This window comes from Haladaptatus sp. CMAA 1909 (assembly GCF_043952005.1).
GTDB lineage: Archaea > Halobacteriota > Halobacteria > Halobacteriales > Haladaptataceae > Haladaptatus.
The window spans coordinates 1-57,671 of sequence record NZ_JBIOAV010000005.1; the positions used below are offsets into that span (position 1 = coordinate 1).

The window sequence follows — 57,671 nt, forward strand, 5'->3', positions numbered from 1 at the left end:
GGGAGGATGTCAACGGTGAAACGCTGAACGTCAACGGTGGCGAACGGATGCAGTGATCCCATTCTTGAAGAACTGATCACAGTAACATACTGAATATATTTCTCGGAAGTGCAGTCTGCTGATACCCCACTTAGTAGTCGGTGTGACGAAAGAAGTTTTGAAGAAGATCGTCTCCAAGTACGAGAACAATGAGTGCGCCGAGAAGGTTGAACACGAAGTCGAGCAGAATGTCCGACTTGCCGTAAACGACGAGTATCGGTTCGAGACCGAAGCGATCGGCGACCGTATGGATGGTATACTCCATTAGTTCCCAAAGGCTGCCTACGCCAATAACGACAGAGAGCACCCATGTCCGTGGGTCAAGACCATAGCGGCGAGCGGTGGCGTAGACAAAACCACTGAGAAGTGTCGAGGAGTGGGTGTGGGTGAGGTGATCCCACCACCACACTTCATCGTACGCACCGAGCATCCCTACAGAGTGGGTAAGCATCGCGACACTCGAATATATTCGTTGCCACGGTCTGAACGAAACATCGTACCGACGTTCAATGATTTTTGGGAGATACGTCGCTGCGATCGCGAGGGCAGCATTTACGACTGCACCCGGGTTCCGTCGGCGGAATCCTACTACAAACACAGTGACAATCGCGTATCGAATTCCCCGTTCGATTTCTTGGGCTATCGACATCTGCATACTCTCAGTCATACATCGCGATCCTGAGTTATAGAATTGCAGGCGAGAAAACTCACGACCTTTAGTCGTGGAATGAATCGCAGTCTTCATTTGTTCAAGTGCTGTTCATCTCCATCGTTAATTCACATATCGAACGACCTCTTTATAATAATTCAGGGTGGCGTGGGAGTAGAACTGCTATCGCTCATGGATTGTTTCAAGCCTTGTCGGATTCCTCCCACGGCTAAAGCCGTGGGATTCCTCTTTGAATCAGTGTGAGGAGTGAAACGCCAAAGTACTGCGATCGAGTGCATGGGAATCAGTCGTCGTTGAATCGGAGCGCTTGTCGAGCCAGTATGACTGTCTCAACATCACTCCCAGCGGCCTCTGCGACTTCCTCCGGCGTTGGGGGGTTGCTTCGGATGATCTCATCTTGAATCATTGGACCCACCTTCTTAGTCTCTTATGTTTTTTAGCAACTTCTGCTCGTTAGACACTTACTCAAATTCGTACAGTTTCCGCTGAGCTATGAGATTCATTGAGTGGGGTCTCTCGATATTTCCTACTCACGGCACAAGTATTGTCGTAAGCGTCCGTGACAGAGGAGGTAAAATCACATGCTCGACGACGCTAGGTCGTCGAAGACACAGAAAAGATACAGTTAGAGTTCATACAAGGTGCGTGGATCAGAAAGACCTACGACTCGAATAACGAGTAGCACATAACTCAACTTCTGTACGCGACTCGGTATCCGTGACCGATTAGATAAGAATCTCGAACGACCTAGTTTAATGACGACAGATTGAGAAGGCCTGTAGCAATGGCAGCTTCACTCGCCGAACCGGTTGTTCTCGCTGCCGCGAAGGACACACTCTACCCCGATCTCAACAACAGCTCGGACCACTACGCTGTCACCGAATCCCAGTTCACGAAATCTTCGTGGGGCGATTGGGAGATCCCGGAGGATCTGCGTCGTCGCCTCGCGCCGTACAACTCGATCCGTCTCACCGCCGGTGAGCCTGACCTCTTGGGCATTGGAATGCCCGCTCTGGAAGTCCTGAATGCCGACGCGGCGACGACACCGGTTGCTGTAATCGAAGCGAAAGGCCACAACAGTGACCCGAGTGCTGCTGACGTCCGTCGTGGTGTCAATCAGGCCCACAGTCACTTATCCGAAGTCAACCTCGGGTATGTTGCTGCACCAATCCAGAGCATCACCGACCAGGCACGGTCCCTCGCACGAGACCTCAACATTGGGGTCATCGGCGTCGAAACCCCTTACGAAGCTACACTCGTTGAACCAGCGCGTGTCGCTGGTGTCGGTGACTTCTCGACGACCATCAACGCGATTCGATTTCAAGCAACAACCCATCAATTCACCGACGGGAGCTTCCCGGTAAACCACCCGAAGAACTACCTCGGCTACGCTCTCGCAGTAGCCGCGAACGGTGAAACACGAACCGTCTACTCGGAGCATGTGATCAACAGCGTTTCAGGCGGTCGTCGCGGAGCCATCCTCCTCGGCCTTGTCGACAATCGCCCCGAAGGCGACGTACTCACACACCTCGGCGCAGAAGTCGTCCGATTCGCCCGTGACCAGCACGGCAGTATCGCTACTACACTTGATGAATTTGCGTCGTGGAAAGGCCGATCCACTCCATTTACCACTCTCGCTCCACGCTGGGCGCAACTCGCTCGCTCAGTCGCCATCCAGTACGACCCCACGCAACTCATCGTCGAAGCACTCGAACGGCTCCATCAGCGCGGCATTGAAACCGCGACCATTGACGCTGTAGTCCGAGAAGCCAGCCACATCAATCAACCACTTGCCATCGAAGTGTTCATCACACAACCCCGACGTGAAGATGTCCTTACCGCCGACGGCAACATCAACGAATCGATGCTGACTGACCCAACCGTGTACAAATCGGGTATCCACTTCCAATTCAAATACCATCTCTACCACGTCGGTCTGCTCACCAAAGGTGGAACCGACGACAAAGACGAGGTTCTCTCCAATAACTGGGCGTTAGAACATCCGGTCGGCTTTCGTCAGTCCAGCTAACTGGCTATCCAGCCTCATACCCACTCAAGCGTCGCGTTGTGCTGCGCTACGTACTTAGGATTCAAACTCTCATCCGGAACCGAGATCCGATCGCCCGCCCGGTCAAGAATTGTCCGCTGCAATAGTTCACTGTTCGTCTCGAACGACGGATTCACTCGCAATCGGTATTCCCGATCGATTGTGAATAACTCTCGATCAAACGCCGCGTGATGTGTCTTACTTAACGGCAGTACGTTCGCCAAATCTGCTCTGTATTCTGGATACTCACTCCACGGTAGCACGTGCGCGACATCTAACAACCCCGGATGATCAACACCGGAAACTGGACACATCCGGTCGTGTCGAGCAATCACAGTCGCACGGAACTCCGGATCCACCGCTCGGGCATGTATCGTAATCTGGTACGTGCCAGCAGAGAATTCCGCGCCATGCTCTGTCGCAGTCCATTCGGTATCCGCCCACTCTTCAACTGCGCCCTCAACGAACCCGCGACCCTCATCCGTTAACGAATACTCCTCTCCGTGTTTCTCGACGAGTTCCATGCTCCGCAACCAGTTCGCCCGTTGCTTCGCTATATCCGTTTCCCCGCGACTCCACCCCAACTCCGGGTGTGTATCTAACTGTTGGTCACTGATCTCCGTGATCGTCATCGGGCCAACAGACAACGCATACAGCAGACTTCGAAGCCCGACGTTCCGCTCACACATGATTCGCATCAACGTCGCCACATCGTGCTGCTGGACATACTCACGCCCAGTCTGTCCGAGTTCCCACTGCTCATTCTCCTGACGGAGAAACCCGGCCTTCTGAAGATAGCTGACCCGTCGCATGATCGAATCACGACTCGACACATTCGAGAACGTCCGACGCACAGGTCTATTTGTCCGAGACTGATCCCAATAGCAAACACCACGGAGAAGAAGGCAACATCACGGACATCCTGCAAGACATTCTCGGAGACGAGACTGGACGCGAATTGGATTTCAACGACGATCACATCGAAACTAATTGTAAGGAAATCGACGTCTGGTCCCGGTATCGCGACTTAGTGCCCATATCACTGTACCTAATCACCGGTTCATTTGAATGATTTCTCTCGAGCGAATAATTCGGCACCCGATGAGAGACTTTACCGTTGAATCCAGTGTGGGAAACCGTTTTGATTAAAGAATGAGCTTGATGTTAATATTCACACAATCGTATCCTCTTTTACTATCTACCAATGAGGATATATAGAAAATATAGACTAATATTTTTCAAAACATTATATCATCAATAATAATCTCTCTACACCAACTATATAGCACGAAATACTTTACAAATTGTACTCGGTAGTTTTAATGAAGCATTGATATCACGTATTTTAGCGAGATAAATGCCGTCTATTGGGGACTATGTGTAGTATCCGTAATGGGGGATAAGCAGATGACTAATTTGGTAGAGGAAATACTAACCTTCATTTAGAACTGATCTATATATTCTTGTGTCTTCTATGCGTGTTGAACACGAACAGCATTTAACTCCGTTATCGAACCTCTGTCCCTGAGACCTGTCTACATGGAATTGGATGGCCGTCTCTTCTAACAGTAATCTGATCCGTACTCACTGGATCGTCTGTAGTAACTAGCCCTTTTGAGATTCGGTCTTGGAAGATGTTTTCAACCCTGGCGGCAACCGGACAACTACCATTGCCTCCACCTAAGACAATTATTTCGTCATACTGTTCGAGGTCAATCTTATTGTCCCCAATTAGGAGTACACCATCAACTACCGACACAGAATTCGAGACGACATTTTGGGTCGTGCTGATCCGATTCCTTCTAGAAGACAATTCATGCAAGTCGCTAGACCAAAGTGGAGGTCAATTCAGAGTGATGCGTAAGCTCGAACGGGCGAACCACTCGTATTCTGGAAATTGATTGGTACGAAGGAGAAATAGGCACGCCGCGTCTCTTCTCCATCCAAAACCTTATCGAGGTGGCGCAATTCTTCGACAGCAAGGACATCATTTTCGAATAAGGGGACGTGAGTTTCCGACGGATGCAGTTCTGTCGCAGGACCATGATTGGGAAGGTCACCATCCCACCCAGCAACGCTTAATCCTTCTGTCCCAACTGCCTTGATATCCAGTTCGGCGAGATACCTCGCTGAGTCATCAGTGAGATACGGGAACTCGAAGAGATATCGTTCGTTCCGTCCATGATATTTTCCCCAGCCAGTATACAACATTACTACATCATCTGGCTGGATCTGGTCTTCGAACGTCTGAAGCATCTCTACTGTGATTGGTGCCTCGGGTTCTACGGGAGTGAGATCAAGTACTATTCCCTCTCCCATGAACTTCTCGAGTGGATAATCATCTAGGGTCTTTCCTTCCTCGATGAAATGGAGTGGTGCATCAATATGGGTTCCTGTATGACTAACCATCTCTACTTTTTCCATGGTCACCCCATCGCGTGGTGCCCATTGGATTTGATCTATTTCTGGTGTCATGAGTGTGGGCCATCCTGGTTGATCTGGGGAAACGGGGTTGCTCAAGTCAATAACGTGCTCTGGTGATTCGTGCATCTCGTTGCCAATATGCACAGTGTTAGGATTTATATCTTCGTGTCCGCGAGTAGAATCGACTAGTCCAAAAATATTATCTATGTTGGACAATCACATACAATGACCGTGACAGCCATCTCAGTAGATAGTGTTACAAAATCGTTCAGAGGAGAGGAAGTGCTCAAAGAAATTTCCCTCTCGATTAAACAAGGCGATTTCTGTGTCGTCGTTGGGCCGAGTGGGTGTGGCAAAAGTACACTTCTTGATTGTATCGCTGGTATCCACAACATCGATACAGGAGATATTTCGATCAATGGTGTTTCCGTCATTGGTACACCGATAGAAACTCGTGAATTGGGCTATGTGTTCCAGGAATTCGAGGACACACTATTCCCACATAAAACAGTCGCCGAGAATGTGGAGTTTGGACTTCGTCAACAGGAACATCCACCCGAGGAAGCGGAAATTGACCGTCGCGTTAGCGAAATGCTTGACCTACTGTCGATCAGTGAAACAGCAGACAACCTTCCTGAAGAGCTCAGTGGTGGCCAGCAGCAACGAGTTGAGCTCGCGCGACAAATCATTACAGAACGCAAGGTGATGCTTCTCGACGATCCGCTTGCAGATCTTGATTACAAGCTTCAGAAACGAATGGAACTCGAGATGCGACGACTTCACGAAGACCTCGATAGTACATTCCTCTACGTCACGCATAATCAAGACCAAGCGCTCAAATTGGCGGATAAATTGGTAGTGATGAATCGAGGCCACATTGAACAGATAGGTACTCCAAGGGAAGTATACGAGAATCCACAAACGGCATTTGTTGGCCGGTTTGTCGGTGATTCTAATGCATTTCGTGGTACTGTAGAGTCTGTTTCCGATGGTCGGGCAACGATTACGACATCGATAGGCGAAGTTGAGGGTCGTACGATTGATTTGCCTGAAGTCGGCACCGAATCGCTACTACTGATTCGTCCAGAAAATATCGAACTTGGTGATGAGGCAGATAAGAAAATAAATACGATAAAGGGAAACATCGTTGGTCGGACGTATACGGGCGAAATCACTGAGTATTCCATCGAAATAGAGGGATATAGTAACGATTTCATTGTAGTTCAACCTGGTTCACCAACGCTTGAGACCGGTACTACAGTCAACGTCGGTTGGGACAAGAATGATGCAATTATCTTTGAGCAGTTGAGTGTCCACAACGAAGAAAGCATTCACTCCCTACTTAGTGAATAATAACAATGGCTAGCACGGATACAACAAATCAGAATAACGGTGGATTGGATGAGACAACTGACCCGGTGCTTAAGGTTTCAGGGTTGACCAAAATATACGACGATCAGACACTGGCGGTTGATGATATCGACTTCCAAGTCGCCAATGGTGACTTTTGTGTCGTGATCGGACCGAGTGGCTGTGGAAAATCGACGACTCTCCATTCGCTCGTCGGTAAAGTTGAGCCAACAGATGGAACGATTTGGCTAGCAGATAAAGATATCACTGATAGTCCGACCTACGAGCGGGATATCGGTCTGGTCTTCCAAGACTTTCAGTTGTTTCCCCATCTCTCGGTTCGCGAAAACATCAAGTACGGACTAGATCGATTGGGCGAGTCGGGAATGACAAAAAAGGTTGATAATCTGGTTGAGATTATGAAGCTTGAGGATCTAGCCGACCGAAAACCCGAGGAGCTCTCTGCTGGTCAGAAACAACGAGTTGCACTCGCTCGAAGTCTTGTTCTGGAACCAGAATTGCTTCTACTTGACGAACCACTCGGAGATCTTGATTACAAGCTCCAAAAGCGGATGGAAAGAGAATTACTCCGCTTACATCGCCAGTTGGATACGACTTTCATCTATGTTACCCACGACCAGACGCAAGCAATGCGGCTTGCAGATCAGATTGTCGTTATGAATGATGGGAAGGTTGAACAGTCAGGTACTGTCGACGAAGTATACAACCATCCAGAAACGGCATTTGTGGCTGCATTTCTTGGAGATTCAAACATCTTTTTCGGCGAGATCACTGATGTTGATGATGGCGTAGCAATAGTTGAGAGTGAATATGGGTCCTTCCAGGCAAGTACGACGAACCTTGATTCACAGCCTGAATCGGTGGTTGGTCAAGAAATGCCCTTGTTTGTCCGACCACAACACGTCTCGCTTGATTCTGACGCTTGCAATACCATTGACTGCCGCGTTGAAGACGTCATATATCAACCTGGGAGTGGGACTCAAATCGTCCTCACAACGGTTTCTGATGGGAAAGAACTACAGCTGAAAACCCCTGACGCCATTGAGGACGTCCCTGAGAGGGTTACAGTTGGATGGTCTTCCGAACACACAACGCTCCTCGAACGGACGAGCGTTGTCTCTACTGTCAATCTCGAAAAAGACATTCTCGGTGAGTGACCAACTGTTCTCAAATATTTATTAATTGTTTGACCCTCTTAGAACGAGGAATCCACCAACTGCAAGCAGTACTGTAGAGAAGATGGTGGTGACGCTTCCCAGGGCGAATAATTCCGGTGTAGCCTGCTTTGCTGAGGCAATAGCAAAGATCTGAATCGGCATGGTGTTTTGTTGCCCGAGCAACAACAGCGCACGGGTCGACTCATTGTACGAGAGAGTGAAAGCGAAAACAGCGGCACCGAGAACTGTTGGGGCAATCTGTGGCAGTACAATTTCTCGGAATGTCGTAATTGAATCGGCACCCATGACTCGTGCCGCTTGTTCGTTCTCGGCAAGCGTTGGGGGAAATCCAGCTAGCAAGACAATGACCGAAAACGGAAGTGTCCAGACAACATGGACAGGAACGGCAAGTTGAAGACCACGTTCTAACCCAAGCAGATTATGCAAGAATAGTGTTGCTCCAATCCCATAGGTAATTCCGGGTGTGATAATACCGAGGATAAGTAGATAGAGGACACTACGCCGCCCACGGAAATCATATCGATAGCCGAGTGCTGTCATCGTAGCTAATGCAGTTGTGATGACCGTCACAATGAGCGCCAATTCGACTGAGCGAACGATTGAGTCTATAATTGCTTGATTCGAAAACAGCTCGCTATACCACTCTAAACTAAATCCAACGAATGGGAATGTGAGGCCACCCTCATTGAACGAAAAGCCGATGAGTGAGATGATGGGTGCGTAGACATACACCGTGATGAGTGTTACATACGCAATCAATGCCCATTTTAGATTGATTCGTTCTGCAGCCTTCCCAAGCAGGGAGACATGCTGATTTTCCTTGCCGGTAGGTTTGTATTCGGTAGACATTCACATAGCACACGGTGCCCATCGCATATAAATCTGTGAGTCTCAGTAATTATAAATTGGGGAAGTCTTATGGTATAGTACGAAGTGTGAGTTCAGATGTCACTCGATACATTCCCCAATCAAACGACGAATGAAGAGGAGGAAGATCTGATATTCCCTCAAGCGAACTTTACGGCCATAGAGTCCATCAGCCAATGGATGGCAACAACCTATGGACCGGTTAGCCACGACAAGCTAGTTATTAACCAGTTATCTTCTGAGGAAGAAACAGTCGCAGGTGAACCGGCAGTAGATGACTACGTTATTACTGACGATGGTGCATTACTCTTAAAATCCCTTCCTATGCAACATCCGATAACGCCTGTTGTTCGGCGGATGGCTGGTCCTGACCGACCGGGGGAAACCGATGTGGAAGGGAAAGATATCAAGGATGGAGTTACCTCAACCCTCCTTTTTGCGGGTGCACTCGCGGAGGAAGCTACCAAACTCATCGAGCAGGGAATCCACCCGCGAACAATACAGGAAGGATATATTGAGGCTCGTGAAATTGCGGCTTCTGAATTTTCGAAATCTGTGATTCCCATTGATTCGATCAATCCGAATGATATTGCGCGTTCTGTACTCACCGGGAATACACTTGGAGGACAAACGGATCAATGGGCATCGATAGCGGAAGATGCAGCGCAAATGGTCGGCTGTCCTACCGAGGTATCGTTTGCTGTGCGTACTTTCTCAACTGGTTCTATCGATGACTCAAGGCTCGTTCAAGGAGCTGTTCTAGACCGAAGCGAGATTGTGAATGAAAAAATGCCTCGAAGAGCTTCTAACGCTTCTATTCTCATTCTTGGCGGTCACGAGGGAACCGGACTCCAAAAACGCACACTTGCCGCCAAGGCTACACTCGACATCACCTCACCAAAAGACATTGCCGCCTTTGAAAATGAATACAGCAATGAACGAGATACTGTAGTCAAGCAAATCATCGAGGCCGGTGCTGACGTCGTTCTCACGCAGGAAGGTATCGACGCAGACTATCAAGAGGCGCTTGCCCAAGAGGGCATTCTTGGTATTCGTGGGGTCACACCAGTCGACTTAGCGCAAGTTGCCCATGCGACCGGTGCATCGATTCTCATAGATCCTCAGGATATTCGTTCATCGGATCTGGGTCATGCTGGAGTCGTAGAGGAACAACAAACAGACCCGCGGGAGAACCGTCGTGCGACACGACGAATGGTCATGTTCAAAGAGTGTGCTAACCCCAACTCTGTCGCAGTTATTGTTCGTGGTGTCAGAGGTCAACTCGGCGAACAGGTGACAATTGCTCTGAGAAAAGCAGTTGACGCGATTGCCACTGTTGAGGGAGAAACGAGCCAACCGTCTGGGGCAATTCCTGGTGGTGGTTCTTCTGAATTGGCTGCTGCTGCAGCAATTCGCGATGCTGCACCCACTGAAGCATCCAAACGGCAAATCGCTATGGTAGCCTACGCCGATGCGCTAGAGCGGATACCAGCGACACTTGTTAGAAACGCTGGATTTGATCCACTTACTCTTCTTCCCGATCTACGAGCAAGCAGAATGGATAATTCATCTACTGGAATATCGCTCCCTTCGGGCGAAATCAGGGGTATGGTTTCAGACGGGATTTTTGACCCACTTGGGACCCGCTTGAATATGCTCACAACAGCAACCGAGGTCATTGCACTCCTACTCAAGATCGACGACACAATCGATGCGACCTCGAAAATGCAAATTGATTCTGGCGATGCTATCTACGATGAGCCCGCCGAGCGACACGAAGAATACATCGGCGAACACGACGATACCATTTGGAATTGAAAAGCTGAAAAAGTTTTAACTAACCCTGTGCGATTTCACTGATATCGACTGTTCTGATTAACGCATAGACGATCAGGAAGATAACCACCAACAGTGCGAATGAGAGTGCTGCAGCAGAGGGATAGTTCAACCCATTGTTAACGGAGAGATAGATGAGAGTTGAGATAGTACTTTTCCCACCGCTGAGAAATTGCGGGATGGTGAAATTCCCGATCGAGAGGACGAAAACAAAAATCGATCCGATAGTAACTCCTGGCAGACTAAGTGGCCAAGTTACGTTACGGAAGGTAGCTACTGGGTCTCCACGCAATGTCTCACTTGCATCAAGTAGCCCCTCATCTACTTGCGATAGTGAAATGAAGATTGGTGCTGCCATGAAGACAACATAGTTCTGTAGATACCCAACTACCTGCGATACCGGTGAATACAAGAGCCAAGAGAGGGGTTTGTCGATTATCCCGGATATAATTAGCACTTGATTTATTACGCCCGTCTTCCCAAGAATTGGTATCCAACCGAGTGTGCGAATCAACTCGGAGGTCCAGAAGGGAATCACGAGGAAGAGCAACATAATAATGCCACCCAGCTCTGAGGTGTAAAATCTCAAGTAGTACGCCAATGGGTAGCCGACGACTAAACAGAGCAGAGTTACAGCGACACCAATGAGTAGTGTTCGAGCGAACACACTGTACACTACCGGCTGGAAAACGGCGTTATTCCATGCTTCAAGGGAGAATTGATATACGACTGAGAAGGACTCATACTCCAAAAAGCTGTATACCAGGATAACGACGAGTGGGGCAAGCAAGAAGGTGATAAACCACAAGACTGTGGGTCCGACGAGTGATTGCACCTCTGAAGGAGTATATTTTGCATAGCGCTCTGGGAGCGCACATTCGAGAACGTTGTTTCGTTGCTCTGATGACATTTTTTAGACTTTTATGATATTTGCTGGTTTCATGCGCTTTTGAATTGCTTCCACTGTTCAAGCAGATAATCTGCATTGTCCGGCCAAATCTGGAAGATTGCGGTGCGATCAATCCGTGTTTCGATATCACCCTGGTCACGCACTTGTCCTTGCTTGCTTGGGGAACCTTCCTTCATCGACCAATCGTAATTCATCGGATCGAACAGTGCAGGCTTGTCTACTTTATTGTATGTCGCCTTCCCTTCGTAGGCCCAATCGTAGTATTCTGGGCCCATCCCTTTTCCAGTATCGTCGGATCCATCACGAACCATCGACTTATTCGGATAATTCGGTGTTGGGTATCCCCAATTCTGTATGTAACCAGGGAACCAAGCACCATAATGGAAGTTGAGAATGTCTGCAGCTTCTGCAGAGTTATTTCGCTCTTTAGAGCCAGGGTTGGTCGGGATAATACTCCCCCACCAGTACTGGTATCCTTGAGCACCTTTACTCATTGTTGCATAGTTACATTGTGTTCCCGAACGGCGCACAGCAAAGACAGCTGGTTGCCAGAGGTCACCGATAACAGCTTCCTCACTCGCCATGAGATTAACCGATGTTCCAGCAGCCGTCCAGGTTGAACGGAACTGTCCGGACTTTTTCTGCTTCACAAGAAAGTCGATGGCTGTGTCGATCTGATCTTCACTCGGATTGTTCAGATCTCCAACCTTAGCATTTATCATAGAATTGTCCTTCAAATATCCCATCACCTCATTCATCGTGATTGCGGGAACCGCACCCATCGCAACCTTTCCTTTGTATTGTTTATCAAAGAGCGCACCGTACTTTGAAACGCTGGAATCGACAAACTTGGGATTGAATCCGACCCCGTTAAAGTTGAAGACGTGTGGTGGTTGCCGTAGTTTCTTTTGTTTGTTCGGATCTTCCCACAGAAATTCTCCCATCTTCTTTGTTTGGCCCTTTAGGTGAGAGAAGCGCTCCGAGTAGTTCGTAAAGATGTCGGAGATATTGTCACTATTCCAACGATCAATTTCAGATGTTGGGACTGGTGCAGTTCTGTCGTTATCAACTGTAAACGAAGGCCCGTTAATCGTATCGTGAGAAACAAGATCGTATGTTTCGTTTGCCCCGCTCAATATCTTCTGCTGAGTTGCTGAATTATTGGCGTTTGTAATATTCACCTCTATTCCAGTTGCCTTTTTGATGTGCGGTGGTTGCTTTTCTCGAGCTGCCCACGCTGGAGATAACCATTTGACTGGACGACTCCCTTTATCACTCGTGTCATCCATGTCGAATTGATTCCCAGAACCTGAACTACCGGAATCGTCGCCAAGGCATCCAGCAAGAGCTGCTCCACCGGCTGCGCCTGCGTATTTTGCGAAATTCCGTCTGGTAATACCATTACTCATAGGAACACATAGACAACCACAGTCAACCATAATAAATGTTTGTGGCTGACTAGCTATTCCTTCTTTACTATCGGAATCAGTACATACAGACGCCAGCAGTTACGTTGACATCCTGTCCGGTCACTTTCGATGCCCTTGTAGAGCAGAGATAAAGAACGGTATCCGCGATATCTTCTGCCTTAACGAATTGGTCCATCGGTGAGACACCCCGGAACTCTTCTTCAACCTCTTCAACTGGTCGTCCTTGGCTTTTCGCTTGACCTTCGATGACGGCATCCAGTCGAGGACCCTTTACACTTCCTGGACAAATTGCGTTTACATTCACATTATCCCTGGCGAGTTCGACAGCGAGCGTCCGGGTAAGACCGATAATTCCCATCTTTGAACTCGTATAGGGAGTTCGATCACGGAGTGGACGCTTTCCACTCATTGAGGACAAGTTGACAATGCGACCATGGTTGCTTTCTCGGAGATATGGGATCGCAGCCCGCGTTGTGTTGAACGCACCGCCAACATTGACTCTGAGAGTTTGCATGAACTCATCATTTGTTATATTCTCACAGGGCTTCGTTGGTCCTGCAATTCCAACGTTGTTGACTACGATATCTAAGCCACCAAATTCGTCAACAGCTTTCTCTATCAGCTGGTCCGTGTCTTCAGGATTTGCAGCGTTTCCAAGAAGTGTGTATACTTCTCCTTCGTTGGTAGCGAGTCCATCTTCAACGTTCGCAAGGGCATCTTCATCAATGTCATTAATGACTATATTGACTCCTGCTTGAGTGAGATGGTCAGCTATTTGCCGTCCGATACCACTTCCGCCGGCAGTAATAACTGCACTCTCCCCTTCAATGAGAAGGTCTTCGTGTGGCATATTAGCAACGTTTGCACCAGGCAGTATAATTGTTGTGTCTATCATGTAGATAGTAACGGAGAGTGAGAAAATAATCGGTTCACCACAAATTACATGTACCCTCTGCTTTGAATTGTTTGTATGCGCCAACTTGACAAGGTGATCCTATCGTGTGCAGTTACGGGCGCAATCCATGTGCCGACAATGTCGCCACATCTTCCGACTACTCCGGAAGAGATTGCCGATGAAGCTATCGCCGCTGCTGAAGCCGGCGCTAGTGTACTTCACATACACGTTCGTGATCCAGAGACGGGTGAACCAGTAACCGACCTTAGTATGTTCCGGACGGTTGCTGAGCGTATCCATGAAGAGACTGACGCCATCATTCAACCAACAACTGGTGGTGCACCAACAATGGCTCCTCGTGAGCGAATTCGTGTGGTTCCCGAACTAGAGCCCGAGATGGCCTCTTGTAATATGGGTTCAATAAACTTCGGACTGTATCCAATCCTTGGAAAATACGATGAGTTTGAGCATGAATGGGAGCGAGAGTATCTGAAGGGAACGAAAGATTTGATCTTCAAAAACACGTTTGAGGATCTTGAAACAATCCTTCCCGTATTTCAAGAGCACGGGACTAAACCTGAATTGGAGTGTTATGACGTCGGTCATCTCTATAATGCAAAACACCTCCTTGACCAAGGTTTGATTGAAGCTCCACTCCATTTTCAGTTCGTTTTAGGCATACACGGCGGTATCGGCGCCGACGAGGAGAATCTCACCCATATGGTTCGAATCGCCGAAAAACTGTTTGGCGATCAATTCTCTTTCTCCGTGATCGGTGCCGGTCGAAAGGAATTTTCCTTGGGTTGTCAAGCTGTCAGTATGGGTGGAAATGTCCGCGTCGGGCTTGAAGATAATTTATATCTTCGCCGTGGTGAGCTGGCAGAGAGCAATGCAGAGCTTGTTGAAAAGATGGCAAATCTCACCTACGAGATGTCCGGCCGTGAGCTCGCAACACCAGATGAGACCCGGGAATTTCTTGACCTCAAAGGCTCCGGTAAAACGTCACTCGAATAATTGAATGGATCGGTGAGTTCAATATGTTCGAGACGAAGCACCGTCGGTCATTGTGGTTCTCACCGAGAACATCCGAGGATATGCTGATTTGAGAAGGCATTGACGCAGTACTGACTTATAAAATGTAATCTAGAGCTTTAGAGCCCGGAAAGGTCTTTATCCGACGTTTCTAGGTTGACCTCGGCAACGTTTGCGGCGTGCGTCACATATTCTGGAAACTCTTCACGAAATACGCTGTCCTTCAGTCGCGTAGTTGGACCCGAAATCGCTATTGCACCGGCCACTTCGCCATTTGCCATCTTAATTGGGGCGCCTACTGCCCGGATACCATGCATTTGTTCTTCATCTGCAAATGCAAATCCTTGTTCACGGATCGCTGCCAGCTGTTCAAGCAACCGATCGATATCCGTGATTGTGTTTGCGGTGTTTTGGGTGAGTCCTTTATCGGCAAGAATTTTTTTAGCTTGATTTTCAGGAATATATGCAAGAATCGCTTTTCCTGCCGCAGTACAGTGAATATGACTAAGTGGTACCTCTCGTTTTCTATTGTGGTATTCAACACCGACTGCATTATCACCAAATGTCTCATAGAGTGCATAGATTTGTCCCTTGTGTTCGATGATCAAATGGCCACACTCTCCAGTTTCTTCTACGAGGTGGTCAACCTCTTCTTTTGCAGCCTGGTAAAGAACAGAATGATGACGGACATACTCTCCTAATGTGAGAAACTCTGGACCCAGGTCATATCCTTGGTTCTTCTCTACGGCAATACCGTACTTCTGCAGCGTAGTAAGGTATGTTGATACGGTTCCCGGAGAACGGTTTAGTTCATTAGCTAATGCAGTTACAGTTGACCCATTCGAACTACGGAGTGCTTCGATGAGACGGCACGCTGTTTCGACTGATTTGATGGTACGTGGGGGGTCATTTGATGACATACCGAAGAGCATGGACGACCTCACTGAATAATTTTCCGGATTATCAAAGCGGTATTCCAATATACATTTCCGGGAATTTAGAAGCAGTTCTCATTCCTTCTAAAGCCCGCATCTGGAATATAGTGAAACAATTAATCATTATTTTACAACCATAAACTAGTCGGATTTTGATTATACCAAAATATCTTCGAAATATAATATACACCAATTAAAGTGAGTTTTACATAGCTAGCCTTGTAATGGTACTTAGGTGATGGTCATTTTTGTTAAACTTATCAACTTTAACTAAACCATCAATAGTGAAGATTGACTGAAGCACGCTTTCAAACTGTATATGGTCAACCGCCGCATCTAATTTTGGTATTATCAAATTACTTGGTGGAATCTCACAGACACCTCAGAAACTTATTTGTTTTATTCAATCGGCACTGTCTAGTTAAGCTCCTTCTCAACGGGGGTTCGGTTTTCAAGCGATTGATGCGGTCTCTGACGGTTATAATAATGCACAAACTGTTCAAGCAACTGTTGGACGCTGAGCCAACTGCGTACTCACGACGTATGGAAGTGGTCAATCCGCTGTTTGTGCGTGTGAAACCACTTTTCCATCAATTTTCGCTCCGTGTAGTTGAGCTGATCGCTCAACCCAATTCGGAAGAGGACAGTCCGATAGTCGTAGCCATCAACGAGAAACACAGCGTCTGAGAGATCGTGTTTCTCGGCTAGTTCAGCTAGAAACGTCGTTGCTTGATCAGCCTCATGCCGATCGAATACGTCGATATCGAGTAGTAACTTTGTTTCAGCGTATATTGTAGCGTATGCACAAGAATATGGGTTGCGTGATCGATGAACTCAAACGAAAATGTCCTGTCTGCCACCACGTCTTTCGACGTACTTCGTGAACCGGGAAATCTATTCATTCGTCGTCTGGAATCCACCAGATAACCACCCGCGGACTCAATTTCCCCCGTTCTAACTCACCTCGCTCATGCAACTCTTCGAGCCGCTGGTGCACTGGCTGCCGTTTCATTTCGATCGTATCTGCGACCCACCGAGCGGTCACCGCCGGAAACTCGGACTCACGAATCACTCGAAGAATATCGTCATCACTTGCTTTCTCTGCAAATCGTCCCTGATCATCTCACTGGTCTCACTTTCCAACGAAGACCCATTTGGTGGGCCATGAGTACAAAGCCATATGCAAGTGTATCATGACTCGAATATGGCAGCCATTTATCCCATCCTCTCGCTCTTGGTCACGTTCGCACTCGCCTTACTCATCATTCGAATCGGTTCAATTGCCCTTCGAATGACCGGCATTTCACCCGACATTGCATCCTTCCAAGCCGCCTCTGCATTTTCGGGTGCTGGATTCACGACCGAAGAATCAGAAGTGATCACCGCGACACCTGGACGACGGCATATCGCCAAACAACTCATCCGCTTCGGAAGCCTCGGTCTTGTGAGCGCCATCGCCTCACTCGTTCTCTCGTTCACGAACGCGAGCAGTGGAAATCTCGCTGGACTCATCTATATCATCAGTGGGGCAGTCCTTCTGATCCTACTCGCCCGAAGTCACTGGCTCAACCACCTTGTCACTCCCCTTATCGAACGAACACTTAGCCGGACGACTGATCTCGAACTCCGAGATTACACCCAAGTACTCGGGCTCCAAGACGACTATCGGGTTGCTGAGGTCGATACCGAAACAGACGAATGGCTGACTAGCGGTACCTTGGCCGAATTGGATCTCCCAGCCGAAGGGGTTCGTGTGCTCGCGATCAATCGCGCTGATGGCTCATACATCGGGGCACCAGGGCCGGATACCGAGATCAACCCTGGCGATACGGTTGTTCTATACGGGCAAGAACATCGCTTGCAAGAACTATCAGATCGTGATGCCGACGACACCCAGGCACACAAAGCGGGAATCGAAGATCACGAACACCAACTCGAAGCACAGGACCAAGACAACGGGCATTGAACATAGCTCCTCAATTCCTCTCTCCTCGCTCAATCAGTAGCCGTTCGACCTCCTCATGTGTGGTCTCGTACGTGTATTATCCAGCAGCACTGCTATTCCGGTCGAATCCAGATCACACGACGCGCTTCGGGCTTCTTCTTGCGAATCTCGTCGCTCTTGTGGAGTCGAGTGAGGACGTTATAGGCCGACCGCCGTGACCATCCAAGTTCGTCCGCGATCTCGCTCGTCATGTAGGGTTCGAGCGGCTTCATTACCTCTAAGACGGCCTCTTCAGTGTGTTCTTGGACATATTCCCCGCTTTCATCGTTCTCTGTCATACCTACTCTTTCATTTCGTGAGGACCGGCCGTAAGGGACTGCCGAACTAACTACCGATCCCGTCGTTTATTGGTATGTGAGATTTACTTCAATCATCTTTGTAGCTCTCTGGAGCAACTCTGGGATGTCTTCTCGAAACCAATCACCATGAACACGGTGAGTTGGCCCAGCGACTGTAAGCGCACCAAGGAGAGCACCTGTTTCCTGATTCACTATTGGAGTTGCAACGCCTCGCATCCCTTCTAATCGCTCCTCGTCATCGAATGCAATCCCACGTTGACGAATACGTTTTAATTCTGCATCCAACTCATCTCGATCAGTGATTGTTTGTGGCGTTCGTTTCGGTAGGCCATGCTGGTCGATGATTTGGTCTATTCGCTCCTCCGGAAGATGGGCTAAAATTGCTTTTCCGGTTCCGGTACAGTGAAGGTATAAACGGATACCCAGTCGAGCATCTGTTTTGACTGCTTGATCCGTGCGATTGTAGTAGAGGTATACTGCTTGTCCGGCCTCTTCAACGGCAATTGCTGCTGACTCTCCTGTTTCTTCGACCAGATTATTTACTACTGATTTTGTGACCGAATAGACGGGATGGCGATTAAGCGCACTTGCTCCGAGACGGAGTGATTTCAGTCCGACAAAATATTCTGTGCCATCATTTTGAACATACCCTCGGTTTTCAAGCGTCTTAAGATGCCGATGGACCGTACTTTTTGGCCGATCAATTTCGGCAGCGAGCGTTGAGACTCCTGCTCCATTTAAATTTCCAAGCTTTTCCAGAATTTCGATTCCCGTATCGAGTGCTTGGATTGGTCCCTCTGGTTGGTCAGTCATTGTGACTGTGTATGCGATCCGGTTGTATATACTGTTCCACTCAACGGAACAATTTATTCCGCTATATGGAACGATCCCTTCTTTATCTGCTGTTATCATTGATTATAATTCCCAGAGTATAAGTACAGCTCTCGTTTTCTCCCTTCCGTTCCGACCTACGGAACACAATCAATATTGATGGAAAATTATAGTAATATATTTTTCAATCATGGGAACACCCAGGAACTCGATTTAGGACCACTCCATTAGTGAGTCAAATCTCCCTGTATATCGACTGTAAACGCTCAAAACTGTATATCAGCATTACGAGATATCGTTATATTCAAACCTAGAATATACTCTTTTGAGGAAATCACTCTACTATTCTTTATATAAAGTATAATAATATATTAAATATCTTTATATAGTATCTGTGGCCACGTTGAGTCGGTGTTTAGACCACATGGAACTCATCGGAGCAATTGGAATTCTCGTCGTGTTCGCAGTTTTCGGGATTCTAATGATGTCAGAGCTTGTGCCTACTTTCGTTGCATTGGCTGCAATGGCACTAGGTATTGCTGCCGTCGGCGGGCTAGGAGCCGACCAGATAATCAATACAGTAATCGTGGATGGATCGACAAAGCTCGCGGCAGCGTTCGTGGCCGTATTCTTTGGTGCGGCACTTGGAGCGATCATTGAACAGACCGGTATCGCCGAAGAAATCGTCAAATCTGCAGCGGAACTCGGCGGGGACAATGCAATCGTCGTTTCGATACTGCTCTACCTCGCCGTCGCGGTCATTTCAACGAGCATCTCGGGATTGGGTGCATTCATCATGATTGCGACCATCGTTTTCCCGATCATGGTTAGCATCGGTTTTCAGCGAAAGGTCGCCGCTGGAATCGTTCTCCTGGGATATGGCAATGGAGTTATGTTCAATCCAGCCAATTGGGTGTTCTATGCTGATGTCACAGGGATTGACCTACAGCAGGTGTTAGTGTGGGCGCTTCCAACTGGTTTAGCCGCATTGATCGCGGGACTCGCTTATATTGGATTCCAGACAAAAAGAGGCAACATTCAGGCGACCTGGGCGACGAACGCCGAAGGCGTCGGATCGACGGCAGACGAAATCGAACAACAGTTCGAATCGACCGTTCCAACATACGCGCTTCTTGCCCCGGTTCTCCCGGTTCTGTTGGTCATTGCCGGCAGTCCGGTCCTCCCCGCCTTCGTAGTCGGTATCCTCTATGCGGCCGTCGCGAGCAAACCCGGACTCAGAGCATTCAAAAGCATGAAACAGACGTTAAATCAGGTCACATATGCATTTCATGAGGGGATTTCGGACGCCGCTCCAGCAATCGCGCTGATGGTAGCAATCGGGTGGCTTCTCCAAGCCGTCTTCGCCGAGCCCGTGGCAGCGACGATGGAGCCTCTACTTAGATTAATCATTCCTCAAAATATGATACTCTACGCCGCGATGTTCATCGTCTTGGCTCCTCTTGCGCTGTACAGGGGACCACTGAACCTGTGGGGCTTGGGAAGTGGCATTATCGGTGTTCTCGCCGCGATTGGAGTTAATCCAGCTCTCATCACGACCACCGCAGTGAGTGCGCTTCGGGTACAAGCACCGGCTGATCCAACGAACACGCACAATGCGTGGACCGCAGACGAAATGGAGATCAATGTCAATGACATCACTAAAAGCATTCTCCCATTCGCATGGTTTACCGCTGGAGTGGGTGTTCTCGTTTCGGTGTATCTCTTCGGGCTCTAATCCATGACACAGATACGAATCGGAATTGACGTCGGTGGAACGTTTACAGATGCAGTTGCGATTGATACCACGACTTTCGAGGTTCTGGATCAAGTGAAAGTCCCAACGACCCACGATGCGGATGCCGGAGTCGCCGCAGGGATCGTTGAGGCAGCTTCAACAATACTCGAATCAGTCGAAGTTACTCCTGATGACGTTGTGTTCATCGCACACGGAACGACACAAGCGACCAATGCGCTTCTGGAAGGCGACGTCGCAAAGGTCGGCGTACTCGGGATGGGTCGCGGTCTGAAAGGTCGACGCGGTCGGTCCGAGACCCAAATCGACACTATCTCACTAGATAATAACCAAACGATCGAGACTGAACACGGATTTGTGATGCTCGACGACGGAGTACCAACTGACGAAATCGAGCCAATTCTCGAGCGATTTGCGGACAAGAACGTTGAAGCCGTTGTCGTAAGTCAGGCGTTCGGCGTCGATGACCCGACTGCGGAAAACGCAGTATGCGACCTTGTGAGCCAAGGTGGGCTTGCTGCCATCGGTGCGAACGTTGTTTCGAAGCGCTATGGCCTCAAAGTTCGAACCCGGACGGCGGTCGTTAACGGGAGTATCCTTCCACGGATGATAGAAACATCACGTTCGACCGTTGAGAGCATTGCCGGAATGGGGATCGATGCCCCACTTATGATCATGCGGTCGGACGGCGGCGTGATGGAAATCGAGGAGATGCAACGACGTCCTATCCAGACAATCCTATCCGGCCCGGCGGCAGGTGTCGCCGGCGCGTTAATGTATGAGAACATCACCGACGGAATTTTTATTGAAGTTGGTGGCACCAGTAGCGACATCAGCGTCATTGAGAAGGGACAACCGAAATGGAAAGCCGCCGAAATCGGTGGTCATACAACGTTCCTCCGGACGCTCGACATCCGAACTGAGGGGATTGCCGGTGGATCGATGATTCGTCTTGACGGCGATGAAATCGCAGAAGTTGGCCCTCGAAGTGCCCATATCGCCGACATTCCGTATGCAGTGTATACTGATCCCCACGAAATCCAGTCACCCTCGCTTATCCGCCTTCGCCCGAAACCGAACGACCCTGAATACGTTGGTATCGAAACGGCGAGTGGGAATCGATACGCGTTGACACCGAGCGGTGCGGCAAACTTGCTCGGGTACGTCGATGAAACAGCCTATGCAGCCGGAAATCCAGAGGCAGCCAGACGTGCGTTCGAACCACTTGCTGACGAATTAGGCGTGGACGTTGAGACGGCTGCTGAGATGGTGCTTGATGCGAGTATCGGAAAAATCATTCCTGTCATTGAAGCAATTGTAGAAGAGTACGATCTTGACCCAAAACTTCTCGAACTAGTCGGTGGCGGTGGCGGGAGTGCTGCCTTGGTCCCATATTTGGCCGCAACAACCCACTACGAAGCACGACTTGCTCACAATCATGAGACAATCAGTACTATTGGTGTTGGGTTGGCGATGGTTCGCGACGTTATCGAGCGGAACGTAATGGATCCTGGTGAAGACGAAATCCAGCAGTTACGACGGGAAGCCATCGATTCTGTAGTTGGTATGGGGGCGAGTCAAGAAACGGTTGAAGCAAAAGTCGAGTACGATAGTTCCCGAAACCTGCTTCGTGCGGAGGCTGAAGGGTCGACGGAACTTCAAACGCGTGATCTCTCCCAAGGAACGGTTGACGAGTCGGAACTCCGAAAAACAGCGGCTTCAAGCCTCGATGCTACGTCTGATACCATTGAAAAGTTTGCTTCGATTGGGAGGCTGTCGGTTTATCAAGCAGAAGAAACGAGTTCAAAGTTCTTCGGTCTCGTGTCCAGCAGTACTCAACGACTCGCTGTTCTCGACGAAAGTGGCGTCGTCAAACTCAAGCTTAACAATGCAGAGGCGTACAAAGCGACTGGTGAACTTCTCACTAAGGTGGTTGACAAGGTACTGGACGAAGAATCCGTATTTAGTAACGCTTCAGCTAAGTTGCCGAACCTCTACATCTGTCATGGTAATCAACTGCTAGACGTTAGCGGCATCTCGTCACGGGAACAGATCCACTCGCTGCTCGACGTCGAATTCGAGGAGATTCCGGACTCAGAACAACTCCTGATTCTAGCGGAGAAGCCATGAATCAGGTACCTAATCCCGCGGGGACTGAAACAACAGACTCGGATGTTGAACATCTGTCGTGGGTCCAGCGTGCGAAAGAAACTGGACAAGACCGTGCCCGCAACATTCGCGACAACCATGGGACGAACGACCCATTTCAGATTGCCGTCGCAAAAGATATTGAAATCAACCAGGATCCGTGGGGCGGTTTCGACTCTGTTCAATTACTCGGGACGTACTCGGACGGCGTTATAACCCTATACGAGACACAGATTGACCGGGTTGCCGACACTGCTGACATTGACCGGAATATTCTCCGGGAAGCCGTTTGTAGCCACGAGTTAGCCCATTTTCTGTTAGAACAGAATCCGCCGGAGTGGCAAGATCAATATGGTCCAATTGAACGCGTATTACGGTGGCTTCCGCTCAGAAGAAAAGCCAGACCGTCGAGACGTAGCCTCGAAGAGTGTGCCGCACATTCATTTGCTGCTACATTGGTCCCAGAATCTGTTGTATCGTTCGCTCAGCAATCCCAATAGAAATCAATCAGAATACTCACGCAGTTATGACTGAAAATCACTACCCAATCGTCGTTGTCGGAGGAACCGCAGGTGGAATTGCAGCTGCAGTACGTGCTGCACGAAACGGGGAACAAACATTACTCGTTACCTACAACCAGCATCTCGGTGGGATGATGGCTGGAGGATTGAGCTACACAGACACGCTGATCAAAAAATCTCGAGCACCACTTCTCGACGAGTTCTTTTCGTCAGTTCGTGATCACTATCGAACAGGGTACGGGCAGGACTCAAAACAGTACGAATTCTCCGAGGATGGTTACATCTGTGAACCCCACGTCGCTGAGCAGATCTTGGAGGAATTTGTCTCGAATGAGCCGAACTTGACGGTATTCCGTGGGTATCGACCGGTATCGGTTACGCGAAACGGATCTATTATTCAAAAAGTCACATTCGAAGCGTTCGACGGCGATTCAACCCTCCAAGTTGCTGGTTCGACATTCATCGAAGCGACATATGAGGGGGATCTCATGGCGGTTGCTGGTGCAGCGTATCGTGTTGGTCGAGAATCACGCTCGGAATTCAATGAGCAGTTTGCAGGGCGGCTGTTCACTGGAATTCGTGGTGACCGGTATTATCCGCGAGCTGCCGTCGGTGACGGCGACGACACCGCCCCGATGGATCGACGTGGGCCTCTTCATGTGCCCGCAAATAAACAGCAAGGTGATCTCGATATTGTCCCGCATCCAGCGGGTCTCACAGAAATTTATCCGGAGAGCACTGGTGAGGGAGATGACGCTATTCAAGCATACAACTATCGTCTTTGCTTAAGCCGGGATCCAGAAACGAGGCGGCTTCCGGACAAACCCGACAGATACGACCGAGCCGAGTATCTTGAAGAGCTAGATGAGATCATAGAGAGCGGTGTGCGCCGATATCTGTTACTCCGATACCTCCCGAACGAGAAAGCCGATATGAACTCGGCCGACCTCCCAGGCGAGAATCACGATTATCCGGATGCGGGATGGGACCGACGCGACGAAATCGCGACGCGACATCGTAATTATGCGCTTGGACTTCTGTATTTCTTACAGAACGATGATGCGGTCCCTGATGAAATTCGATCTCATGCTCGCGAATGGGGTCTTGCCACTGACGAGTTTACGGATACGGACAACTTCCCATGGCAACTCTACATTCGAGAGGCACGACGACTAGAGGGGCGAACTGTCTTCTCTGAAAACGATGCACGCCATGCCCCTGGATTAGCGCGAACACCGATCAAGTCGGATGCAGTGGCCGTTGCTGAGTATCCACTGGACTCTCATGCCTGTCATACTGAACGACAATTGGGAAGTGAACCAGAGGGATTCTTTTATGCATCCCAGGTTACACGCCCATCACAGATTCCCTATCGATCCATGCTACCGAAGACCATCGACAACTTACTGGTCCCCGTCCCGCTGTCGGCGACGCACGTTGCTTACGGTACGATCCGCTTGGAACCTACTTGGATGCATATCGGGGAATCGGCGGGTTTTGCGGCTGCACTTGCCGAACAACAGCAGGTACCGCCTGCCGATATCGATATCAGAGAGCTCCAACAAATACTCGGTGAATCCGGAGTTATGTATTCGTTCTTCAATGACGTTGATAGTTCTGAATTTAGTTCCAAATCCTGGATTCCTGCAGTTCAGTATCTCGGTTCGAAAGGTTTCTTTGATTCATATCATGCCCTACCGACGACAAAGCTGACGAGATCGCGTGCTCAACAGTGGAGCAAGAATACTGCTGCATTGCTATCTAATTCTGATGAGAAGCCAACTATATTAGCACAAGAGCTGTCCGACGGTGAACCAGACACCTCTATACTCACAGTGGGCGATTTTCTCCAGTTGCTACGAGCTAAACTACATGAGAATGAATTACCGCCATCGGTACTTCCATCAGATCTTGAGCTAAATGACCCCATTTCAGTTGGCCATGCAAGTGTCGTTTGCTACCGAATACTCAGGAATCATGGTGGTAGTAAGTAGCTGGATTGATCTTGATTATGGGTCGGTCAACGTGTTGAGTCGCTTGACTGTAGCCGATTTCGGTGGCTAAGAGACAGATCCTGTCCAATATAGATCGGGTCGAGACGGCACAGAAACGCGCACAAGCCGAGCAATTCTCCTTCAATATCGATCCCTCGGACTCATCGACGTCACCAACGAGAGCCCTGCAGACCACCAGTACACAGTCTCCATCGACGACGTGACTGAAGACCTGATGGCCTGCACCTGTCCCTCGTATTCTTTCTAGGTACATTGTGAAAAAGAGAAAACAAGTCGGTGCTATCCAGGGAGGAAGATACTAATAATTGCCACAACGATCCCGGCGAGACCCATACGTATTCCCGCAATATACCACCGCTGGCGGGACACCGATGCCATATAAGCGCCAAATGCAAACAAAACACCAACTGCGACGGCGACGGAGAGAATTGTTGCTTCGAGTAACGAAACCACAGTTCCTTCAAATAAAAACGGTATGAGTGGAAGAACGAGACCGAACAAGGGCCCAAGTCCACTCATAGCTGCATTGACGACCTGCGTGCTCGTTTTATTCCGTTCGATCTGCGTCTCACTCAGATCTGTGAGCATCGCATCCTCGATGTCATGCAGTTCGGCACGCATCTCCGCGCGTTCAATTTCCCAAACACTCCACACCCCAGAGGTCGTGAGACCGACGGCACCGCCGAGGCCGATCTTAATCACTGTAAAACCATCTGGTACACCAGACAGGTAGGCACCGACAGTAATCCCGACGCCAGTGAGCGCGCCGTCGAAGCCATTCGAGACGAAGTATCGTCTCGCGATTGGTCCGATTTTGTCCACTCCGACTCGATCCAATAGCGACGCCGAATCCGATTTTCCACTCATTAGTCCTGTGGAGTGGGGCTGTCCTCGACGATATACTCCCCACAGACGACTTGATCAACTGAATGAATTGTCCCCCCTGCATCCTCTATAATCGCTTTGACCGCGTCGTAGTCGATCGATTCACCTTCGATAGTGAATTTTACGTTTTGGACTTCTTTGTCAAGCTCGACGAGTGTCCCATTGGCGCCTGCAACGCTTTCGGCCTCCGCGATTTGTTGGGTGAAGGTGAGTGTCGGTGGTTCATGGGGTTTCAGCACGTCCACAACCAGACGTAATAGGGGAGCCATGATTGGTGTATAGATTCTCCTTGCAAAGTTGTTTTGATATTATCCGAACAGGAAGAAGCCCTGGCGTCACACTTTGTATCTACTGAATCAGACGGTCGTGTCTTGATAGTATTACACTCACCGAAAGAACGCCGATCAAATTATGAGTCACCAGCAACCGTAATCACCGGAACTGGAGCAGAACGTACGGTCATTTCGGCAACACTGCCGAGCAATATCCGATCGATGCCTTGTCGCCCAATCGTCCCCATGACGACAGCATGAATATCATTTGATTCGATGGCGCTCTGTATCTCCGTAGCAGGGGATCCAAATTCAACATGACTGATCACGTCTGTAAGACCACGTGTTTTAGCCTCAGTAACGATCTGGTCAACCGCGTTTGTTGCAGCTTGTTCGAGTTCCTCCGTCATAAGTTCCGATCGGATATCGGGACCGAGCGAAGAATCCTCGACTACCGATAGAACATGCACGGTAGCGTCAAGGGAGTTCGCAAGTTCCAGTCCGTGATCGGCAGCGGTCGTTGCTTCAGTGCTTCCATCTGTAGGAATGAGGAGGTTCTCATACGGAAATACTAATTGTTCGTCTGGTTTCATCCGAGCGGTTAGCACAGGAACCGGAGAGAGACGGACGATCTTTTCACTGACACTTCCGTGGAGATAGCGCGAGACACCTTCCCGACCATGTGAGGGAACGATGACCAAGTCATGGTCATATCGCTCAGCATAGTCCACAATAGTCGGTGCAGGATTTCCTTGAACGACATCAGTAGTGTACTCGACACCAAGCGAATTCAGGGTCTTTCCTGCCTCCTCAACGATCTTTTCTCCCCCTTGTACAAGTGTGTCGATGACCGTATTTTCGACGACAGCAACACTGTCGCGTGTTGTGTCGGCAACGAACAGGAGTCGAACGGTCGCGCCTGTCCATGTGGCAATTTCACCAACGTGGTGAAGAATTTCAGCTGCATCGTCATTTCCATCGACCGGTAACAAGATGTTTTCATACATGGTTCAATACACTACTATACGAGCGGCCGTTTCTAAGGTATTTCCTCGATAAGCACGGATGGGAGCAATTCAGTGCGACCGTGAGCCATGAACTCATCCACGCCTGGCAAGTACCACGAGTTCGGTGACGCCGACCACGGCGCAACCTTCACCCGCTGGAAGGATCGCCTCGATACTTCGCAACACTGCGAACGCTTCACCGCGCCAAAGTGGTGGCTCGTCTGTGAGGACTGCGGCGGTCGTATTGCCCGGTATCGACGCTCGAAAACAGTACGCAACCCCGAGCAGTACAGTTGTAGCAAGTGTGGTGGTGCAATTCGCGTCGAGGATAGCGACGGTCACTAACCAATTCTTATTTAAGTAGTTCTCGCGACAAGCAGTAGATACGAGGGAGATTTTCGCGGCTCACTGCTTTCTGCCTGACTTCAGCTCCTAGTTCACAGAAGAGCCTGTACTGGTTAGTAGTTCATACTAACCCTTCGTGGCTCCATTGCTGTAACACAACCTGAGATAGTGTCCGAATTTCAATTGAGAAGACTGGATACGGCCACTCGATATTTCCGACTGGTACCCGTTTACAACCATCGCATGTGTCTCGTATATCGACTCATACTCCCCGCCGAGGAAGTCAATCTCCTGTATCCTCGCCTCCAAAAATCAGACGTTTTTCTCGAATTTGTCACCCTTGGAACTCCCGATACCGGATTGCTTCCGCAATTCTGGGCGTATGGTACCGACCGCGACCAACTCGCCGATCAGCTCGGAGCTACTCCAGCACTTCGTGCAATTTCGCAACAAACCGTCTGCCCCGGTCGTGTGCGCTATGAGGTGCAGTGGAATACAGACGCGAAGGCGGTTACTGCCCTCGAACGTTTCAGAACCCGACTTCGTAACTTGGAACTCACCGTTTCATTCGGGCGAATTACACCCACTGAATGGGTCTGTGTACTGCAGGTACCACATCAACACGCAGCGATTCGTTGCTATACCGAGTGTGAGAATTCCGACTGTCGACTCACTCAGTCCTCCGACCTTGATCTCGCAAGCCACCGACCGCAATCCTGCTGAAGCAAAAACCCGATCACCGTGAACGTCTTTCACTGTCCACTGTATCTCACCATCGGCTCCCAATAGTGTGTCCTACGAATCTACGTCAGAAATGGAAACCGTGCGATCAGAATGAACTGTAACGTGACTCCCCATATACTCAAAGCTCACTTCTGGCGAGCCATGCTGATAGAGCGCTTCGAGAGCATCTGGGTCAATCACCTCGTAGAGGGGTGTCGCAGGCTTCGTGCCATTTGCTTCAGTTACTGCCGTCACCACGGCAGCAGTGATTGACTCGGTATCTGTCGGTGTCGTTCGTATCGATGGCTCTGGCTGCGATGATGACGTGTTCTCCATACGCTCTGCTCAAGCAAGGTGTGCTAATAGTTTTTAAGGGTTGATCGGTAGCACACCACACACTCTCCGAACAATCTCACCGAGTTGAACACCCGCGTCTGTCCGATCACCGCATCCGCCCATACCTACCACCAATCACTAGCCCATCATCCCTAACAAACTCTCCTACCAGGAGGACAGTCGACCGGCAGAAACCAGACGGGGTGCCCACCTAGCTGACACACAGCGGTTTTCATTTGCTTTTCGCCTGGCCAGACAGCCAGCCCCAGCTCCTGACGGTCCTACTGGTGACACACCAGAGTTCTGCTGTAAGTAGCGCTCGCTCGACAGTCCTACCGTCTTTAGATCAGACTCACTCCTGCTGGTACGCAGAGGACAGTCCACCGGGCTCTAGCCGGCTTATCTCTCCCGTACTGCTCAGTTGTGGACAGTCCAATATGCTTCCCTGTACCTGGCTCAGAACATCCCCCTGACGTCCTGTGGACAGTCTGGCAGTGCTTTACTGTCGCCTCCTCGTGCGTTCTGCGGAAGACGGTCACTCTCCTGTTGACACCCCAGTATGGCGCTTATGTGGCACCCCACCTTTGCCGTCACACGGGCATTCCGTGAGTACGTGCTGCTGGCTCCCCAGCCAGTACACCAAGACTGGTTGACTACGTGTCGCTCGTCGGCACCCCACTCCATTGTGGATACTGGCACACCACATAGTCGCTTCGCGGGTTTCTCAGTATGTCCTGGCAGGGTAGACTGTCTACTCTTCTCGTCTATTACTATTTCAAGGGTATCACGGCCACACTCGCTTGTGCTGGACGCCATTCCAGGTATCCTTCTTTGTGTGAGTTAACCAAAACCATCGCTGGAGGAGATCAGTTTCAATCCGACAGATGTCACTGCCATATCAGCGGTGTCTTCACTCACTACCCACATCTGGTATCCAATGGAACAACGTGTACACACTCCCGATGAGACAGCCGATTCACAGACAAAACCACCGACTGACGTGCTGTCCGATCTTCCACCAAGTGCAAAGCTGGTTGCGAAAGTACTCGAATACAACGACGATGCGCTCACACGGCTGAACTCGCCGAGAAATCTTTGCTCCCAACACGGACGGTTCGCTACGCACTCACCCAACTGGAAGACCACGATCTCGTCAACTCTCGTTTTTCTTTTGCTGATGCACGAAAACGCTGCTATTCTCTTGCCTTCGACAGTAGTTAACTAAGCTTTCTATTGTACCTATTCCGCTGGAATCCACCAGATAACGACCCGCGGACTCAACTTCCCACGTTCCACCTTCCCATCCTCATGCAACTCCTCAAGCCGTCGATGCGCAGATGGTCGCTCAATCTTCAGCGTATCCGCCACCCACCGAGCAGACACAGCCGAAAGTCCAAATTCGGTTGTGAGTGTACCGTAGTTAGTAGCCTATACTAACCAACTGATCCTCGGAAAAGTTCATTTCTCCCCCATCCACAGCTGGCTCTGCCTGAACACTGGCCGTACTCGGTAACATTCATATCTACATTTGTCTAACAAATAGCAATGGCTACGTCAGTAGACGTACTCGGCATCCAAATTGATGTCCGTCGGCTTGCCCTCGCTGTGATAGTAGCACTCTCGTTTCTCGGACTCGGAATTTACTTCGATAATCAAACAACACCTGAACTGATGGGTCTGCTGGTAGTAACATGTCTTTGGTTTCTTTTAGGAGCGATCGACGACGTTCGTGACACTCGCGTCTATTTAATTTCGCTTGGACTTCTCCTCACTGCTTTCGGTGGTCTTGGATTTCTTCGTGGTGAGCAATCCTTCGTCACCTACACATTCTTGCTTGGTGGACCGATTCTAATCGGTGCAGAGGCAAGTGAAATTGATTTACGATTCTCTTAATATCCGATTTAGACCAATACCGAAAGAGCAAGTCCACCAAGAAACACGATCCCAAGACCGCCAAAGAGCTGTATGAGCCGCCGATATGGAGTCGGCCGCTCCACAGAATCACCAGTCGTTGCACCAACTGCCCACACGAGACACCCGAGACAGACTGCTGTGAATGCTCCAACAGTCGCAACAGCACCACCACTCTGCCAATCAATCCCGCTCGTCCAAATCTCAACGAGTGACCAAATGGCCCACGCTCCAACGAGCAGGCCAAGCGGGGTTCGCGGTGATCGGTATTCGAAGTTCGTCATTAGTTCGAATGACACGCGATGCGATAGTAATACTTTCTACCAATTTCGCGGGATAATTAGCAGTCACTTCGCCCGGTCACCACTACTGAAGCCACGGCTCACTTTGGAAAGTGAATATCCGCAGGAACGCGAGTCAGCCCAAGTGTCGTGAAATCTCGATCGAAGGCAAAGATATGGTCGATATCGTACTCATGAGCAAGGACCGCACTCGTGTGATCAACAAACGGAATCTGCTGGTCGTCATAGCGCTCGAACTCATCACACGCCGCAGCAAACACACCCTCTCCAACGGGAAGAATATTGAAACTCTCCGAGCGCCGAATCGTCTGAAGTACATCTACCGCTGTCTTGTGGTTAACTTCCCGAGTGGTGAGCGTGGCTAACTCCGAGAGTACGTATCGACTCGTGAACAACGGCTGATACGGAATCGCTTCACGGCGAAGTGCATCGAATACAGATTGAGCAGTCTCGTGCCGTCCAGCACGCGTGTTTACCCACGCAAAGAACGCCCCTGTTTCGATGAATAGGGGCTGTGGCTGCTCACTCATCGCCACTGTAGAGAAACATGATGGTGGGTACCTGCCCGGATCACGTCCACAGTAATTCCCATTCTTCAGATATAATACCATTATTTTAGAATTCAATATTCATCGTATAGAGGACTGTAGATGCTATATATCGTGGTATTAATGTACCATGCTACTTCCATAACATGATTAATAGTAAACATTAATTGCCTCGGGTTTGAAGGGTGGGGTATGGAGCGAAACAACACTGGGACTGAGTATATTCAGTTGACACGGATTCGAGAGAACAATCTCCAAAATGTATCACTCAGGATACCAAAGAGACAAATCACGGTCTTTACGGGCGTCTCGGGGGCAGGTAAGTCCTCATTAGTGTTCGATACCATCGCTGCGGAGTCACAGCGACAGCTCAACGAACTGTTCTCAACATTCACTCAATACGGCCTGACAAAATATGGATATCCGGAGGCAGATTCGATTGAGAATCTATCCACTGCGGTCGTAGTAGAGCAAAGCCCGATTCAAGCGAACTCGCGTTCGACCGTCGGAACCTTTACTGATATTTTCGACCTTCTCAGAGTCCTTTATTCACGATTCGGTAAGCCTGAGATCGGACCCACCTATGCCTTCTCTTTTAACGTCCCTAAGACATACAACGTTCCTTCAGGGATGTGCCCTGGATGTGATGGACTCGGGAAAACAGTAACTCCCGACCTTGAGAAGCTTCTCGACACATCGAAGTCCCTCAACGAAGGTGCCATTCGATTCTCTCTGCTGAGCCAACAATGGCAGCGGTACGTCGATGCGGGCCTCTTTGACGGGGATAAGCCAGTAGCCAACTACCCCGACGAAGAATTGGAACTACTTCTACACGGTGAGACGACGTTCGAGTCGACTGCAAACGGAAAGACTGTTGGTGTCAGCTACGAGGGGCTTATTGATACGTTCGTCCGTCGCTACATCAATCGTGACACGAGTTCGCTGAGCGAACAGACCCACGAAGCTATCGAGCGGGTCACATCAGAAGGTGTCTGCCCTGCGTGTAACGGAACCCGCCTCAATGAAAGAGCTCGCAGCAGCGAGATTAACGGATACAATATCGCTGACCTCGCCGCGATGGATGTTGAGGAACTCAAGGGCGTCGTCTCCAAGATCGAAGAGCCTGGATCCGAAAAAGTGGTAACCGAGATATTGGACAGGCTCCAGCATCTCCAAACAGTCGGGCTCGAATATATCACGCTGGACCGGGAAACTCGGACACTCTCTGGTGGCGAATCACAGCGGGTCAAGATGGTGAAGTTCCTCAATAGCAGTCTCACCGATTTGACCTATATCTTTGACGAGCCGACGATAGGGCTCCATCCCCGCGACGTTCACGGAATCAACGAGTTACTCAAAGAGCTACGAGACGACGGCAACACGGTTCTGGTCGTTGAACACGACCCAGACGTCATCGACATCGCCGATCATATCGTCGATATCGGTCCCAAAGCCGGTGAGAATGGTGGGGAAATCGTCTACCAAGGTGACGTTGATGGTCTGTACGAAGCAGATACCCTCACAGGACGGCATATGAATCAGAGAACGCCTATCAAATCGGCGTTCCGCGAACCAGCTAGTCAACTGACGATATCAAATGCGTCACGGCACAACCTACGTGATATTACAGTCGATATCCCGGAAGGTGTTCTCACCGCTGTTACTGGGGTAGCCGGGGCGGGGAAAAGTACCCTCCTCGACCTCTTCTTAGAAGAGCATCCGGATGCCGTCAGTGTGGATCAAACGGCGGTTAGCACCACGACGCGGTCAGTAGTCGCAACATATACTGGAATGATGGATGAGATTCGAGAATGCTTCTCGGCGGCGACTGGGGCAGACGAGTCCCTCTTTAGTTTCAATTCAGACGGAGCTTGTCCTGATTGTGATGGACTGGGGGTTGTCGAGACTGACTTAGCCCTCATGGATACAGTTGAATCGACCTGTGGGGCATGTGAAGGGCAGCGATACAAAGATGAGGTGCTTCAATACACCGTGCGTGGTCATTCCGTCGCCGATGTTCTCGAAATGACAGTGAGCGAAGCACTGGAGTTCTTCGAGAGCACGACGATTCGGGGGACTCTCGAAGCCCTCGACGATGTCGGGCTACGATATCTCGCGCTGGGGAGGTCTCTTCCAACGTTGTCAGGAGGCGAATGTCAACGCATCAAGCTCTCGAGTGAACTGCACAAGTCAGGCAGCGTCTACGTACTGGACGAACCAACGACTGGACTCCACATGGCTGATTTAGAGCAAATGCTCTCAGTTTTAAACCGATTAGTCGAGGAAGGGAATACGGTCATCGTCATTGAGCACAACTTGGATATTGTGAAAAACGCTGATTGGGTACTCGACCTCGGTCCAGATGGGGGCTCCCATGGTGGAGAAGTCATCTTTGAGGGAACGCCCACCGAACTACTTCAGGATGAGACTTCCATTACAGCAGAGTATCTCCGAAATAGAATCTAATAGCTGTAGATCACCATTCAACAAGGGCAATCGCTCGTGGATGCTGCTCTGTGAATTCGACCGGCCATTCTACTGTAATTTCTTCCCACGAGTCGCCGTAATCGTCCGTTCTGAAAAGCCCCCGATTAGCGATTGCAATGAATCGACCGGATAGTTGCTCACTTGTAGCGATCATGGGCGGTGTAAGACCTGCTCCGTTCGGCAGACCCGACATACATTTTTCCCACGAACCATCTGCTAAACGCCGGTACACTGCAGAGGAGAGTGCATCAAAGTCATCCGTTTGCTTTGGTGTTGTCGACGCGGACACAAGCACCCGGTCTGGATTCACAGCGTCTACTGCAACACACGTCAGATACTGTTTTTCCATCCCGTCGTTCGGATAGCTCCACGTTTCACCGTGGTCGTGGCTCTCAGCATAGCCTTTCCCAGGCTGCTCAGCTCCATCTCCGGTCGCCGCGTAGAGTCGACCAGGTGCCGCTGCATGCATCCGAAGTTGATGGATATCTCGCGGTGACTCTGGCACTCGATCAATCCATGTCTCTCCACCATCGGTGGTCTGCACCAGTGCACCTTGTTCGATACAAATGAACACTCGATCGGAATCAGTTGGATCTGGTTCGATCCACCGAACGTTATGCGTTTCTGGTCGTGGTGGGTAGCTCCAGTCTGCGGCGGATGGCAACTCCGAAATACCAGACTTCTCCGTCCATGTTTCACCACTGTCCTCCGACTGATAGATTCTGCTTGGCTCTGTTCCTGCCCAGATACGACCATTCCGGTCGGTTGCTAATGCAGTAATGCGATTCGAATCGATCTCTCCACCCACTGTTTCCCACGATATTCCGCCATCTGTACTCCGATAGAGACTATCGTCGAGAGTACCGACATAAACTGTATCGTATTCGTTGGATGTGGAGACGATACACAGTGGCGAGATATCCTCAAGATGGCGCTCGATTTGCCAGTGTCCATCTCGTTTAGAGATCTCAATCACACAGTTTTCCATCGTCGCGAAATACGTCGGCATGTACAGTACTCAGTTCACAGCCAGATATGATGGGAACAACGGCGAACATGTAGAACTGGGTGAAACATGTTCGATCCCGTCTCGGTGGTTATCGGATTCTATGGCGATCCCTCATTGCCCACACATCTGCAGATCGCGGAAGAAACCTTGCTAGTGCTGTCCTAGTTTCGCTACATCGCAGGGTCGCCGATGAACTGGCTGATAATCTTCCCCTCGGCACGGTGGAGTATCCGACTTGCTGTGGATTTGCTGACGTCCATTGATTCCGCGAGATCAGTGAGTGAGCAGCGACGAGGTTGTTCATAATAGCCCTGTGCGATCGCTGCAACAACGAATTGCCGTTGTTTGTCTGTTAGTAGGGCGGTCGGCTCAAGCGATTGGGTTAGTGAGGTGATTTCGTACGGGAGATCCGCCTGCTCGAAGGCTTGTTTGAGTTCAGAAAGGCGGTCATGCGAGGTGATAATTTCGCTGATCACCCATCCATTGCGAACGACGAGTGGATACGTTGGGAGATTTCCAGAAGACAATATTGCTCTATGAAGTGCTGGCTCAGGCACAGTGAATTCGATTACTCCTCCTTGGTGTTCAATATCGAGGATTTCATACGAAATCACCTCTGGTCTATCAGCGAAATACTGGACGAAATCCGCGATGTCCGCTGTTTCTGTTGCTACCAAGAAAGTCAAGCCATCCTCTGTTGGATGGCCAGTGAGTCTCCAAAACTCTTCGTCTGAATGCTCCGTTGAATACTCTGCGATTATATCATCGGGGGGGTTGACTTTCACCCGAGCTCGAGGCATACAGCATCTATCGATGGAAGACGTTATACCTCTACATCATCACTCTTGGAGTCGATTTTTCGTCAAGCTGAAGGTGCACTGGCCATCGTTATATTTCAACTATCTCTACGACCCACCGAGCAGTCACAGCCGAAAACAGACTCACGTATATCTTCGAGAATTTCGTCACCTGTGATGGAACAACCTATTTACTGCTGTTTAACGTGAACGCTGTATGCGAAAGCAGCGGGTGTTTCTTACACTTCTCATCGCAACCCTCGTCGTTCTAGCCGGGTGTGTTGGGAGCGGACCATCCAACCCGACACACACCTCTACCAACTCACCAGCAACATCCTCAACCACGTATACTTCATCCCCCGGCTCACTCGAAGTCCATTTCATCAATGTTGGTCAGTCAGCGAGCACACTCATTGTCTCACCAACGGGTGAAACCATGCTCATCGATTCTGGTGATTGGCGTGACGACGGCGAAACCGTTCTCCAGTATCTTAAACAACACCATATCACTCGTATCGATCATCTCGTCACCTCTCACGCAGACGCTGATCACATTGGTGGCAATGCAGCCATCATCGACTACTACGAAACCCAAGCGAACGGTATTGGAGCCGTGTATGATCCGGGCATTGCATCCAGCTCCAGTACGTACCAACGCTACCTGGACGCTGTTGAACGACACAGTGTTACGCTCTACAAAACCCAAGCGGGAGACAACATCAAGTTCGAAGATGCCACTGTAAGAGTTCTCGCTCCCCCAGCCTCCTATCTCGCCAACAAAGAACGCAACGAGAACAGTATCGTTCTCAAAGTCACATACGGGAAGACGAGTTTCCTCTTGCCAGGTGACGCTGCCCAACAAGAAGAGCAGTATATGATCGAGCACCATCGCTCGGCACTCAACTCGACGGTACTCTATGCTGGTCATCATGGTAGTCGTTCCAGTAGTAGCGACGAATTTCTCGATGTAGTCACACCACAGATTGCGGTGATTTCGAGTGCTTATGATTCCCAATACGGTCATCCACACGAAGAGACACTCAACCGTCTCGCTGCACGCCATATTCCAACCTATTGGACTGCTGTCCACGGCAATATCGTTCTCGACAGTAACGGGAAACAAATCACCATCAAAACACAAGCGAAGGCACCCACCAATCCACACTCCCTTCGAACAGCACCACCGATCGAACCCGGCGACACTACACCAGCAACAGCACGAACAACGATCACTGTCGGAACTACTGGTGGTCCTGCCACTCCCTCACCGACCACAACCGCAACGTCGACACCGACGTCGTCACAATCGACTGGTTCACTACACCTCAGCGAGGTACATGCTGATGCCGCGGGGGATGATGCTGACAATCTCAACGATGAGTATCTCGTCTTGAAAAACACAGAGAGTGAACCACTCAACCTCGGTGAATGGCAACTCAGCGATGAAGCCGATCACAGGTATACCATTCCCACAGGAACTACTCTCAGCCCTGGTGAGCAGATCACTGTCCACTCTGGGGGTGGAACAAATACAAATACCGACCTCTACTGGAACTCAGGGCAGCCAATTTGGAACAACGGAGGCGATACCGTCATTGTCGTGGACACCGAGGGGACGACTAGACTTCGGGAGACCTACGAATGACTGACGAGAATACAAACTCTCCACAGGCGTTCACTGCCGTTCTTGATCGATTTGAAGAGGAATATGCTGTCTTACTCCTCGAATCGGACGGCGAGACTGTTGATGAGCTCGTCATTCAGCGCGATGATCTTCCAGAATCTGGACGCCATCAAGACGCGATTTTCACAGTTACTGTTGACGGGAGCACCGTGGTTGAGATTGAGTACGGGCCAACGGAAACGGAAGAGCGAGCAGATGCTGCTCAAGAGCAGTTCGACCGGTTAGCACGTCGACCACCTAAAGACACCGAGTGAGTAGGCATTTGGTGAACTACCTCGGAGGCAAGCGCCGAAGTTTCCTGTTCGGCATCAGGACTTCCATCACCAAAGACGATAGAGCGGTTCCAGAATCCACAGGCGCTCTCCCTCGTTGGGAAGATGCGGCCCGTCCCGTGTCGATCTGGGCCATAGTGATCCGAGGATATCTACACAATTATTACTCGGAGATGCCGTACGTACCGTCGCCCCAATCTCTCGTGGGGAAGTCATACACAGGTTGATGGTGACCGATTTCGTCGAGCAGAGCCTGGTCTTCGTCATCTAGTGTCCACTCAAACAGCTCTAGGTTCGCTTGAACATGGTCGGGTGAAGACGACTTCGGGAGGACAACAATACCTTTCTCGACGGCCCACTTGAGAATGATCTGAGCTGGCGCTCGGTCATACTTCTCTGCTATGTCTTGAACGGTGTCGTCAGCAAAAACCTCTGTTCGTCCTAACGGAGCAGCGGCTTCAATAATGGTGCCGATCTCACGACAATACTCGACGATATCATCTTGTGTATTCCACGGGTGATATTCTATCTGATTAACGGCGATTGGCACGTCTGAGATATGATGAGCGCAGCTAAGCTGGTATGCACTGAAGTTGGAAACGCCGATATTCTTGATTTTACCCTCGTCGTGGAGGGTTGCCATCGCATCCAAAGTTTCGCGAAGTGAAATTGCAGGGTTCGGCCAGTGAATCAAGTACAGATCTAAATAGTCGGTACCCAGTCGTTCTAATGAATCCTCGCAGGAAGCGATAACTGCCTCGTAGTTTAGATGTTTCGGGAGGACTTTTGAAGTTAGAAAGATCTCCTCGCGGTCGAACTCGGATATTACATCTCCTATGTTGCTTTCGTTGTGATATCCTTCGGCGGTATCGACGTGTGCGTATCCCGCATCTAAGCCTGTCCGAACTGATTGACGAACGGTGTCACCGTTGATGTTCCAGGTGCCGATTCCAACCATTGGAAGTTCGCCTCCACTTGGCAGTGTTTTTGTTGGGGAAGTCATCAGGAAAATAGTGTTCATTGGTACGCAAAATCATTCGGTTCACGGACAGCTCTGCCTGCTTGTTTCGATAGGAGGGATGCATGTATAGGATGGTACGAGGGCTGTAACCTCGTCAAAATCTAATCTCGGAAAGAAATAGCTGCCTTTCTCACTGTGGCAAGGGACATGAATACAGATCACGTGCTTAATGACGTTGTGTACCGATTCGTGAGGTTCGCAAAACCAACCCAAACTGTTTGTTAATGACCCTCGTCTGATTGTCCGATGGTCGACGCACGAGAATATCACGAGCGAACGAACCACTCTCTCGAGAGTATCCAGGGCGATACGTTCTCGCTAAACTACGCGAACAAGCCACGTCCCTACAAAGTGTACAAGAGGTTGCCACAGCGTTCACTCCCAGAACCGACACGCTCGCCGAACGAACCTGCCTTATCGACAATCGCTACATCGGCCGATACTCCCCGTGATAGCGCTCAATCCTCGCTTGATGCCCAAGCTGTCCACACACTCTGTCACTACGCAACGGGGATCACGAAAGAACTGCAGAGACAGGGTCAACGGATGCGGTTTCGGGCAGCCTCTTGTACGGGAAAGCTCTATCACGTCGACCTCTATGCTGTCACAGGTGACATCGACGGGCTTGCCCCTGGCGTCTATCACTTCGATCCCCATACTGAATCGTTCGACGTGCTTCGTGAGGGCGATTTTCGAGGCGTCCTCGCTCGAACAACGAGCAATCACGCGGCAGTCTCTAATGCCCCCATTACGTTCGTTGCCACCTCCGAATGGTGGCGCAACGCCTGGAAATACCGTGAGCGAACCTATCGCCACGCGTTCTGGGACTCGGGCACCATCCTTGCTAATCTATTGGCAGTCGCCCACGGAAATGGTCATCAGGCGTCAGTTATCACTGGATTCGCGGACGACCTGGTCGCACAACTCCTCGGTATCGATCCTACAGACGAAGCTCCGCTCGAACTCGTCCCTATCGGGAGCGGTGACCCTGCTCCAGATTCCTCCCCCGTCACAACCATCAACCCCGAAGAGACGCCACTCTCACAGGATCCCGTCGAGTATCCGCTGGTGGCCGACGCTTGGGAGCAGAGTACGTTAGGAAACGGCGAAGCAGTGGAGGCGTGGCGCGACCGCGTTCAGGACATGTCCAAGGATGCGTTCGGACGCCATGACTCGGGTGATGGCGGACTGATTTCCCTCGATCCAGTCGATTCCGAGACGGCATCGAGTCGTCCGGTGTGGTCTACCATCGAACGTCGGGGCTCACTCCGAGAGTACAGCCACGACTCGATAAGTTCGCGGCAGTTCGCGACGATTCTTGACCGCGCGCTTCGTGGGATACCCACGGACTGTTTCGATAGTGAGCGTATTGACGGATTGGTCGATTGTTACTGTCTTGTTCACGCTGTCGATAACATTCCATCTGGTGCGTATCAGTATCATCCGGGCGCACAAACTCTCGAACGACTGAGCGATATCAACCGACGAACCGCAGGGCATCTCGCGCTCGACCAGCCAGTCGTTGGGGACGCTGCGGTGAACGTGTATCTTATGGCGGATATCGACTCTATCGTCGAGACTGCCGGGAACCGAGGGTATCGAGTGGCCCAGCTAGAAGGCGGCATCGGGTTAGGGCGGTTGTATCTCGCGACCTATGCACACCGTGCACTCGGTGGTCGTGGGTTCACCTTCTATGACAACCTCGTGACTGATTTCTTCTCTCCTCGAGCGGCGAATCAAACGCCGATGACGCTGTTTGCGTTTGGAAAATCGACACAGTAGTACGACTATACGGCGGAAAGGTGCTGTGACGAGATCACCATACTATCGAAGACAGCTACAGCAAGTGATCTCGATTTTCTCGAATATAACAGATAAATATCAAAAGTCAGGTGTCTCTAAACAGGCACTAAATCCACTCTCACGTTCATTTTCACTTCCACTCTCCTGTCAACGAGGGTTTATGCGAATGCGTGTTCATTGGTCACATATGGCAGCAGAGCTCAACCAGCTACCAGGAGTTGGTCTCACAACCGCCGATAAACTTCTTGAGGCTGGTTTCAATTCCTATGAAGCACTAGCCGTTGCGAGCCCTGGCGAGCTCACTAACACCGCAGATATTGGTGAACGCACTGCCAATGAAATCATTCAGGCAGCACGGAAGGCCGCCAACATTGGCGACTTCGAAACTGGAATCGCGGTGCGTCGACAGCGTGACCAAATCGGAAAACTCAGCTTACTGATTGATACGGTTGACACACTGCTCGGCGGGGGTATCGAAACCCAGTCAATCACCGAATTTTACGGTGAGTTTGGCTCCGGTAAGTCACAGATTACGCATCAACTATGTGTAAACGTCCAGCTTCCCGAGGACAACGGGGGTCTCCATGGCCGCGCGATTTTCATTGACACCGAAGACACGTTTCGTCCGGATCGTATCGACGATATGGTGCGAGGGTTACCCGACGAAGTCATCCACGCTATGATGCTCGATCGAGGCATTGAGGGAGACGTTGCCGACGAAGCTGCACTTGCTGAGTTAGTTAATCACGTTTTGGATCGAATTCACGTCGCAAAAGGGTTCAATTCAGCTCACCAGATCCTCCTCTCGGAAAAGGCACGGGTACTCGCAACCGAGTATGCCGATACTGACTGGCCAGTTCGATTGATATGTGTGGATTCACTAACCGCTCACTTTCGAGCCGAGTACATTGGTCGCGGAAAACTAGCTGAACGTCAACAGAAACTCAACAAGCATCTGCACGACCTGATCCAATTCGCAAATCTACACAACGCAGTAATCGTTGTGACAAACCAGGTATCGTCTAATCCGGACTCGTTCTTCGGCGATCCGACACAGCCGATTGGTGGACACATTCTTGGACATAGCAGTACCGTTCGTATCTATATCCGTAAATCGAAGGGGGACAAGCGCATTCTCCGGTTAGTTGATGCACCGAACCTTCCAGATGGCGAAGCAGTGATCCGAATCGTCGGGTCGGGATTGAAATCCGAATAGCATGGCCAACTATAGGCCCTTTACCTACTCGCAAGTACCGTGGACCGCCGAATCGATCGCCCACAGTTCGGTCCATGTGCGATTACACCACGCCGGAAGACCAGTCAAATATGGATGAAAATCCCTGCGTGAGTTCCCACACTACACTTCTGTCTCGATTCTCACCTTGGAATACGCGGTCCCACAAGGGATTTAGTAGCGGAACAAAGTTTTAGCTCCATGAATCGCGATAACGGTCTCTCCCGACGCAAGCAGCTTCTCATCGCCGGATCTGCATGTATTGCTGGCGGTATTCAGGTTTTCCGCGTTGTTCGAGGAGAGGGTGGATTTCTGGTCATTGTTTCGATACTCTCTTTTTTCGTCGTGCTCGTACTCGCTGGGTGGCAACTCTATACTCGGCCAACTAACTCCGACCCAAGTCGACTGTGATTCCTTGGAATGCTATTCTCATGTGCGAGGACTGCAGCGGTCAAATCGCCCGCGATCGTTGTTCAAAGACAGTCCTGTTGTAACCCTGTGCAAGTATGTGCTCCCGTCCCCAGGAATGGAGCGGACTCTGTTAGTCTGTTTCATCGACTACTGACTACCGCGATCAGAACTTACTTCACTGCGCTTGGTGCGCTCCAAAATTGGTGCAAAAGGAAGGATTTCAGGTATATTCTTTTCTCTCGTGGACGGCAGCAGCAACTCATCAATTGGCTACTGAAGATCACGAGCGGTCTCGAAGACCGTCGCCATCCACGCGGAGAGGTCGTTCGCCTGAACGCGGTGGCGAAGCGTCTCCATTCGGTCACGTCGCTCTCTCTCGTTCATTGTTAGAGCGGTCGTGATAGCAGTCGCAAAGGTATCTGTCTCGTGCGGGTTGATAGTGACCGCTTGGTCACCGAGTTCTTCATGCGCACCGGTTTGGTTACTTAACACGAGAACACCGGGATCACCGGTCTGGGCAGCGATGTATTCCTTAGCGACGAGGTTCATGCCATCACGAACTGCACTGACGAGCAATGCGTCGCTATGGCGGTACAATCCCGCGAGTTCCTCCTCGGTCATCCAGTCTTCAATATAAACTACCGGCTGCCAGTCGTCAGTCTCGAATCGGTCGTTAATGCGATTAACCGCGTCCTCAACGTCCTGCTGGAGATCCTGATAATCCGGGATAAGTGACCGACTCTCGTTAGCCTTCTGGACGTATGTGAACTCTTCACGCCAGTCCGGGTTCGTTGTCCACAGCCGCTCTAAGGCGTTGAGCCGGTCAACGATGCCTTTCGTGTAATCGAGTCGGTCAACTCCCGCCACGACACGAGTATTTGGTGCAATGCCGTGGTCTTGCTGGAACGACGGCCAAAATGTCTCGTTGAGATGCTCACTCGTTGCTTGTATGTCTTCGGCGTCGATGCCTAGCGGAAACGCACGAACGGTCGTGGTCCGGCCGTCGTAGCGTACCTGTCCGTCCTCGCGGTCGACAAACGCATCGTCCAGACATCGATCTACGCATGTGAGAAAGTTTTCACAATAGCGTTCAATATGAAACCCTAACAAGTCGTTCCCCAAGAGACCATCGAGCAGCTCCCGTTGCTGCGGGCAGGCTTGGAACGTTTCCCAACTCGGCCATGGAATGTGCCAGAAGTGCATGATGAATGCGGAGTCATCAGCCCTTCGGAGTTGTCGCGGTGCGAGCGCGAAGTGGTAATCCTGGAACCAGACAAGTGAGTCACTCGTTGTGTACTCGGCCACTGCCGATGCAAATCGCTCGTTGATCTGTTGATAGCGTACCCAATGGCGGTTCTCGTACTCGGGTTTCCAGACACCGCCATGACAGAGAGGCCAAAGCGTTTGATTGCTGTAGCCGTAGTAGTAGCCATTAACCTCCTCCTCGGAGAGCCAGATGCGTTTGAGGGTATACGTTTCCTCGTCTGGCGGCAGCCGAATCGTCCCATCATCAGCTGTGACTTCGGCGTCCGCTTCACCATCACCCCATGCGACCCAGGTCCCATCGGTTTGCTGCATCACTGGATCTATCGCAGCCGTAAGTCCGCCGGCTGGCCGGTCAACCTCGATGCGGCCATCCTCTCCATATCGGTGTTGGTACGGCTGGCGATTAGAGACAACGATGAGATTTTTTTTGAGAATCGATGCTGGATTCCGCTGGCTCCGAGTAGCATCGTCTCCATCAGTTAGGGCGTGGACCATTGTTCTTCAGGAGTGCTTTTGCCTACTTCTCTGTAGTCAAAAATAGTCTCTGGGGCCGCTTGTACCTCACTGGAAATTCAGTCAAATTGAATGACAGGATGTGCGTCGAATACAGTAATCCCTGTCGACTACAAGACGTCGTCCGAGTAGTAGGTTAAACTCGATTTGTTTCTACATTTCATCCATCAACTAACTCGAATTGTACTCACTATTTCTAATTTATAGTATAGTTCCGGTATGCAAAAATTATTCATTACCCAGGCTCCTTCTCCTGTTCATGGCAGAAATTGACAAACATGGTCCGTTCTCCCGACGCACATATTTGAAAACCATCGGGATCGGCGGTATAGGTGTTGCACTCGCTGGATGTACCGACAGTAAGTCTTCTAACGAGGATGGATCTAGCGGGAAAACCAAGGACAAGGATACGTTCGTTGTTGGGATGAGTAGCAAGGCCTCCACGTTGGACGTGCAAAAGGCTACCCGACGCCCCGAATCGACGATTCTGTCGGCAATCCATGAAACCCTCTTTGTACTCGATGAGGACAAGAAACCGGTGCCACATCTGGCAACAGAGTACAGCAAAAATAAGGACGCCACACAATTCACGTTTCAATTGGAAGACGGCGTCACATTCCATAACGGAGAGAAATTCACGGCCGACGTAGCGAAATGGAGCTACGAACGATTTCTCGAAAACTCACCGAACTCCTATCTCATTGGTCCGGTGGATTCGATCGAGGCACCGAAGAAAACCAAGCTCACGATCAAATTCAAAGAGTCGTTTCCACTCCTTCCGAGAAACTTCCTAACTTCTCGTCATAAAAGAAACTGCTGAACTAACCGCCGTTCTAGCTTTTTGTCTCTCAACTCCTCTATAGGTTAGTTTGTCAGCTTGAAGTCCTGTGGCCCACTCGTCTTCCTCATCGAGGATTTCGTGGGCACGGAAGCATGTATCAACTGGCGATAGCGTACTGCTGCTGTTCGTACTACCTTGACAGTTTATTTACTAGCGGTACCGAAGGGAGGTGATGGCAATCTCGACAAAGTTTCTGCTAATTTCACCGTTACTTCCACTTACCGGTGTCGTCCAGTCACTACGGAGTAACGAAATCGAGTGCGTCCATGGACTCCATCTCAAAAAGGGCGTAAGGATTTTCATCGCCAGGTTCGACAGCGAAGACTCGGTATCCGAAGACGACCTTACTGCTCATGACGAAATACTGGATGCGACGCTACTCGGCACTACGGTCGACAAACACATCTATAAACTCGCTGTTGACATCCCGACGACACTCTCAGAGATATTCAATCCCAGGCAGTTCGACGGAGGACCGTTGGAGCCGTTGGTAGTCACGCCCGACGGTTGGAAGGAAAACAAACTCTTCAAAGATTACGATATCTTCAATGACTTTCGAACACGCTGCGTACAACGAGATATCTCGGTCGAACTGATTTCGATTACCCAAACTGGCACTATCTTCACCGATGACTCACAGTACGGTCTAACTGACCGACAACATGAGGCACTGACGCTTGCGTTGTCCCGTGGCTACTACAAAAGTCCGCGCCAAATCTCGACTGCCGAACTTGCTAAAGAGTTAGAGATCAGTTCAACTTCGGTCTCCGAGTTGCTCCGACGAGGCGAATCACAACTTCTCACCAATACGCTTGGTGGCCAATCTGACTTAAAGACCCGTACCAATCAGCATTGAAGCCAAGCGACTCACGGCCCTCATTCTACTCGATGTCGACAGAGTCATTCGGTATCCTCGATGGACAGGTAGCGATCGTCACCGGTGCGTCGTCCGGAAGCGGCGCGGCAACTGCCAAGGCGCTGGCCGAGCAGGGTGCAAACGTCGTTCTTGCTGCTCGCCGCGAATCCGAATTGAAGACAGTAGCCAAGGAAATCGAAACAACAGGGGCAACTGCTATTGTCATCCCAACGGACATGACCGATGAGGCGGATATCGATACCCTTGTCCAATCGGTACGAGAACGATTCGAAACGATCGATATTCTCGTGAATAACGCCGGTATCGCGTTGATCGAACCCGTCGAACGTGCCCACCGTAGCAACGTCCGTCAGATGATTGAGGTCAACCTTCTCGGGGTGATGAATCTCACCACTGCTGTCCTGCCAGTTATGCAAGAGCAAGACGCTGGCCACATCGTTACCGTCTCATCAACCGCCGGTCGTACCGCATCCGCTAACATGTCGGGATACAACGCGTCGAAGTTCGGTGTCAACGGGTTTACCGAGGCACTTCGGCAAGAAGTCACGACGCAAGGAATTCGAACGACCTTGATCGAACCCGGTGCGGTTGATACCGAATTCAGTAGTCACATCCCAGATAACGAAGTTCGGTCTGCTATCGAAGACCGCCTGTTCACCTCGATTAAACCGCTTCAACCGGAGGACATTGCTCGCTCAATTGTCTTTGCCGTTACCCAACCCCAACACGTTAGCGTTAACGAAATACTCATCCGACCAACTGATCAACAGTAACTACCGAGTGACAAACCGACTGAATACGCCGGAATTGGCTCTATCATTAGATGAAATAGCTTAGATCAACTGAACACGGCTAGGTCGATCCGTCATGCATGGCACCTTTTGAAATTTAGATGGCTAATAACGTCGTCACGGTGGACGATCTGATGGCGTGCACATGCCCGCATCATGTCCATCACAATGCCTTCTGCAAACACATGGCCGCCGTCGAAACCGCAACCGACGACGGGACGCTTGACCCCTTCCACCCAGAGGACGACAACGGGACCGAACCGGAAGACTGCGATTGTGAGGGCCTCACCGGGTTCCCGTGCTGGCCGTGTGTGAGAACGGGGCGGAAGGAACTACCGAACTAACTCCTGCTTCCGTTTTTTATCCATGATTCGCCTATTGACGTTCTCGAATTTAACTGGCTAGCGAACGCTGACGACAGTACCGATACAACGACCGATGATGCCTCCGAAACACCAACGGTCCTGATCGACTGAGTGCGAACACACGCGGCGAATTTCGCTGCTGAACTCTTCTTGAACTTGTCGCTGGGAGTTGGAAGAGACGGCGACAATACTTTCGAAACCTCGCCTTTCGAGAGAGGTGTGAGTGATCAAGATTTATTCCCTTCGCCTTCTGCACCGCGCCCAACCATGATTGCATTTTTGATCAAATTCTTATGTGCGCGATGAAGCCGTTCGGAGAGTGCCTGTGGAGAGATCTCGAGTTCCTTTGCAAGTTCATCCATTGTTATCGCCTGAGGTATCTCAAAATAGCCGTTCTCAAATGCCGTTTCAAGGGTTTCTTGCTGTTGGTCAGTGAGTCCAAATCGTCCTTGTTCTCCCTCATCTAATCGATACATCCGCTTGATATCGAACGTGAGGTCGTTGTCTGTACAATACTGATTTGTCCTTGATATTGCACCGCGTTCTGGAAAGAGTGCGCGGAGATGCCATGTTCCTTCGCGTCCAAACGCTGCTAAAATGGTGCCCTCCTCTTCGACGATAATCTGGACAAGCGTTTGAATGGAGTCAACCCAATTCATCTGATACAACCATTCGTCATCGAGATCAACGAGGAGTTCGACGTTTGCCGTACTCGGATCGTTTTCTAGTGTTGTTTGAATTAGTTCACTATCCGTTTTGTCTGCACTCACCCAGACAAACGGCATGAGTTGATCGGGATCATGTGCGACAATTCGTTCGACCTCGAATTCCAAATCATCAAGTTCAGTAATCGTCTTTTGGAGTGCGAATTCGTTCGATGGGACTTCGGCCTCTACAACGACTCCCATAGAGAATCATAGATTTCTCATCGAGATAATAAGAGCGCTTCAGTGAACACCGAGATAACAATATTTTATCAATCCGATTTTTATCACTGTTCTTATTTATCTTCAGTGACGGACTCGATACCTTCGGAGACCGTAATTTGTTCGATATTCTTTTCGGTCTCGATTCTCCACCGGTCAATGTCGTCTTCATATGTTGCAAGCCGGTCACTCACCCGTTGCTTAAGATCGTCGTCGTTGACATTCACTTCAAAACGATACTTCGGCCTCCCAGATTGAATTCTATCTAAGTTCGCGCTGATGAGTGGATTATCGAAATAACAAGGAGAGACTTTTGTCATGATATGTTTATATACCGTACTTTCGACTGCACGAAGGCTCTTTCTCGCTGTCGAGTCGACTGCACGAGTCGCGTGCTCCACCGCATCTTGTCCTTCTTCAGTAGCATCTTCTATATCTCCCTCTGCAAGCTCTGAAATCGAATCACCGATATTTTCACCAGCGGTACCGAGATCATCGGCGGGTGTTTTCCCTGCTTTCTCACCATCTCCTTCGTCTGTACTCGCCTGCTCGGCAGTTTTCTCGTTGATCTCTTCACAAAACCGTTCTTCTGCTTTCGGTCGCCATTCGTTCCACTCGTCGAGATTTGGGTCATCAATCCCCTCCTCTTCTAACGCCGCCGTGATACGTTCTCCATGCTCGACGGTCGTGACCCATCCGCCTTCTTCTTTAAACCCTGAGACGCTTTCTTCCATGGTGAGAAGTCCTACGTGTTGAGAACAGCTATCCCTCATCCTGGTATTTCCCAGCCGTTTATAAGTGGGGTCGGAGTCACTCGGAATCAACAACTGACATTGTATCCCTGAAGTATCATTAACAAGATGAGCGATCATATCTAATGAACTCCTCATCGTTCGAAAACAGTACAGCTTATAATCAGATAGGGGTGTGACAATCAAACATTCTCATCGAAATGACTATGCTAATGAAGCACGTACATACTACCTATTATGTTCTCCGCGCTCCTCTTACCAATTGATGGCAGCGACACCGCACAGAATGCAATTCCCTACGCATTAGAGCTAGCCGAGCAATACAATGCAGCTCTTCACACTATTTCCGTTGTCGACACCGACGAATCAGATCTCGATGAGAAGCGTGCAGCGATGTATGAAGAGTTCAAAATAGAATCCAAACAAATGGTCGAAGACATTGTTGAGCAAGCCAAACATCGTGACATTCGAACCACAACTGGATCAATTGCAGAGGGCAAACCACACCGAGCGATTTTGCAATACGCCGCCGACCAGGATATCGATTTGATCGTGATGGGAACACATGGGCGAAGCGGATTTCGACGGGCACTTCGGCGCAGCGTTACTGAGAAAGTCATTCGACGTGCTGAAGCTCCAGTACTCGCAATCCGGCTAATCGACTCGGAGAAAGAATCAGTTTCTCCATGAAACATCCACCGTGTCTAAATAGGTCTGGCAACAGTCTATATGGCACACCGAGACACAACAAAATCGCTGGAATGTCGCTGTACACGGTGTAAGTACAATGATGACGGCACCTGTGGGTTATCAGGAGAGGCTCCTCATCGATACAAATGGCGAATGTAATATGATGGAGATGGGCTTTGGTGGCGACAAAGGCCCGTATGGAGACTGATCTGACCGCAAACCCTGAAATTATCGAGACGGCACCAAAACGCGCACAGGCCGACCAATTTACCTTCAATGTCGATGTCCCCGGACTCGCTGAAGCCACCAATGAGAGCCACGAGAACCCCGCAGACCACCAGTACACCGTCTCCATCGATGACGTGACTGAGAAACTGATGGCCTGCACGTGTCCGCATTACGTCCACCGCAACGCCTACTGCAAACACATGGCCGCCGTCGAAACCGCAACCGACGATGGGACGCTTGAGGCATTCCCGTCCGAGGACGACGATGCCAAGTCAGAGGACTGCGACTGTGACGGCCTCGGTGACTTCCCGTGCTGGCCATGCGTAAGAACAGGACGAACAGAACTGCCGAACTAACCACCGCTTCAGTTCTTTTTTATCCATGTCCGTTAATTGGCGTTCTCGGATATCGCCGACTAGCGAACGCTCACCGAAGGTGTAAATGCAGCGACTAACGACCTTCACAAGAGACTTATCGGTACTCTTCGATGTCAATCACTTTCTGTGTCTCTTCATGAGTCAAGTCACCGTCTCCAGAAACTACTGGTGCATCGAGTTCACGACCAACCGCAGCAATAAGAGCATCAGGTCCGTCAAGATACGGGCCACCGGGTGCTATCTCGTCTGCAATTTTCCCTGCGGCAATCGCTATCCGCTCGTCGATAACATATACTTCCCCCCAGGCGAGATCAGCACGCACACCGTCGACATCACCATTCGGAAGGTTGCCCGCTCCTACAAGCACCTCGGCATACGCAACAAGAGGAATGATCCACTGCTCATCCGCACCACCCGCTTCCTCGTAGAACGTCTTGGTAGACGCAACTCCTGCAAGGTAGTCGATTAGAAACGATGTGTCGAGAACCTTCACGCGTCGCCTCTACCAAGTCGTTGCATCCGTGCCTTTCGCTTCTCTTTGCCCTGTTTGCGACCCTCACGGACGCGTTCAGCCTCTTCGTCCGACCAGCGACCAAATCCATCACCGAAATCACCGCTGTTGTCGCCGAGCATACGCTCAAGAACGTCGTTGAAGCTCTCTCCCTCTCGTTTCCGGCGTTCTAATTCCCGCTTTACTGTATCGCTAACGCGAATCTGATCGTTTGCGATGCCCATCGTACGTTGACATTCGTGTTGACACTACTTCGTCTTTGTGTTTGTAGGATCCGATCCAGATACATTTACGACGATACCCCCGAGACACTGACGGCCCTCCTCGACCGAGCATAACAACACGCAACGAACGTCGCCGCTGAACACTTCCCGATCTGCCGGTCGAAACGATCGACTGGGAAATTTCACACCGAGCCCAACGACAGGCGGGCGTCACGATTTTCAGTCCAAAAGAGTACCCATGAAAAAGAGATATGGCTGACACAAACCTAATGCTCTTCATTGCCGTCTAGATGTGCTACAGATGGTAGACTTCGGGCAATTGTTGATTCTCATCATCGCGGCCGGTGCAAGCTTCGTTATGGCTTGGACGATCGGCGCCGGCTCGTCAGGATCGACCCCCTTTGCTCCAGCAGTCGGAGCTAACGCTCTTTCGGTAATGCGGGCTGCGTTTTTTGTCGGGATTTTTGGACTCCTTGGTGCGGTACTCCAAGGTGCAAATGTCGCAGACGCGGTCGGTACCGATCTCGTTGGTGGTCTCTCGCTCACTGCCTCAGCAGCAACAGTCCTCCTGTTGCTTGCTGCTAGTCTTGTGGTAATCGGGATCTTCACGGGCTACCCTATTGCAACAGCGTTTACTGTGACCGGAGCAGTGATCGGCGTTGGGCTTGGGCTAGGTGGAACTCCTGTGTGGCCAGCATATATCGAGATTGCTACGTTGTGGGTGCTCATTCCCTTTGTTGGTGGTGGAGTAGCATATATCACAGCACGCGCACTTCGGAACGAGAACCTCCCCGAACGCTACAGTATTCCAGTTCTTGGTGGAATCGTCGGCCTTGTTCTCGCTAATATTCCCTTTACTCTTCTCGGAACCTCTCCAAGTGGTGCGTCGATCGCCATGGTCGTTGCAATGGAAACTCCATTGCCCCTTCTCGTCGGAGAAGTCCTTGTTTCATTGGTCATTGCGATACTTTCCGGACTCCTACTTCTTTGGGATCTCCATTCTGATATCGAAGGTGCGCTGCAGCACTTCCTCTTGGCACTTGGCGGACTAGTCGCTTTTTCAGCGGGAGGTAGCCAAGTTGGTCTCGCTGTGGGTCCGTTGATTGCAGCATTCAACGATACCTCACTTTCGTTTACAGTACCGCTGGTAGTATTGCTTCTATTCGGTGGAGTTGGACTTTTGGTTGGCTCGTGGATGGGTGCACCGAGGATGATCAAAGCGATTGCACAGGATTACTCCTCACTCGGTCCTCGACGGTCGATTGCTGCACTGATTCCATCGTTTGCAATCGCCCAAGCTGCTGTCTTATTTGGAATCCCTGTATCATTTAACGAAGTCATTGTGAGTGCAGTTGTTGGAAGTGGGTTCGTAGCAGGTGGAGCAGGCATGAGTACGCAGAAGATGCTTTATACAGTGATCGCGTGGGTTGGGTCACTTGTCCTTGCAATCGGTGTTGGATATGGTGTGATGTGGATTATTCAAATGCTGTCCTAATATCGGTTGATCAGTAATTGGCGTATCTTGATTAAGAATATAGAATGGTGATCCCTTCTCAATCGTAACCGAGTCTACTGGATTCTATGAGGTATATTTTTCGAACGAGAGCCAACATTCATTTTCTACCGAATAATCGTTTGATGATTGTTCGATGGCTTGGTCGCTCTGCTAGCAACATGGAACAATCGACTTCATTGAGAACGTCATGGTGTAACGTATTTCTCACGAGCCGCGAAAGTAGTCCTTCCTCTGTTGCTCCGACGATCACTAATGTATTGTCATTTGATTCCCGTTTTATCGCCTTGCCAACATCCCCAGTATCGTCTATGACGAGAGAAGCAGTGTCCAATTCGTGTTCTGTTGCCCAGTCAGAGAGAAACTGTTCACCGGAGTCACGTTCGTTGGGCCCATCCACAACGTGTAACAGGGTCACTGTGGATCCGAGAGCAGACATGAGATCCCGTGCTACTTCCGCACCTAGTTTCGAATTAGGACCACCTGCAGTAGGTAACAAAATCCTCGAAGCGTCCAGCTCCTGGCCCTTTAATACGAGAAAATCACATGGAAGATGTTTCGTTAATTCGTCGATCGGCTTTTCTGCGCGTGCCTCCCCCCATAGTCGATCTGTATCCCATCCCATCACGACAAGATTTGCGTGCTCACGTTCGGCAGTATCAAATACTTCCTGAAATGAACGATGAGAAACGACTGTAGACGTCTTGCAGGAAATATCATAAGAGTCAACAGTATCACGAACACCTTCCATCTGTGCATCAGATTCAGCAATAATACGGTCTTGCTGATCATGATCGTAGCTCATCGAGGCACGGAGGGGTGTTTGAACGATATGGACCACATGGATCACCACAGACTCCCATCGACTAGCGAGAGTACTTGCTAGATTTACCACTTCTAATTCGGTACGAGGATTCTCGATTGGGACCAAAATCCGGTAAGAATCATTATTGGATGCAGTCGTTTCACTAGTGTCAATCATAGATACATACGACCGTCCAACGAGATCTCCGAGAAACCACTCTCGAATCGAAAGCTGACGATCGATGCCTTCGAATCGAGCTGCTTCGAGTCGACGTTCGCTCGTTTGGAAGTAGTTGACCACGGTTACCAATACAACACCCCCTACTGTATTGCCGAGTAGAACTGGAATCACGAACTGAGTGAGTCCAATAGTGATTCCAATATCTCCTGCCAGCACTAAGTAGGTCATTTCAGTGAAAGAGACGACAACGTGAAAAAGGCCGCCTAATGGGATCGCAAGGAACGCTAAATACACAACCACTAACCGTGAAATCGTATCACGAGAGGCGTAGACTACCCAAACAACTCCAGCGACTATTAACCCAGCAAAAACCGCTTTAAAAAACAACGATGATGGTGGCGTCTTGATCCCGTTTTCGGCGTGGTGGAGAGCCGCGGCTGTTGCCTCGGGAGAAAAGACACCACCCCACGTGAGTGCGATTGCTCCGATGGCACCTCCTGCAAAGTTACCGGATAGTACGATAAGCCAGTGACGTAATAGAGCTGGAATACTTGCTAGTCGTTCGATCGTCAAAGCGACTGGCGGGAGTGTGTTTTCGGTATATAGCTGATACCCACCGAGTATGATGTAAATGAATCCAAGTGGATACAGTAGTGCACTAAAGAGTGGATTACCGCCCATCGTAGCAGTCATTGACGAATAGAGAAGAAACGTGATTGTTATCGCAAATCCTCCTGCGAGAGCACCGAAGAATAATTCACGAGAGCTTGACGTTATTTCCTCATCTGCTGCGGCAATAATCCGTTGAAAGATTTCGTCTGAAGAAAAACGATCTCGAACCACTGATCCAACTGCAGGAGCACCACTTCGAGAACTTTCAACGGCATCACGAACAGTCTCTCGGTCCAAGTCCGAATCCGAGTCTGACATCATCATCTATATTGTCCGCAAAGCTATACGAATTGTGCTCTATTACTGGCCATCTGCGACGGTTGTTGTCCTGAGTACCTTCCGTGGGATGTACAGAACGAGGCCCCTTGCTCTTCCCTTTACGCACGATTGTGAACTGGAAGACGATTAGATGACCCGGTTCGTCGCTACCCCGACACAATCCTCTGGCGGGAGGCGTAATCGGCACACAAGTGGACTGGCCCCCTTTATTTCATAATAAGAAACTTTCCAGTTGCACTCTTCGTGGTTCACTGTCCTTCTGCATTTGACCGTCCCTCGAGTTGCTCAACGACCTCACTCGCAAACGATTGTAACTCCTCATCAGACATCTCTTCAATCGAATCTGAGGATAGTTTCTTGTCTTCAATTTCCTCTGTGCCATGATCCTCATCTTCCACTTCCTCCTCGGTTTCTTTCGACTGCTCGTCTTCATCAGCTACGCCGAAATTCGTGCCAAGTAGCTTGTTGATGACTTTGTAGACAATGTTTGGTAGTATGCTTTTACCAGGTAGGACATCAGAGATCGATGGCGGTTTAAAATGCTGTAAGACGTTTTTGAGGCGCTCAAATGGCCCTTTATCCAATAATTTGGTCAGTGCCGAAAGTAGGTTTCCCAGCAATCGGCTAGGTCCAGGAATCGCGGTGATAGAAAGCTCGACTTCGTCGAGATCTATCTCGAGCCCGAGAAGGTCGAGAAAGAGTCCCTTCAAATCAAGGTAGAGAACATTTGACTCTTCGGTGTTCGAGTCCTCTCTTTCTGCAGATTCATCTTCGCTCTCCCCTCCGTCAGTTCGGAGACGAGATGCCTTCAGAACCCGCTGGTCTTTTTCTCCAGTTTGTGGTCGTCTATTCCCCCTCATCCCATCTATCTATACAACCGCTTCGAATATATACGCCGGGATTGGTCCATGGGGTGAAAAATAGCGTTTGAAATCTGGTTAAGATATATTTCGGGGATTACTAAGCCATCTACGCGAGCAAGGTTCACATCGCTAACTCTGGCTAACAGGCACCGCTCTCAGAGATGACCAACCAGCGAACGCTGACGGAAAGCGCAAGCACTGTGACCGACGATACACCCGAGACACCGACGGCCCTCCTCGACCGAGCACAACAGCATGCAATGAATGTGACCACCGAGTATTTCCCTGACCTGCCGGTCGAAACAATCGACTGGGTGATTTCACATCGAGCCCAACGACAGGCAGGCGTCACGAAGTACGACCCTGTAACAGAGGAGATCACGATTGCGCTGACCTGGATGGCTTACCAACAACACGGATAGGAGCAATTCAGTTCTACCGTCCGCCACGAACTCATCCACGCATGGCAGTATCACAAGTTCGGCGACGCGGACCACGGGCGAACGTTCACCCGTTGGACGGACGATCTCGATACTGCCCAGCACTGCGAACGCTTCACTACGCCCAAGTGGCGGCTCGCCTGCGAGGACTGCAGCGGACGGATTGCCCGGTATCGTCGGTCGAAGACGGTGCGAAACCCAGAGCAATACAGTTGTGGTGAGTGCGGCGGTGCAATTCGCGTTGAGCAGGGCGACAGCCACTAACCAATTCTCGTTTGAGTAATTCTCGCGATAAGCAGTAAATACGAGGAAGATTCTCACGGCCCGCTGCTTTCTGCCTGAGTTCTTGCTATCGCCCCTCGTTCATAGAAGAGCCTGCGTTGGTTAGTAGTTCATACTAACTCTCTGTAACACACCCCAAGCAGAAGAGCTATTACGAATTATGCATAATTCATAACTACGATGGCACAGTCTGCTGCCTCCACCGATTCGATACCAATTGCGCAACTCCAAACAGTCGTCGAACTACTGGAGAATCCGACACTGGCACAAATCTACACCTATGCACTCCGTTCTGACGGCGCTACTGTCGCGGACTTCGTCACTGAACTCGACGTTCCACAGGGAACCGCCTACGACTACGTGCGAACACTCGAAGGTGCAGGACTACTGACGAAGCGAGAAGACAACCGCCCTTACGAATTCGAAGCCGAACCGCTCTCGATCACACTCACGACAGACGGCGAGACGCGAACCATCACGGACGAACTCGTGGACGCCGCCGCACAACGCACAGAAAACGAGGATATCGACGTCTACATTGACCGTCATGGTATCGATGGTCTCGCAACTGCCCTAGAGTATGCTCGTGAGTTCGTGGATGGCACCGTCAATCACCGAATCATGGCCCGTGAACTGGATCTGTCGCCACTCGAAGCAGAAATCATCTTGCAGGCCCTTGAACCGGTCATCCGTGCCCACTCCGACGACGAATGACGACGTACATCGCAGACACGGGTGTATTCGTCCGGTGTGGTGGCCCGGACAACGAGAAGTATCAACGGCTTCGCCGCGCTGTCCGACAAGCAGGAATCTCGCTGCTCGTTCCTCGTCGAGTATATGAAGAACTCGGTGGTGATCCTGACGACGAAGCCTATCCATCAAGCAACAGTCGTTGACAAGAGGGGGTTGACGAAGGATGGATCCAAATTGCGGATGAACTCGATTACACTAATTCACAAGTTTCGCGGGTGATGGATACGGCTCGACGGTTTATTGCGAACGACACGGACCGACCTGAGGATACAATCGAAAAGACGGATACTGCACTTATTGGCCTCGCAGCACAGCTCTTCGACACCGGACAAGCAAGCTCCGTTGTCTTGCTAACCACGGACAAACCAGCAGGATGGGCTGCAGAATCACTGCTTCCCAGCCATGGATTCACAAACGACGTTGAATATCGGTATGCCAGTGTCGAGTTTCTCGAGACGGTAACTGCCGCGGAGTTCGACGACTAAGGAATAGATCATCTACCAAGTGGACAGTCGGCCAGCAGAAACAGAGAATCCATCCTGACGTCAACCACCCCGTCTTTCAAGTGAAAACCAATATCACAGACAACCAGCATCAGTCAGCTTGACAGTCCACTATTACCACACCACATTTCCGGAGTAACTCACCAGTACACTATAGATAGGGGCACTCTCCTTCCACAATCACTTTCACTCTCACAGACAGTCCCATTGACCCATACCAATGACAGTCCAGGGGCTGATTCACGGAAGACAGTCCGTTGGCCGCAACCAGTCCACTTCAAACTCGCTGTAGCACGTTGGACAGTCTCCCCGGTTGTCATGGATATGACCATCACCCGCTAGTGCCAGGATGACAGTCCCACGGGCTGTAAGACTCCCAACGTCTATTCTGCTGGTCGGAAACGGACAGTCTAGAGTTAGTATAAAGCAACGCTGGGTTAGCTGCGCTCATCTCTCGTAGAAAGTCTCGCAGTGCTTGACTGCTAATCACTCGTTCATTGAAACCTCGGTGTCTCCTCTAGTGGAACCCCCACTAATGCACCCGTGTTGGCACCCAAATCTGCGTGAAGACAGTGGGCACCCCAATCAGTACTACCACTGGCACCCCACTATCGCCGCTCATCGGATTTCATCAGCTTGTCCGGGGAGAGGGACTGTCAGAACTCGTCGCTCTTGATGACTGTCCTGTGCTATCTCACAGCCGTTGTGTCTCGTACCTCGTCACTCGGTGTTTGGGTGGACCGCTCCTCGAGGTCTTCTCGTCCTAG

Annotated in this window: 54 protein-coding genes and 3 pseudogenes; 29 read left to right on the plus strand and 28 right to left on the minus strand. The window is 50.3% G+C overall.

The window, feature by feature from the left end; all coding sequences use genetic code 11:
• Positions 1-130 precede the first annotated feature (130 nt).
• Together ACGYLY_RS26070 and ACGYLY_RS26075 are read right to left on the minus strand one after the other, a co-directional pair.
• Entirely contained in the window at positions 131-706 is a 576-nt protein-coding gene (locus ACGYLY_RS26070; RefSeq protein WP_395285830.1) for a hypothetical protein, read from the minus strand.
• Between the two features lie 286 nt (positions 707-992).
• Positions 993-1,115 carry a hypothetical protein gene (locus tag ACGYLY_RS26075; protein WP_395285829.1) on the minus strand — a complete coding sequence of 41 codons (123 nt, stop codon included), beginning with the start codon at positions 1,113-1,115 and terminating at the stop codon, positions 993-995.
• 378 nt (positions 1,116-1,493) lie between these two features.
• Between ACGYLY_RS26075 and ACGYLY_RS26080 the strand changes: the two genes are divergently transcribed.
• Positions 1,494-2,738 (plus strand): hypothetical protein, encoded by a 1,245-nt coding sequence (locus tag ACGYLY_RS26080; protein WP_395285828.1) that lies wholly within the window; start codon positions 1,494-1,496, stop codon positions 2,736-2,738.
• A 14-nt stretch (positions 2,739-2,752) separates the two neighbouring features.
• Here the strand turns inward: ACGYLY_RS26080 and ACGYLY_RS26085 are convergent, their stop codons facing one another.
• From ACGYLY_RS26085 to ACGYLY_RS26095, 3 genes are all read right to left on the minus strand, one after another.
• Positions 2,753-3,568: an HNH endonuclease gene (locus tag ACGYLY_RS26085; protein ID WP_395285827.1), complete on the minus strand. Its 816-nt coding sequence runs from the start codon at positions 3,566-3,568 to the stop codon at positions 2,753-2,755.
• A gap of 695 nt (positions 3,569-4,263) precedes the next feature.
• A complete protein-coding gene (locus ACGYLY_RS26090; RefSeq protein ID WP_395291301.1) occupies positions 4,264-4,578 on the minus strand; it encodes a DUF4147 domain-containing protein in 315 nt (104 codons plus the stop codon).
• Positions 4,579-4,604: 26 nt separating this feature from the next.
• The gene (locus tag ACGYLY_RS26095) at positions 4,605-5,306 is read right to left on the minus strand and encodes a cyclase family protein (protein ID WP_395285826.1); all 702 of its coding nucleotides are present in this window, start codon (positions 5,304-5,306) and stop codon (positions 4,605-4,607) included.
• A gap of 99 nt (positions 5,307-5,405) precedes the next feature.
• On the opposite strand from ACGYLY_RS26095, the gene ACGYLY_RS26100 reads away from it, so the two are divergent.
• Together ACGYLY_RS26100 and ACGYLY_RS26105 are read left to right on the plus strand one after the other, a co-directional pair.
• Entirely contained in the window at positions 5,406-6,533 is a 1,128-nt protein-coding gene (locus ACGYLY_RS26100) for an ABC transporter ATP-binding protein (RefSeq protein ID WP_395285825.1), read from the plus strand.
• A gap of 5 nt (positions 6,534-6,538) precedes the next feature.
• Entirely contained in the window at positions 6,539-7,708 is a 1,170-nt protein-coding gene (locus tag ACGYLY_RS26105; RefSeq protein ID WP_395285824.1) for an ABC transporter ATP-binding protein, read from the plus strand.
• Positions 7,709-7,729: 21 nt separating this feature from the next.
• Here ACGYLY_RS26105 and ACGYLY_RS26110 read toward each other — a convergent pair whose 3' ends face one another.
• On the minus strand, positions 7,730-8,578 hold the full coding sequence (locus ACGYLY_RS26110) for an ABC transporter permease (RefSeq protein WP_395285823.1): 849 nt from the start codon (positions 8,576-8,578) through the stop codon (positions 7,730-7,732).
• Between the two features lie 96 nt (positions 8,579-8,674).
• Here ACGYLY_RS26110 and ACGYLY_RS26115 point away from each other — a divergent pair, with 96 nt between their 5' ends.
• Positions 8,675-10,414 carry a TCP-1/cpn60 chaperonin family protein gene (locus ACGYLY_RS26115; protein WP_395285822.1) on the plus strand — a complete coding sequence of 580 codons (1,740 nt, stop codon included), beginning with the start codon at positions 8,675-8,677 and terminating at the stop codon, positions 10,412-10,414.
• Positions 10,415-10,433: 19 nt separating this feature from the next.
• Here the strand turns inward: ACGYLY_RS26115 and ACGYLY_RS26120 are convergent, their stop codons facing one another.
• The 3 genes from ACGYLY_RS26120 to ACGYLY_RS26130 form a co-directional block, all read right to left on the minus strand.
• On the minus strand, positions 10,434-11,342 hold the full coding sequence (locus tag ACGYLY_RS26120) for an ABC transporter permease (RefSeq protein WP_395285821.1): 909 nt from the start codon (positions 11,340-11,342) through the stop codon (positions 10,434-10,436).
• Positions 11,343-11,371: 29 nt separating this feature from the next.
• Complete coding sequence (locus ACGYLY_RS26125) at positions 11,372-12,751, minus strand: PotD/PotF family extracellular solute-binding protein (RefSeq protein ID WP_395285820.1); 1,380 nt, start codon at positions 12,749-12,751, stop codon at positions 11,372-11,374.
• A gap of 76 nt (positions 12,752-12,827) precedes the next feature.
• Positions 12,828-13,667 (minus strand): SDR family NAD(P)-dependent oxidoreductase, encoded by an 840-nt coding sequence (locus ACGYLY_RS26130; RefSeq protein WP_395291302.1) that lies wholly within the window; start codon positions 13,665-13,667, stop codon positions 12,828-12,830.
• Between the two features lie 75 nt (positions 13,668-13,742).
• Here ACGYLY_RS26130 and ACGYLY_RS26135 point away from each other — a divergent pair, with 75 nt between their 5' ends.
• A complete protein-coding gene (locus ACGYLY_RS26135; protein ID WP_395285818.1) occupies positions 13,743-14,681 on the plus strand; it encodes a 3-keto-5-aminohexanoate cleavage protein in 939 nt (312 codons plus the stop codon).
• A gap of 137 nt (positions 14,682-14,818) precedes the next feature.
• On the opposite strand, the gene ACGYLY_RS26140 is transcribed toward ACGYLY_RS26135, so the two are convergent.
• Both ACGYLY_RS26140 and ACGYLY_RS26145 read right to left on the minus strand, forming a co-directional pair.
• Positions 14,819-15,619, minus strand: a complete 801-nt coding sequence (locus ACGYLY_RS26140; RefSeq protein ID WP_395285817.1) for an IclR family transcriptional regulator — start codon at positions 15,617-15,619, stop codon at positions 14,819-14,821.
• Between the two features lie 432 nt (positions 15,620-16,051).
• A pseudogene (locus ACGYLY_RS26145) lies at positions 16,052-16,447 on the minus strand (integrase core domain-containing protein); the annotation flags it as partial.
• A gap of 367 nt (positions 16,448-16,814) precedes the next feature.
• Here ACGYLY_RS26145 and ACGYLY_RS26150 point away from each other — a divergent pair.
• Positions 16,815-17,600 (plus strand): TrkA C-terminal domain-containing protein, encoded by a 786-nt coding sequence (locus ACGYLY_RS26150; RefSeq protein ID WP_395291303.1) that lies wholly within the window; start codon positions 16,815-16,817, stop codon positions 17,598-17,600.
• A gap of 92 nt (positions 17,601-17,692) precedes the next feature.
• Here the strand turns inward: ACGYLY_RS26150 and ACGYLY_RS26155 are convergent, their stop codons facing one another.
• Positions 17,693-17,917 (minus strand): hypothetical protein, encoded by a 225-nt coding sequence (locus ACGYLY_RS26155; RefSeq protein WP_395285815.1) that lies wholly within the window; start codon positions 17,915-17,917, stop codon positions 17,693-17,695.
• Between the two features lie 66 nt (positions 17,918-17,983).
• Positions 17,984-18,751 (minus strand): IclR family transcriptional regulator, encoded by a 768-nt coding sequence (locus ACGYLY_RS26160; RefSeq protein WP_395285814.1) that lies wholly within the window; start codon positions 18,749-18,751, stop codon positions 17,984-17,986.
• Between the two features lie 442 nt (positions 18,752-19,193).
• On the opposite strand from ACGYLY_RS26160, the gene ACGYLY_RS26165 reads away from it, so the two are divergent.
• Genes ACGYLY_RS26165 through ACGYLY_RS26180 form a run of 4 tightly spaced genes read left to right on the plus strand, consistent with a single transcriptional unit; the run spans position 19,194 to position 25,185 of the window.
• Positions 19,194-20,504, plus strand: coding sequence for a citrate transporter (locus ACGYLY_RS26165; protein WP_395285813.1), 1,311 nt, complete (start codon positions 19,194-19,196; stop codon positions 20,502-20,504).
• Between the two features lie 3 nt (positions 20,505-20,507).
• Complete coding sequence (locus ACGYLY_RS26170) at positions 20,508-22,652, plus strand: hydantoinase/oxoprolinase family protein (protein WP_395285812.1); 2,145 nt, start codon at positions 20,508-20,510, stop codon at positions 22,650-22,652.
• Positions 22,649-23,170, plus strand: coding sequence for a hypothetical protein (locus tag ACGYLY_RS26175; RefSeq protein ID WP_395285811.1), 522 nt, complete (start codon positions 22,649-22,651; stop codon positions 23,168-23,170). The genes ACGYLY_RS26170 and ACGYLY_RS26175 overlap by 4 nt, the downstream gene beginning before the upstream one ends.
• Before the next feature lie 26 nt (positions 23,171-23,196).
• Positions 23,197-25,185, plus strand: coding sequence for an FAD-dependent oxidoreductase (locus ACGYLY_RS26180; protein ID WP_395285810.1), 1,989 nt, complete (start codon positions 23,197-23,199; stop codon positions 25,183-25,185).
• A gap of 300 nt (positions 25,186-25,485) precedes the next feature.
• On the opposite strand, the gene ACGYLY_RS26185 is transcribed toward ACGYLY_RS26180, so the two are convergent.
• From ACGYLY_RS26185 to ACGYLY_RS26195, 3 genes are all read right to left on the minus strand, one after another.
• Positions 25,486-26,073: a VIT1/CCC1 transporter family protein gene (locus ACGYLY_RS26185; protein ID WP_395285809.1), complete on the minus strand. Its 588-nt coding sequence runs from the start codon at positions 26,071-26,073 to the stop codon at positions 25,486-25,488.
• The gene (locus tag ACGYLY_RS26190; protein WP_395285808.1) at positions 26,073-26,360 is read right to left on the minus strand and encodes a DUF211 domain-containing protein; all 288 of its coding nucleotides are present in this window, start codon (positions 26,358-26,360) and stop codon (positions 26,073-26,075) included. The genes ACGYLY_RS26185 and ACGYLY_RS26190 overlap by 1 nt, the downstream gene beginning before the upstream one ends.
• Positions 26,361-26,500: 140 nt before the next feature.
• Positions 26,501-27,370 (minus strand): universal stress protein, encoded by an 870-nt coding sequence (locus tag ACGYLY_RS26195; protein ID WP_395285807.1) that lies wholly within the window; start codon positions 27,368-27,370, stop codon positions 26,501-26,503.
• An 87-nt stretch (positions 27,371-27,457) separates the two neighbouring features.
• Between ACGYLY_RS26195 and ACGYLY_RS26200 the strand changes: the two genes are divergently transcribed.
• On the plus strand, positions 27,458-27,715 hold the full coding sequence (locus tag ACGYLY_RS26200; protein ID WP_395285806.1) for a hypothetical protein: 258 nt from the start codon (positions 27,458-27,460) through the stop codon (positions 27,713-27,715).
• A 795-nt stretch (positions 27,716-28,510) separates the two neighbouring features.
• On the opposite strand, the gene ACGYLY_RS26205 is transcribed toward ACGYLY_RS26200, so the two are convergent.
• Positions 28,511-28,774, minus strand: a complete 264-nt coding sequence (locus tag ACGYLY_RS26205; protein ID WP_395285805.1) for a HalOD1 output domain-containing protein — start codon at positions 28,772-28,774, stop codon at positions 28,511-28,513.
• Positions 28,775-29,711: 937 nt separating this feature from the next.
• Here ACGYLY_RS26205 and ACGYLY_RS26210 point away from each other — a divergent pair.
• A pseudogene (locus ACGYLY_RS26210) lies at positions 29,712-29,995 on the plus strand (ArsR family transcriptional regulator).
• A gap of 324 nt (positions 29,996-30,319) precedes the next feature.
• Complete coding sequence (locus tag ACGYLY_RS26215) at positions 30,320-30,667, plus strand: hypothetical protein (protein ID WP_395285804.1); 348 nt, start codon at positions 30,320-30,322, stop codon at positions 30,665-30,667.
• A gap of 400 nt (positions 30,668-31,067) precedes the next feature.
• Here ACGYLY_RS26215 and ACGYLY_RS26220 read toward each other — a convergent pair whose 3' ends face one another.
• Positions 31,068-31,517: a type II toxin-antitoxin system VapC family toxin gene (locus ACGYLY_RS26220; RefSeq protein WP_395285803.1), complete on the minus strand. Its 450-nt coding sequence runs from the start codon at positions 31,515-31,517 to the stop codon at positions 31,068-31,070.
• A 210-nt stretch (positions 31,518-31,727) separates the two neighbouring features.
• Here ACGYLY_RS26220 and ACGYLY_RS26225 point away from each other — a divergent pair, with 210 nt between their 5' ends.
• Positions 31,728-34,001 carry an ATP-binding cassette domain-containing protein gene (locus ACGYLY_RS26225; RefSeq protein ID WP_395285802.1) on the plus strand — a complete coding sequence of 758 codons (2,274 nt, stop codon included), beginning with the start codon at positions 31,728-31,730 and terminating at the stop codon, positions 33,999-34,001.
• Positions 34,002-34,011: 10 nt separating this feature from the next.
• Here ACGYLY_RS26225 and ACGYLY_RS26230 read toward each other — a convergent pair whose 3' ends face one another.
• Together ACGYLY_RS26230 and ACGYLY_RS26235 are read right to left on the minus strand one after the other, a co-directional pair.
• On the minus strand, positions 34,012-35,031 hold the full coding sequence (locus ACGYLY_RS26230; protein ID WP_395285801.1) for a WD40/YVTN/BNR-like repeat-containing protein: 1,020 nt from the start codon (positions 35,029-35,031) through the stop codon (positions 34,012-34,014).
• 170 nt (positions 35,032-35,201) lie between these two features.
• Entirely contained in the window at positions 35,202-35,816 is a 615-nt protein-coding gene (locus tag ACGYLY_RS26235) for a helix-turn-helix domain-containing protein (protein WP_395285800.1), read from the minus strand.
• A gap of 229 nt (positions 35,817-36,045) precedes the next feature.
• Between ACGYLY_RS26235 and ACGYLY_RS26240 the strand changes: the two genes are divergently transcribed.
• Positions 36,046-37,473 carry a lamin tail domain-containing protein gene (locus tag ACGYLY_RS26240; protein ID WP_395285799.1) on the plus strand — a complete coding sequence of 476 codons (1,428 nt, stop codon included), beginning with the start codon at positions 36,046-36,048 and terminating at the stop codon, positions 37,471-37,473.
• A complete protein-coding gene (locus ACGYLY_RS26245; protein ID WP_395285798.1) occupies positions 37,470-37,766 on the plus strand; it encodes a DUF3006 domain-containing protein in 297 nt (98 codons plus the stop codon). The genes ACGYLY_RS26240 and ACGYLY_RS26245 overlap by 4 nt, the downstream gene beginning before the upstream one ends.
• A 181-nt stretch (positions 37,767-37,947) precedes the next feature.
• Here ACGYLY_RS26245 and ACGYLY_RS26250 read toward each other — a convergent pair whose 3' ends face one another.
• Entirely contained in the window at positions 37,948-38,787 is an 840-nt protein-coding gene (locus tag ACGYLY_RS26250; RefSeq protein WP_395285797.1) for an aldo/keto reductase, read from the minus strand.
• Positions 38,788-39,051: 264 nt separating this feature from the next.
• On the opposite strand from ACGYLY_RS26250, the gene ACGYLY_RS26255 reads away from it, so the two are divergent.
• Both ACGYLY_RS26255 and radA read left to right on the plus strand, forming a co-directional pair.
• Positions 39,052-40,587 (plus strand): SagB family peptide dehydrogenase, encoded by a 1,536-nt coding sequence (locus ACGYLY_RS26255; RefSeq protein WP_395285796.1) that lies wholly within the window; start codon positions 39,052-39,054, stop codon positions 40,585-40,587.
• A 208-nt stretch (positions 40,588-40,795) separates the two neighbouring features.
• Positions 40,796-41,824: a DNA repair and recombination protein RadA gene (gene radA / locus ACGYLY_RS26260; protein WP_395285795.1), complete on the plus strand. Its 1,029-nt coding sequence runs from the start codon at positions 40,796-40,798 to the stop codon at positions 41,822-41,824.
• Positions 41,825-42,523: 699 nt separating this feature from the next.
• Here radA and ACGYLY_RS26265 read toward each other — a convergent pair.
• Positions 42,524-44,014: a trehalose-6-phosphate synthase gene (locus tag ACGYLY_RS26265; RefSeq protein ID WP_395285794.1), complete on the minus strand. Its 1,491-nt coding sequence runs from the start codon at positions 44,012-44,014 to the stop codon at positions 42,524-42,526.
• Positions 44,015-44,291: 277 nt separating this feature from the next.
• Here ACGYLY_RS26265 and ACGYLY_RS26270 point away from each other — a divergent pair, with 277 nt between their 5' ends.
• From ACGYLY_RS26270 to ACGYLY_RS26285, 4 genes are all read left to right on the plus strand, one after another.
• A complete protein-coding gene (locus ACGYLY_RS26270; protein ID WP_395285793.1) occupies positions 44,292-44,852 on the plus strand; it encodes an ABC transporter substrate-binding protein in 561 nt (186 codons plus the stop codon).
• A gap of 193 nt (positions 44,853-45,045) precedes the next feature.
• On the plus strand, positions 45,046-45,729 hold the full coding sequence (locus ACGYLY_RS26275; RefSeq protein ID WP_395285792.1) for a helix-turn-helix domain-containing protein: 684 nt from the start codon (positions 45,046-45,048) through the stop codon (positions 45,727-45,729).
• Between the two features lie 32 nt (positions 45,730-45,761).
• Positions 45,762-46,523: an SDR family oxidoreductase gene (locus tag ACGYLY_RS26280; RefSeq protein ID WP_395285791.1), complete on the plus strand. Its 762-nt coding sequence runs from the start codon at positions 45,762-45,764 to the stop codon at positions 46,521-46,523.
• Positions 46,524-46,642: 119 nt separating this feature from the next.
• Entirely contained in the window at positions 46,643-46,885 is a 243-nt protein-coding gene (locus ACGYLY_RS26285) for an SWIM zinc finger family protein (RefSeq protein WP_395285790.1), read from the plus strand.
• A 248-nt stretch (positions 46,886-47,133) separates the two neighbouring features.
• On the opposite strand, the gene ACGYLY_RS26290 is transcribed toward ACGYLY_RS26285, so the two are convergent.
• On the minus strand, positions 47,134-47,814 hold the full coding sequence (locus tag ACGYLY_RS26290) for a helix-turn-helix domain-containing protein (RefSeq protein ID WP_395285789.1): 681 nt from the start codon (positions 47,812-47,814) through the stop codon (positions 47,134-47,136).
• A gap of 92 nt (positions 47,815-47,906) precedes the next feature.
• Positions 47,907-48,566, minus strand: a complete 660-nt coding sequence (locus tag ACGYLY_RS26295) for a DUF5828 family protein (RefSeq protein ID WP_395285788.1) — start codon at positions 48,564-48,566, stop codon at positions 47,907-47,909.
• A gap of 255 nt (positions 48,567-48,821) precedes the next feature.
• Between ACGYLY_RS26295 and ACGYLY_RS26300 the strand changes: the two genes are divergently transcribed.
• Positions 48,822-49,274 carry a universal stress protein gene (locus tag ACGYLY_RS26300; protein ID WP_395285787.1) on the plus strand — a complete coding sequence of 151 codons (453 nt, stop codon included), beginning with the start codon at positions 48,822-48,824 and terminating at the stop codon, positions 49,272-49,274.
• Positions 49,275-49,471: 197 nt separating this feature from the next.
• Positions 49,472-49,858, plus strand: a complete 387-nt coding sequence (locus tag ACGYLY_RS26305; protein ID WP_395285786.1) for an SWIM zinc finger family protein — start codon at positions 49,472-49,474, stop codon at positions 49,856-49,858.
• A 115-nt stretch (positions 49,859-49,973) separates the two neighbouring features.
• Here ACGYLY_RS26305 and ACGYLY_RS26310 read toward each other — a convergent pair whose 3' ends face one another.
• Positions 49,974-50,372, minus strand: coding sequence for a PIN domain-containing protein (locus tag ACGYLY_RS26310; protein WP_395285785.1), 399 nt, complete (start codon positions 50,370-50,372; stop codon positions 49,974-49,976).
• Positions 50,369-50,614 (minus strand): antitoxin VapB family protein, encoded by a 246-nt coding sequence (locus ACGYLY_RS26315; RefSeq protein ID WP_395285784.1) that lies wholly within the window; start codon positions 50,612-50,614, stop codon positions 50,369-50,371. Before ACGYLY_RS26315 ends, ACGYLY_RS26310 begins: the two co-directional genes overlap by 4 nt.
• Before the next feature lie 301 nt (positions 50,615-50,915).
• Here ACGYLY_RS26315 and ACGYLY_RS26320 point away from each other — a divergent pair, with 301 nt between their 5' ends.
• Entirely contained in the window at positions 50,916-52,109 is a 1,194-nt protein-coding gene (locus ACGYLY_RS26320) for an anion permease (RefSeq protein ID WP_395285783.1), read from the plus strand.
• Positions 52,110-52,227: 118 nt separating this feature from the next.
• Here the strand turns inward: ACGYLY_RS26320 and ACGYLY_RS26325 are convergent, their stop codons facing one another.
• Together ACGYLY_RS26325 and ACGYLY_RS26330 are read right to left on the minus strand one after the other, a co-directional pair.
• Positions 52,228-54,042, minus strand: coding sequence for a formate/nitrite transporter family protein (locus tag ACGYLY_RS26325; RefSeq protein ID WP_395285782.1), 1,815 nt, complete (start codon positions 54,040-54,042; stop codon positions 52,228-52,230).
• Positions 54,043-54,311: 269 nt separating this feature from the next.
• On the minus strand, positions 54,312-54,923 hold the full coding sequence (locus ACGYLY_RS26330) for a hypothetical protein (protein WP_395285781.1): 612 nt from the start codon (positions 54,921-54,923) through the stop codon (positions 54,312-54,314).
• A 164-nt stretch (positions 54,924-55,087) separates the two neighbouring features.
• On the opposite strand from ACGYLY_RS26330, the gene ACGYLY_RS26335 reads away from it, so the two are divergent.
• From ACGYLY_RS26335 to ACGYLY_RS26350, 4 genes and pseudogenes are all read left to right on the plus strand, one after another.
• Positions 55,088-55,348, plus strand: a complete 261-nt coding sequence (locus ACGYLY_RS26335) for a hypothetical protein (protein WP_395285780.1) — start codon at positions 55,088-55,090, stop codon at positions 55,346-55,348.
• Between the two features lie 15 nt (positions 55,349-55,363).
• A pseudogene (locus ACGYLY_RS26340) lies at positions 55,364-55,630 on the plus strand (SprT-like domain-containing protein); the annotation flags it as partial.
• Between the two features lie 198 nt (positions 55,631-55,828).
• Positions 55,829-56,362, plus strand: a complete 534-nt coding sequence (locus tag ACGYLY_RS26345; protein ID WP_395285779.1) for a helix-turn-helix domain-containing protein — start codon at positions 55,829-55,831, stop codon at positions 56,360-56,362.
• A 257-nt stretch (positions 56,363-56,619) separates the two neighbouring features.
• Positions 56,620-56,886 carry a hypothetical protein gene (locus ACGYLY_RS26350; protein WP_395285778.1) on the plus strand — a complete coding sequence of 89 codons (267 nt, stop codon included), beginning with the start codon at positions 56,620-56,622 and terminating at the stop codon, positions 56,884-56,886.
• The last annotated feature ends 785 nt before the right edge of the window (positions 56,887-57,671 follow it).

Coding starts and splice junctions, on each gene's coding strand:
- ACGYLY_RS26070 (WP_395285830.1), bottom strand. CDS start 706: ATGACTGAGAGTATGCAGATGTCGATAGCCCAAGAAATCGAACGGGGA.
- ACGYLY_RS26075 (WP_395285829.1), bottom strand. CDS start 1,115: ATGATTCAAGATGAGATCATCCGAAGCAACCCCCCAACGCCGGAGGAA.
- ACGYLY_RS26080 (WP_395285828.1), top strand. CDS start 1,494: ATGGCAGCTTCACTCGCCGAACCGGTTGTTCTCGCTGCCGCGAAGGAC.
- ACGYLY_RS26085 (WP_395285827.1), bottom strand. CDS start 3,568: ATGCGACGGGTCAGCTATCTTCAGAAGGCCGGGTTTCTCCGTCAGGAG.
- ACGYLY_RS26095 (WP_395285826.1), bottom strand. CDS start 5,306: ATGCACGAATCACCAGAGCACGTTATTGACTTGAGCAACCCCGTTTCC.
- ACGYLY_RS26100 (WP_395285825.1), top strand. CDS start 5,406: ATGACCGTGACAGCCATCTCAGTAGATAGTGTTACAAAATCGTTCAGA.
- ACGYLY_RS26105 (WP_395285824.1), top strand. CDS start 6,539: ATGGCTAGCACGGATACAACAAATCAGAATAACGGTGGATTGGATGAG.
- ACGYLY_RS26110 (WP_395285823.1), bottom strand. CDS start 8,578: ATGTCTACCGAATACAAACCTACCGGCAAGGAAAATCAGCATGTCTCC.
- ACGYLY_RS26115 (WP_395285822.1), top strand. CDS start 8,675: ATGTCACTCGATACATTCCCCAATCAAACGACGAATGAAGAGGAGGAA.
- ACGYLY_RS26120 (WP_395285821.1), bottom strand. CDS start 11,342: ATGTCATCAGAGCAACGAAACAACGTTCTCGAATGTGCGCTCCCAGAG.
- ACGYLY_RS26125 (WP_395285820.1), bottom strand. CDS start 12,751: ATGAGTAATGGTATTACCAGACGGAATTTCGCAAAATACGCAGGCGCA.
- ACGYLY_RS26130 (WP_395291302.1), bottom strand. CDS start 13,667: ATGATAGACACAACAATTATACTGCCTGGTGCAAACGTTGCTAATATG.
- ACGYLY_RS26135 (WP_395285818.1), top strand. CDS start 13,743: ATGCGCCAACTTGACAAGGTGATCCTATCGTGTGCAGTTACGGGCGCA.
- ACGYLY_RS26140 (WP_395285817.1), bottom strand. CDS start 15,619: ATGTCATCAAATGACCCCCCACGTACCATCAAATCAGTCGAAACAGCG.
- ACGYLY_RS26150 (WP_395291303.1), top strand. CDS start 16,815: ATGCAAGTGTATCATGACTCGAATATGGCAGCCATTTATCCCATCCTC.
- ACGYLY_RS26155 (WP_395285815.1), bottom strand. CDS start 17,917: ATGACAGAGAACGATGAAAGCGGGGAATATGTCCAAGAACACACTGAA.
- ACGYLY_RS26160 (WP_395285814.1), bottom strand. CDS start 18,751: ATGACTGACCAACCAGAGGGACCAATCCAAGCACTCGATACGGGAATC.
- ACGYLY_RS26165 (WP_395285813.1), top strand. CDS start 19,194: ATGGAACTCATCGGAGCAATTGGAATTCTCGTCGTGTTCGCAGTTTTC.
- ACGYLY_RS26170 (WP_395285812.1), top strand. CDS start 20,508: ATGACACAGATACGAATCGGAATTGACGTCGGTGGAACGTTTACAGAT.
- ACGYLY_RS26175 (WP_395285811.1), top strand. CDS start 22,649: ATGAATCAGGTACCTAATCCCGCGGGGACTGAAACAACAGACTCGGAT.
- ACGYLY_RS26180 (WP_395285810.1), top strand. CDS start 23,197: ATGACTGAAAATCACTACCCAATCGTCGTTGTCGGAGGAACCGCAGGT.
- ACGYLY_RS26185 (WP_395285809.1), bottom strand. CDS start 26,073: ATGAGTGGAAAATCGGATTCGGCGTCGCTATTGGATCGAGTCGGAGTG.
- ACGYLY_RS26190 (WP_395285808.1), bottom strand. CDS start 26,360: ATGGCTCCCCTATTACGTCTGGTTGTGGACGTGCTGAAACCCCATGAA.
- ACGYLY_RS26195 (WP_395285807.1), bottom strand. CDS start 27,370: ATGTATGAAAACATCTTGTTACCGGTCGATGGAAATGACGATGCAGCT.
- ACGYLY_RS26200 (WP_395285806.1), top strand. CDS start 27,458: ATGAACTCATCCACGCCTGGCAAGTACCACGAGTTCGGTGACGCCGAC.
- ACGYLY_RS26205 (WP_395285805.1), bottom strand. CDS start 28,774: ATGGAGAACACGTCATCATCGCAGCCAGAGCCATCGATACGAACGACA.
- ACGYLY_RS26215 (WP_395285804.1), top strand. CDS start 30,320: ATGGCTACGTCAGTAGACGTACTCGGCATCCAAATTGATGTCCGTCGG.
- ACGYLY_RS26220 (WP_395285803.1), bottom strand. CDS start 31,517: ATGAGTGAGCAGCCACAGCCCCTATTCATCGAAACAGGGGCGTTCTTT.
- ACGYLY_RS26225 (WP_395285802.1), top strand. CDS start 31,728: ATGGAGCGAAACAACACTGGGACTGAGTATATTCAGTTGACACGGATT.
- ACGYLY_RS26230 (WP_395285801.1), bottom strand. CDS start 35,031: ATGCCGACGTATTTCGCGACGATGGAAAACTGTGTGATTGAGATCTCT.
- ACGYLY_RS26240 (WP_395285799.1), top strand. CDS start 36,046: ATGCGAAAGCAGCGGGTGTTTCTTACACTTCTCATCGCAACCCTCGTC.
- ACGYLY_RS26245 (WP_395285798.1), top strand. CDS start 37,470: ATGACTGACGAGAATACAAACTCTCCACAGGCGTTCACTGCCGTTCTT.
- ACGYLY_RS26250 (WP_395285797.1), bottom strand. CDS start 38,787: ATGACTTCCCCAACAAAAACACTGCCAAGTGGAGGCGAACTTCCAATG.
- ACGYLY_RS26255 (WP_395285796.1), top strand. CDS start 39,052: ATGGTCGACGCACGAGAATATCACGAGCGAACGAACCACTCTCTCGAG.
- radA (WP_395285795.1), top strand. CDS start 40,796: ATGGCAGCAGAGCTCAACCAGCTACCAGGAGTTGGTCTCACAACCGCC.
- ACGYLY_RS26265 (WP_395285794.1), bottom strand. CDS start 44,014: ATGGTCCACGCCCTAACTGATGGAGACGATGCTACTCGGAGCCAGCGG.
- ACGYLY_RS26270 (WP_395285793.1), top strand. CDS start 44,292: ATGGCAGAAATTGACAAACATGGTCCGTTCTCCCGACGCACATATTTG.
- ACGYLY_RS26275 (WP_395285792.1), top strand. CDS start 45,046: ATGGCAATCTCGACAAAGTTTCTGCTAATTTCACCGTTACTTCCACTT.
- ACGYLY_RS26280 (WP_395285791.1), top strand. CDS start 45,762: ATGTCGACAGAGTCATTCGGTATCCTCGATGGACAGGTAGCGATCGTC.
- ACGYLY_RS26285 (WP_395285790.1), top strand. CDS start 46,643: ATGGCTAATAACGTCGTCACGGTGGACGATCTGATGGCGTGCACATGC.
- ACGYLY_RS26290 (WP_395285789.1), bottom strand. CDS start 47,814: ATGGGAGTCGTTGTAGAGGCCGAAGTCCCATCGAACGAATTCGCACTC.
- ACGYLY_RS26295 (WP_395285788.1), bottom strand. CDS start 48,566: ATGGAAGAAAGCGTCTCAGGGTTTAAAGAAGAAGGCGGATGGGTCACG.
- ACGYLY_RS26300 (WP_395285787.1), top strand. CDS start 48,822: ATGTTCTCCGCGCTCCTCTTACCAATTGATGGCAGCGACACCGCACAG.
- ACGYLY_RS26305 (WP_395285786.1), top strand. CDS start 49,472: ATGGAGACTGATCTGACCGCAAACCCTGAAATTATCGAGACGGCACCA.
- ACGYLY_RS26315 (WP_395285784.1), bottom strand. CDS start 50,614: ATGGGCATCGCAAACGATCAGATTCGCGTTAGCGATACAGTAAAGCGG.
- ACGYLY_RS26320 (WP_395285783.1), top strand. CDS start 50,916: ATGGTAGACTTCGGGCAATTGTTGATTCTCATCATCGCGGCCGGTGCA.
- ACGYLY_RS26325 (WP_395285782.1), bottom strand. CDS start 54,042: ATGTCAGACTCGGATTCGGACTTGGACCGAGAGACTGTTCGTGATGCC.
- ACGYLY_RS26330 (WP_395285781.1), bottom strand. CDS start 54,923: ATGAGGGGGAATAGACGACCACAAACTGGAGAAAAAGACCAGCGGGTT.
- ACGYLY_RS26335 (WP_395285780.1), top strand. CDS start 55,088: ATGACCAACCAGCGAACGCTGACGGAAAGCGCAAGCACTGTGACCGAC.
- ACGYLY_RS26345 (WP_395285779.1), top strand. CDS start 55,829: ATGGCACAGTCTGCTGCCTCCACCGATTCGATACCAATTGCGCAACTC.
- ACGYLY_RS26350 (WP_395285778.1), top strand. CDS start 56,620: ATGGATACGGCTCGACGGTTTATTGCGAACGACACGGACCGACCTGAG.